We start from the raw sequence: 57,671 nt of genomic DNA on the forward strand, positions 1-57,671 counted from the left end.
GGGTCGCGAGCGCGCTCTCCGACAGGCGGTAGAGCCGGACGTTCATCCGGTAGGCGGCGACGGCGGTGACTCCGATGGCGACGGCCGCGAAACCCACCGAGATCCCGATGACCCCCAGGTCGGCCCCGCCGTCCCACACACCGCGGTCCAGTGCCTGCTGGATGACCACGGGGACGACCACCTTGCCCACCGTGGCGATGATCGCCAGTCCGAGCGTGCCGAGGATCCCGGCGGTCAGCTCCGGCACCAGCCGGTGCAGCCGGCCGAGGGTCGCCCACAGCCCCTCGCCCACCGCACCTCCACCCACCACTGCACCACCGCCCACAGCCGCGCCACCGTGCACCGCGCCATCCCTCACCGCGCCGGCGCCCACAGCAGCACCAGGACTCACGGCACTGCGACCAACGGCGCTGCGACTCACGGCGCGACCTCCGGAACGGCCGGGACCGCGGCGGCCGGCGACCGCCCGTCCGCCGCCTCGTCGTAGGCGGTAAGCAGCTCGGCATAGCCAGGCGAGCGACTCAGCAGCTCCCGGTGCGTACCCTGCGCGACCACCCGGCCGCCGGCCAGGAAGACGACCTCGTCCGCGAGCTCGACCGTCGAGCGGCGATAGGCGACGATCACCACCGTGGCGGCGCCGGCCCGGGCCCGCAGATCGGCGAGGATGGACGCCTCGATCCGCGGGTCGACGCTGGAGGTCGCGTCGTCCAGGATGAGCAGCCGCGGATGGCGGACCAGCGCGCGGGCCAGGCCGATGCGCTGGCGCTGGCCGCCGGACAACGTGGTTCCTCGCTCGCCGACGCGGGTGTCCAGGCCCGCGGGCAGCGCGCGCACGAAACGGTCCGCCTGGGCGCGGCGCAGGGCCTCCCAGATCTCGTCGTCGCCCACGTCGAGGCCCAGCGCCACGTTGGCCCGCACGGTGTCGTCGAACAGGAACGTCTGCTGAGGGACGAGCGCGACCGCGCCGGTGACCTCGCCGGCCGCGAGCTCGGGCAGGTCCACCCCGTCGAGACGGATCGTGCCACCGCTCGGGTCGATGAGGCGGGCGAGCAGGTTCACCAGGGTCGACTTGCCCGAGCCGGTGCGGCCGGTGAGCGCCACCACCCGGCCGGGCGGCACGTCGAACGTGACGCCGGACAGCGCCGCCCGCCCGACGCCCACCGCGTCCAGGGCGTCCACGGCGTCGGCGGCGACGTCCACGCTGTCGGCAGGATCCACGGTGCCGGCGGGATCCACGGTGCCGGCAGGGTCGGCGACGTCCTCGGCGGTGGGCCGGCCCGCCGCCGGCGCGGGATACCGGTAGCCGACTCCGCTCACCTGCAGCGCGGCCGGACCGGACCCGGCGAGCCGGGCGGTGCCGTGGGTGAGCCCGCCACTCGCCGCGAGCACCGCCGCCACCCGCTCATGACCGACCACCGACCGCGGGAGCTCGCCGAAGACCCATCCGATCGCCCTGATCGGAAACGCCAGCAGGGTGAACAGGTACGCCACCCGCACCAGCTCGCCGACCGTGAGCGAGCCGGCGTCGATACGGACCGCGCCGACCACGATCACGGTGAGCACACCCAGGTTGGGCAGCGCCTCCATGACCGGGTCGAACATTCCGCGGATCCGGCCGGCGCGGACCATCGCGTCGCGCAGCTCCTGCGCCTTCACCTCGAAGCGGGACGTCTCATCGGCCTCCCGGCCGAGCGTCTTGACGACCAGCGCCCCGTCGAACGACTCGTGTGCGACGCCGCTGACCTCACCGCGCAGCTGCTGGACCCGCCCGTACAGCGGTGACACCAGGCGCCCGTAGATGATGTTGACGGCGCCGAAGGCGGGGAACACCACGCACCCCACCAGCGCGAGCAGCGGGTCCGTCGCGACCAGCAGCCCCAGTGCGGCGGCCAGCATGACCAGCACGCCCGCGGCGAACGGCAGCGGCGCGATCGGTGCCCAGGTCGCCTCGACGTCGGCGTTCGCGTTCGACAACAGCGAGCCGGTGGAGTGCCGCTGGTGCCACGCCAGCGGCAGCTGAAGGTACTGGCGGGTGACCCGGCGTCGGTAGGTGGCCTGCAGCCGGTACTGCATCATCCCGGAGACCAGCCGGCGCAGGAACAGGCCGCACGCGCGCGCGAACCCGATACCGACCATGATCGCACCGGCGCCGAGCAGCGTGCCCCAGTCGGCGTGACCGTCCCGGATGCTCGGGACCACCACCCGCTCGGTGATCTCGCCCAGCGCCAGCGAGGTCGCCACCGTCGCCAACGCGTACAGCGAGCTGCCGACGAAGGCCGCGGCGAAGATCCGCGGCTCCTCTCGCACCGCGTTCGCGAGGATGCCCAGCCCGCGCCCGATCACCCCGGGCGCGTGACCGCCCGCGCCCGCCACCGCCGGCCGGGCCGCCCCGGCCCGGGGCGCCCTGGCCCGGGGCGCAGGAACGTCAACGGTGGCGGCTGTGGCGCCGGTGGCACCCGCGGCGGCGTCCGCCTCCGCGGCAACGGCCTCGGCCTCGGCCTCGGCGGCTGTTACGGCCTCGGCGCCATCCGTGGCACCCACGGCGACATCCGCCACGCACGCCCGCGCCCGTCTGCGGGGAGCGAGGCTGGCCGCAACGCTGGACGCGAGGTCACCGGGCACCGCACTCCTCCGTTTCGCGGTCGCTGTCAGACCGCCGATCACCAGCATCGACTGCTCGTCACCAACGCGGCTGTCCTGGCCAAAAGTCCCGGTCAGCAGGTCAGCGGGTCCGAGCACCCGGTGGGTGGGTCGTTGTTTCACGGCGGCCGTGGCCGGTGGACGCCCCCGCGGTTCTCCGGCGCGCCGCCATCCTGGCCTGCCGCGGGGGTGTTTCACACCGTCATGGGTGAGCTGACCTCAGCTGGACAGCCGAAGTTCCGTCAACGTTCGCGCGGTGCTCCCCCACAGCGCCGCGCACGCCCGGCGGCGCGTCAGCGGACCGGGATGTCCGCGTCGCGCAGCTCCTTCTTCACCTCGGAGATCCGCATCCGCCCGAAGTGGAAGACGCTGGCCGCGAGCACCGCGTCGGCTCCGGCGGCGACGGCGGGGGCGAAGTGGTCGAGCCGACCGGCCCCGCCGCTGGCGATCACGGGCACGTCCACCGCCGCCCGCACCGCACTGATCATCTTCAGGTCGTAGCCGTCCTGCGTGCCGTCGGCGTCCATCGAGTTCAGCAGGATCTCGCCGGCGCCCAGCTCGACGGCGCGCGCCGCCCACTCCACCGCGTCGATGCCGGTACCGCGACGCCCGCCGTGCGTCGTCACCTCGAACAGCGGGCCACCCGGCTCACGGGAGCGGCGCGCGTCGACGGAGAGCACGATGCACTGGCTGCCGAACCGCAGCGCGCACTCGCGGACCAGCTCCGGGCGCGCCACCGCGGCCGTGTTGATGCCGACCTTGTCGGCGCCGGCCCGCAGCAGCCGGTCGACGTCATCGACCGCACGCACTCCCCCGCCGACGGTGAGCGGGATGAAGACCTGCTCGGCGGTGCGCCGGACGATGTCGTACGTGGTCTCCCGGTTGCCGCTGGACGCGGTGATGTCCAGGAAAGTGAGCTCGTCGGCGCCCTCGGCGTCGTAGAGCCGGGCCATCTCGACCGGGTCACCGGCGTCGCGCAGGTCGGTGAAGTTCACCCCTTTGACAACCCTGCCGCCGTCGACGTCGAGGCAGGGGATCACCCGGACCGCGACCGTCACGGCGAGCCCGACGCCGTCCCCGCCGCCGCACCCGCGCCCGCCGCGACGGCCAAGGCCTCGGGCAGGGTGAACGCGCCGGCGTAGAGCGCCTTGCCGATGATGGCGCCCTCGACACCGGGCACCGCGGCGATGGCCCGCAGATCGTCCAGGGAGGAGACCCCGCCGCTGGCGACCACCGGCCGCTTCGTCGCGGCCGTCACGGCACGCAGCAGCTCGACGTTCGGACCGGTCAGCGTTCCATCCCGGCGGACGTCGGTGAGGACGTAACGGGCGCACCCGTCGGCGTCGAGGCGGGCGAGAACCTCGTAGAGCTCGCCGCCGTCACGCGTCCAGCCGCGGGCGGCGAGGGTGGTTCCGCGGACGTCCAGGCCGACCGCGATCCGGTCACCGACGCGGTCGATCGCCGCGCGGACCCAGTCCGGGTTCTCCAGCGCGGCGGTGCCGATGTTGACCCGGGCCGCCCCGGTCGCCAGCGCGGCGTCGAGGGACTCGTCGTCGCGGATGCCGCCGGAGAGCTCGACGGCGACGTCGACGGAGCGGACGACCTCGGCGATCAGCTCCCGGTTGGAGCCACGGCCGAAGGCCGCGTCGAGATCGACCAGATGGATCCACTCGGCGCCGTCACGCTGCCAGGTCAGCGCCGCCTCACGGGGGTCGCCATAGGAGGTCTCGGATCCGGCCTCGCCCTGGACCAGACGGACGGCCTGGCCGTCAGCCACGTCCACCGCGGGTAGCAGCGTCAACGTCACGCGCCCACCCTACGGGTCGCGGCCCCGCCTGGTGCAGACCACACGGGCTCACGCAAAACGTCTCCGTACCCGCGGCCGGCATTCTAGGTTTGCAGCGATGATTCCCGACCGGGCGAATCCCCCACCGGCACAGGCGAATCTGGCGACGTTGCCGGCGTCCGCGGAGCTGCCGGCGACAGCGGCGGCACCGACAGCGGCGGCACCGACAGCGCCAGCGGCGGCACCCACCGAATCGCCCTCCCCGACGCGGCTGGTCGGCAGCCTGTCCAGGCTCGACAGAACCGGCAGGCTCGACAGGCCCGGCAGCGCGTGGGAGTCGGCGCGGATGTGGGGCGCGATCTCGTCCGCCTCCGCACGCCGGATGCTCCGCTACCGGGCGGCGATCCTGGCCTCGATCGTGTCGAACATCGTGCTCACCGTGCTGCGTGGGCACCTGGCGCTGGCCGTGTGGACGCACCGCCCCGGCCTCGCCGGCTACGACAGCACCGCCGCGGTCACCTTCACCGTGCTCGGGCAGTCCCTGGTGACGACCTTCGCCGTCTTCGGCGGAATGATCGACATCCCCTGGCGGGTCCGGAACGGCAGCATCGAGGTCGACCTGGTCCGGCCGCTGGGCTTCCAACGCTGGTACCTCGGGCTCGAGGTGGGGCGGGCGGCCGTGTACCTGGCCAGCCGCGCCCTGCCGGCGGCGATCGTCGGGGTGCTCCTGTTCGACCTGCGGCTGCCGCGCACAGCCGGCGCGGCGGCCGCCTTCGCCGTGAGCCTGGGGCTGGCGCTGCTGGTGAGCTTCGGCCTGCGCTATCTGGTCGCGCTCAGCGCGTTCTGGATGACCGACTTCCGCGGCGTGCAGGCGGTCTCGGCGCTGGTGATGATGTTCTTCTCCGGGGCGATCCTGCCGCTCGTCCTGTTCCCGGGCGCGCTCGGCACCATCGCCGGCCTGCTGCCCTTCGGCGCCGTCATCCAGACCCCGATGGACCTCTACCTGGGCACCGCGGACGACGGCCCGGTCCGCGCACTGGCCTTCCAGGCCGCCTGGGCCCTCGTGCTGCTGCTGGCCGGGCAGGCGCTGACATCCCGGGCGATCCGGCGTCTGGTGGTGCAGAACGGTTGACGAGCGGCACGGAACCGATGGCCGACGATGCGGGACGGATGACCGGTGGTGGGCGCAGCGCCACCGGCGGCGGGCGGCTCGGTCTGGTGCGCGACGAGGCCGCGCTCTACCTGCTCCTCGTCCGTGCGGCGTTCCGGTCGGCGGCGCAGTACCGCGTCTCACTGGTGATGTACACGCTCGTGGAGATGGCGGGCGCCGCGCTGGACCTGGCCACGATCGGCATCATCTTCGCCCATCTCCCCGACCTCGACGGGTTCGCGCTGTCCGAGGTCGCGTTCCTCTACGGGTCCTCCGCCCTGCCCTTCGCCCTCGCCGAGGCCCTGGTGGGCCCGCTTGACCAGCTCGGCTGGCAGATCAAGGACGGAAGGATGGACGCGACGCTCACCCGGCCGGTCAGCGTGCTCGTGCAGAGCGCGACGATGGACTTCTCGGCCCAGCGGCTGGGGCGTCTGGCGCAGCCCACCGCCGTGTTCGCGGTGAGCCTCGCCGCGCTCCCGGTGGACTGGAGCCCCGGACGGGTCGCGATCCTTCCGATGATGGTCCTCTGCGGAACGGTGATCAGTATCAGCCTCGCGGTGGGGGTGGCCGCCGTCCTGTTCGTCGCCCCGGATGCCAGCGTCGCCATCGCGGCGGTCCGCCAGGGCTCCGCGCTGGCGACGCAGTACCCGCTGACGATCTACGGCCGCCGGATGGCGATGCTGCTGACCTTCGTCTTCCCGGTCGCCTTCGTGAACTGGCAGCCCGCGCTGTTCATCCTCGGCCGGCCCGACCCGTTCGGCCTGCCGGGCTTCACCGGCTTCCTCTCGCCGCTGGTCGCGCTGGCCAGCTGCCTGGCCGCCGGGATCGCGTGGAGCGCCGGGATCCGTCACTACCGCGGGGAGGGCGGGTGACCCTTCCATCCGATGCTTCCGTGATCGACGTCAGCGAGGTCACCCGGACGTTCGTGCTGCGGCGGAGGACGGGGTGGATGCGGCGGGAACGCAGCGACGTCCACGCGGTCCGAGACCTGTCGTTCAGCGTGCGGGCCGGGGAGATCGTCGGGTACCTCGGGCCGAACGGCGCCGGCAAGAGCACCACCATCAAGATGCTGGTCGGGATCCTCACCCCGTCCGCGGGGCGGCTGCGGGTCGCCGGGCTGGACCCGTCCCGGCAGCGGCTGCGCCTCGCGCGGCGCATCGGTGTCGTGTTCGGGCAGCGGTCCGCGCTGTGGTCGGATCTACCGCTTCGCGACAGCTTCGACCTCATCCAACGGATCTATCGGATCTCGCCGGCGCGATACCGCCGGAACCTCGACGAGTTCATCGAGCTTCTCGATCTCGCCTCCTTCATCGACACACCGGTCCGCCAGCTCTCTCTCGGGCAGCGGATGCGCGGCAGCGTCACCGCCGCCTTCCTGCCCGAGCCCGAGATCGTCTACCTGGACGAACCGACCATCGGCCTCGACGTGGTCTCGAAGGCCGCCGTACGGTCCTTCCTCGCCCGCACCAACCGGGAGTCGGGGACGACGATCCTGCTCACGACACACGACATGACCGACGTGGAGCAGCTGTGCCGGCGGGTGATGGTCATCGACCACGGCCGGCTCGGCTTCGACGGCACCCTGGACGAGCTGCGTACCCGCATCGGCGGCGTCCGGACACTGCGGGTCGACCTCGCCGAGCCACATCCGGCGATGACGATCGAGGGCGCCCGGGTCGTGCGGGTGGACGGCGCCCGGCAGTGGCTGGAGTTCAGCTCCCAGGACAGCGCGGCACCACTGGTCAGCGCGGTCGCGGCCCGTTACCCGCTGGTTGACCTCGCCGTCGGCGAACCGGCGATCGAGGACGTCGTCGCACGCCTCTACACCACCAACCGACTCCGGGCGGTGCCGCCCGGGTGACCAGGCCCGGCGCGCTGACCGGCACCGGCACCGCGCTGGCCGGCACCGCGCTGGCCGGCACCGCGCTGGCCGGCACCGCGCTGGCCGGCACCGGTGCTCCGACCGGCGCCGGTGCGCGGCAGGTCAGTTCAGCGTGCGCAGCCAGTTCTCCAGCACGTGCGCGCCGGCGTCACCGGACTTCTCCGGGTGGAACTGGGTGGCCATCAGCGGACCACGCTCGACCGCGGCCGCGAACGGCTCGCCGTGCTCGGCCACGGTGTCCCCCGCCTGGGGCCGGGCGGCGTAGGAGTGCACGAAGTAGAAACGCGTGCCCGCGTCCACACCGGCGAACAGGACGGACTCCGCGGGCGGGGCGACCAGGTTCCAGCCCATGTGCGGCAGGACCGGAGCGGACAGCCGGTCCACGCTGCCCGCGAGCACGCCGAGGCCCGCCGTGCGCACCCCGTGCTCGTCCCCGACCTCGTAGAGGATCTGCATGCCGACGCAGATCCCCAGCACCGGGCGGCCGGCCGCGAGCCGCTCGTGCACGACGGCGCCGCCGCCGATCGCCTCGATGCCCGCCATGCAGGCCGCGTACGCGCCGACCCCGGGCACGACGAGCCCGTCAGCGGCACGCGCCGCGTCGAGATCCGCGGTGACGGTCACCTCCGCGCCGACCCGGGCGACCGCCCGCTCGGCCGACCGCAGGTTGCCCGAGCCGTAGTCGAGGACGACGACCTTCGGACGGGCGCTGGTCAAAGCACACCCTTCGTCGAGGGAACCCCGGCGACCCGCGCGTCCAGGGCGACGGCGTCGCGCATCGCGCGGGCGACGGACTTGAACTGGGCCTCGACGACGTGGTGCGCGTTGCGCCCCGACAGCACCCGCACGTGCAGCGCGATCCGCGCCGACGCGGTGATCGACTCGAAGACGTGCCGGGTGAGCGTCGTGTCGTAGGTGCCGATCAGCCCGACCAGCTCCGGCTCGACATGCACGCAGTAGGGCCGCCCGGAAAGATCGACGGCCGACTGCACCAGCGCCTCGTCGAGCGGGACGGTCGCGTCCCCGAACCGCCGGATGCCGGCCTTGTCACCGAGCGCCTCGCGCAGCGCCGCACCGAAGGCGATCGAGGTGTCCTCGACAGTGTGGTGGGCGTCGATGTGCAGGTCGCCCTCGGTCCGCACGGTGAGGTCGAAGCCGCCGTGCTTGCCGAGCTGCTCCATCATGTGATCGAAGAACGGGACGCCGGTCTCGGACGAGGCCAGCCCCGTCCCGTCGAGATCGAGCTCGATCAGGACGTGCGACTCCTTGGTCTTGCGCTCGATCCGAGCGGTTCGCGCCATACGTGTGTGATCCCTCGTGGGTCTTGAACGTCTACTACGTGTTCGACGGCGTCGGTGCTGTTCGAGCTATCCGACCACGCTGGTGCCGGCCGGCGCCGCGGGCCCGGTCCGCAGCAGCGACGGGTTGCCCGTGAGCACCGCGCGCAGGGCGGCGAGGAAGGCGTCCGTCTCGGCGGGCAGGCCCGCCGTCACCCGCAGCCAGCCGCCGAGGCCGACGTCCCGCACGAGCACCCCGGCGTCGAGCAGGCCCTGCCACACCGCCCGCTGGTCGGTGAAATGCCCGAACAGCACGAAGTTCGCGTCGCTCGGCGCCACCTCGCACCCGAGCTGCGGCAGCTCCCGCGCGAGCAGGTCGCGCTGGGCCTTCACCGCCTCGACCGTGCCGAGCAGCTCGTCGGCGTGCGCCAGCGCGGTACGCGCGATCGCCTGGGTGAACGACGACAGGTGGTAGGGCAGCCGGACCAGCGCGAGGGCGTCGACGACCGCCGGATGCGCCGCGAGGTACCCGACCCGGGCTCCGGCCAGCGCGAACGCCTTGCTCATCGTCCGTGTGACGACCAGGCGGGGGTGATCCGGCAGCAGGGTGAGGGCGCTGGGCACGCCGGCCCGGCGGAACTCCGCATAGGCCTCGTCCACCACGACCACCCCGGAGCCCACCTCCTCCATCGCGTCGCAGGCGGCGGCGATGACATCCAGGCCCAGGGCGGTGGCGGTCGGGTTGTTCGGCGAGGCGAGGAACAGCAACGCCGGCCGGTGCCGGTGGATCGCACCGGCGACCCGCTCGGCGTCGAGGGTGAAGTCCTCCGCCCGCTGCTCCCCGACCCAGCCGGTGGCGGTGGCCAGCGCGATCAGCCGGTGCATCGAGTACGACGGCTCGAAGCCGACCGCCGTCCGGCCTGGCCCGCCGAACACCTGGCAGAGCTGCTGAAGGATCTCGTTGGACCCGTTCGCCGCCCACACCTGGGCGGTGTGCACACCGAAACCGGCGTCCGAGGTCAGATAGTAGGCGAGATCGGCGCGCAGGGCCTCGGCGTCGCGGTCCGGGTAGCGGTTCGCCTCCGTCGCGGCGAGGGTCGCGGCCTTCCCCAGCGCGTCGACCAGGCCGGCCGACGGCGGATGCGGGTTCTCGTTCGTGTTCAGCCGGACCGGGACGTCGATCTGCGGCGCGCCGTAGGGCGACAGGCCGCGCAGGTCGTCACGCAGCGGCAGGTCGTCCAGCGTGACCACGCGCCGCGCCGGACGTCCGCCCGACGTCGCCGCACCCGGACGGGATCCGCGGTCGAGACCGGGGCCCACGCCCGGACCGCCCCCCAGGCCCGCGGCCGGCGCGGAGATCGGCTCCACCCGCATCCCGTCGAAGGCGGGGGCGTCGGCCTCGAGGGGGCCGGCGGCGTCGCTCGTCGCATCCACCGAATCCTCGGTCATCGTGCCCGCACCTCCACCGCGTCGACGTGCCCGGTCAGATCCTCGGCCGTGCCGAGCGCGGCGATCCGCGGTGCGATGTCGGCCAGCGCGTCGGCGTCGCAGGAGACGACGTGCACCTGCCGCTGGAAGGCGGACACCGCGAGACCACCGGAATGCCGTGCCGTCCCGCCCGTGGGCAGGACGTGGTTGGAACCAGCCAGATAGTCACCCAGCGGAACCGGGGCGTACGGCCCGACGAAGATCGCCCCGGCGTTGCGCACCCGGGCGGCGACCGCCGCCGCGTCCACCGTCTGGATCTCCAGGTGCTCCGCCGCCCAGGCGTCGGCGACGGCCAGCCCGGCGTCGAGGTCGGCGACCAGCGCCACCGCGCCCTGCCCGGCCAGCGCCTCCGCCACCCGCTCGCGGTGCCGGGTGCGGGGAACCTGCTTGTCCAGCTCGACATCGACGGCGTCAGCGAGCTCGACCGAGGTCGTGACCAGCAGACAGGCCGCCATCGGGTCGTGCTCGGCCTGGGCGATCAGATCGGCGGCGACGAAATCCGGCCGGGCCGAGTGGTCAGCGAGAATCGCGACCTCCGTCGGGCCCGCCTCCGCGTCGACGCCGACCACGCCCCGCAGCAGCCGCTTCGCCGCCGTGACGTACACGTTGCCGGGACCGGTGACCACGTCGACCGCCGGGCAGCTCTGGGTGCCGTGCGCGAACATGGCGACCGCCTGTGCCCCACCGGCCGCGTAGACCTCGTCGACGCCGAGCAGCGCACACGCCGCCAGCACCACCGGGTGCGGCCGGCCGTCGTTGTCCACCTGGGGCGGCGAGGCCACCGCCAGCGACCCGACACCGGCCTCCTGCGCGGGCACCACGTTCATCACGACGCTGCTCGGGTAGGCGACCCGGCCACCCGGCACGTAGAGGCCGACCCGCTCCACCGGGATCCACCGCTCGGTGACCGTCGTGCCGGGGGCGACCTCGACGACGACCGGCTCGCGCAGCTGAGCCCGATGCACCAGCCGTGCCCGCCGGATCGCCTCGGTCAGCGCGTCACGCACCGCCGGCGCGAGCGCCGCCAGCGCGGCCTCGAGATCCTCGGCCGGCACCCGCAGGCTCGCCGGCCGAACCCGGTCGAACCGCTCGGCGGCATCGAGGACAGCCGCGTCACCGCGGGCCCGCACATCATCACAGACCGGGCGCACCGCCTCGATCGCCACGTCGACGTCGACGGCCGCCCGCGGGATGAGGCGGCGGACCTCCGAGGCGCTGGGTCTCACGGAACGCAGATCGAGCCTTCTGAGCACGCCCCCGAGAGTATCGGCCCCACCCCCGGTCGGAGCAGTGGAATTCTTCGGGAATACCCACCGTGACACATGAAGACCCCGATCAGGGATCTTTTCCGGAGAAGTGACAGCCCGACAGCACGGTGTATCCACCACGCGCCCACCTCGTGCCCGTTCGCGCGATTGCCGCCCGCCGTTGCCCACCGCGGCCCGCCGCGGCCCGGCAACCGCGCGGGCGGCCGGACGCCGAGCCGCTTCGATAGCCTCGACGCGTGACCTCCCGTTCGGACATCCCGCCCGCCGACGGGCACTCCTTCCACGGCAAGTCCGGTTTCCTGCCCCCGCAGCTGTATCGGTACCTCGTCACCCACGGGTCGCCGACCGACGACATCCTCGCGGACCTCACGGCCGAGACCGCGGCCCTGGGCGGCGCCGCCGGGATGCAGATCCCCGCCGATCAGGGCGCCCTGCTGACGATCCTGACCGCGGCGATCGCGCCGTCCCGCGCCATCGAGATCGGGACCTTCACCGGCTACTCCTCGCTGTGCGTGGCCCGCGCCCTGCCGCCCGGCGGCCGGCTGCTGTGCCTGGACGTCAGCGACGAGTGGACGTCCATCGCACGGCGCTACTGGGAGCGGGCCGGGGTGAGCGACCGGGTGGAGCTCCGCCTCGGCCCGGCAGCCGAGTCGCTGGCGCGGCTGCCCGCGCGGCCCACCTTCGATCTCGCCTTCATCGACGCCGACAAGGAGGCGTACCAGACCTACCTCGAGCTGCTGCTGCCCCGGCTGAACCCGAACGGCCTGATCATCGTGGACAACGTCCTGCAGTCCGGGCGGGTGCTCGCCGAGGACGGAGCCGAGACCGAGGCCAGCCCGAACGTCGTCGCCATGCGGGCCTTCAACGAGGCGCTCGCCCGTGACCGGCGGGTCCAGGTCGTCATGCTGCCCGTCGCCGACGGGCTGACCCTCGCCCGCAGGCTGCCGTAGGCCCACCGGCCGACTCCCTGGGCGGACTGGCCGGGAGCGGTCACAGGTACCGTTCCGGGCGGCCGATCCGCACCTGCACACCGGGCGAGTAGTGCATCAGCGGCTCGACCGCCGGCGGGGCGAGTCCGGCCGCGCCCAGCAGCCCGTCGTCGAGCTCCACGGGATCCGCCCGGTGGAGCGGCCAGGGCTCGTGGCAGGCCGGCACGGTCCGATGGCTCGGCCCGGTCGAGCTGTAGAGGCGCCAGCGGGCGGTGAGGAAGTGATCCAACGGGCTGAGCTCGCCGGCCTGATACGCGGCGCCGATCCGGACCCGCACCCGGCTGGACGCCCCCCGCGGCCCCGGCCAGCGACGCCGCGTCCGGTAGAGGATCTCGTCCCGACCGATCCCGTCCCGACCGATCCCGTCCCGACCGATCCCGTCCCGACCGATCCGGTCCCGGCCGATCCCGTCCTGGCCGATCCCGTCCTGGCCGATCCCGTCCTGGCCGATCCCGTCCTGGCCGATCCCGTCCTGGCCGAGCGTGCGACGCGGGCCCGGCCAGCCTTCCCCGGTTCGGACGACCCGCATGGCGGACCACAGGTAGGGAAGCCGGAAACCCCCGCGCGCCATCAGAACCGCGGGGAGCCTGGCGGCGTCCAGGGAGAAGAACCAGACCCCGCGACGACCCCGCCGATCGACCACATAGGTGCGGACGTTGGTCTCCGGGAACGCGGACATCCACGGCAACGACCACCCGCGGCCGGTCGCCACCCGCATGGAGAAGGGCACCAGGCTGACCCAGGCCTGGCCGTCGAAGGTGTCCACGGTCAGCTCCGGCGGCAGCCGGCGGCGCACCACCTCGGGCTCGAACGGCCAGTGCAGGAAGGTCAGCCGCTCCCAGCGCTGGATCGAAGCCGGGCGCTCGACGGCGAACGGGCACACCGACCCCACCTCGGGGCGAGCGGGGCCTCGCCGCAGGGGGCGAGCCGCGGCGTCACCGCCGCCGGCCAGGCCCGACTGGTCCAGGTACATGCGACCATCGTGGCCTGCCGGCCGACTATTCGCCGGATTTCAGCAGTTCCGTCGCGGAGACGACGATTCGCGGGTCCGGCTGCCCGATGACCGACTCGTCCCGGCCGGCGTACTCCAGCTGCGACAGGACGTGGCGCATGGCCTCCAGCCGGGCCCGTTTCTTGTCGTTGCTCTTGATGACGGTCCAGGGCGCCTTCTTGCTGTCCGTGTGGACGAACATGGCTTCCTTGGCCTTGGTGTAGTCGTCCCACCGGTCCAGGGCCGCGAGATCGACGGGGCTGAGCTTCCACTGCCGCACCGGGTCGATCTGACGGATCAGGAACCGCGTCTGCTGCTCGCTGCGTGAGACCGAGAACCACAGCTTGATGAGGTGGATGCCGCTTTCGATGAGCATCTCCTCGAGCGCGGGCGCCTGGCCGAGGAACTCGTGGTACTGGGCTTCCGTGCAGAAGCCCATGACCCGCTCGACGCCGGCCCGGTTGTACCAGGAGCGGTCGAACATCACGATCTCGCCGGCGGTCGGCAGATGCTCGATGTACCGCTGGAAGTACCAGGACCCACGCTCGGTCTCGGTCGGTTTCTCCAGCGCCACGACCCGGGCCCCACGCGGGTTCAGGTGCTCGGTGAACCGCTTGATGGTGCCGCCCTTGCCGGCGGCGTCCCGGCCCTCGAAAAGCAGGACGACCTTCTGGCCGGTGTCCTTCACCCAGTACTGGAGCTTGAGCAGCTCGATCTGCAGCAGCCGCTTCTCCCGCTCATAGGCGTCACGGGAAAGCCGGTGTGTGTACGGGTAGTTCTCCCGCCAGGTGTCGATCGACGTGCCGTCCGGACGGAACAGGGTCGCGTCGTCCGCGTCATCCTCGACCACTGTCAGTGAACGGACGTCCGCGCCGAGGTACTCGGTGGGTGGCGTGAAGGGAAGTGAATCAACAACCAGCCGCACGTCGGATGTTCCTGCGGTCGTCTCGCTCATGGCAGCCTCCGGTAGGGCTCATCAGCCCCGATCCCATCATCGGCCCGCCCGCGCATGGCACGCCAAGCTGGGATTTCAACCCCTGTTCACCTGCCCCACACATCCCGCCTGACAGGTTCCGGGCGACGGCGCCGGCGTGGCGCCACCCTGGCCCGGCGCCGCTGTAGGCCGGCACGGTACTGGCGGGCACGGCGCCGGCGGGCACCGACGGCCTGTTCGCTAACTCATGACGAGGCAGGTGCTGCTCGCGGTGGCCACCACGCGCCCGGCGGCGTCACGGACATCCGCCTCCGCGAACGCGGCCCGACGGCCGGGGCGGGTCACCCAGCCATGGGCGGTCAGCGTGTTCGTCCCGCCCGGCACGATCTGGACCGGGCGAACATAGTTGACCTTGATCTCAAGCGAGGTGTACGCGGTGCCGGCGGCCAGGGTCGTGTGCACCGCGCAGGCAGCCGCCGTGTCGAGGAGCGTGCAGACGAGGCCGCCGTGCACCAGTCCGATCGGGTTGTACGCGGACTCGTCCGGCTCGCAGGTGAAGACGACATCACCGACGTCCGCCGAGACCGGCCGGAAGTCGAACACCTGGGAGATCGGCGGCGGTGGGACCGTGCCGTCCATCATGGCGCGCAGGAACTCCAGGCCGGACATGGTCAGGCCCAGGGCCGCGCTGGTGGCCGGGTCGTACCAGGTGACGGTCTTGTGCCGCTGGTCGCCCCAGTGCTGGGCCGGGTCGTTCCCGGCGGCCGCCGGCTCCGAAGATGACATGGGCCGGAGCCTATGCCGCCCACCTTCGACGAGTTCCGCCCGCGCGACGCGCCCTGCCACCTGCCCGCCGACCTCCGGCGGCCGACCGCCACGCACATCGATCCGATCTCCGCGCACCGCCACCACGCGCCGATCACGCGCCGATCACTCGCCGGGATGCCGCTCCCCCACGGCCGCGATCAGCCGGGCCGTCCTCGCCTCGACATGGGCCGTGAACCGGGCCGCCCAGTCACCGGTTGTCGAGGCGGCGGCGACCAGCGCGGAAAGCGCCACGTCGAGGAGCTCGTCGATCAGCTCCTGCTCCGAACCGCGGCTCTTGCGCGGGTTCTGTCCGCGCAGGCCGATCAGCGCCGCGCTCGCCTCGCCGCACTCCTCGGCCACCTTGACCACCCGCAGCGCGAGGCCCTCGTCGGGACCGATCGCCATCCTTCGATCGTTCAGGTCAAGCGCCCGCACGGCGGCGTCGATCGCGGCAGTGGGCAGCATCGGCTCCGGTGGCACGGCCGCCTCCGACAGCGCAGCGGTCTCGGACGATGCGGGACTGTTCGGAAGCACATCCACCAGCGTGAAGGTACCGGCCGGGAACACAGCGGCCGTGTCCTGACGAGCGGGACGGATCCACATCTGCCCGCGCCCGGATAGTGTGGAGGACAGGAGCAGGAGACCGTCTCGCGGGAGCGGGGGCGGTCGAGGGCCACATCGAGCCTGGCCGCCCGAGGGCGTGCCCGGTGAGCGTGGCCGATCAGGCGGCCCGCCCCGACCGATGCGGCAACGGCCCGCATACCTACCTGATGCTCCGCGCGCCGGGCACTCGCCATGGCCGCGGACGAGAACGGACACGCCTTGACTCGGATCCCGGAGGCTTCGCGCGCCGACGCGACCCGCGCGCGTCTTCTCGCGGCTGCCCTCGACGCGTTCGCGACAAAAGGTTTTCACGGCACCACCACCCGCGACATCGCGGCGGCGGCGGGAATGAGTTCGGCAGCCCTGTACGTCCATCACAAATCGAAGGAAGAACTGCTTTACCTCATCTCGTTGACCGGGCACCAACGGACGCTCGCGAGGCTGCGCGCGGCGCTCGCCCACTCGGATGACCCGGTCGAGCAACTGCGCAGAGTGGCCCAGACCTTCGCCGAGTCGCATGCTCGCGATCACACGACCGCCCGGGTGGTCAACTACGAGCTCGCCGCACTGAGCTCGGAGCATCGGGAGGAGATTCACGCCATTCGGCGGGAGATCGCCGCGGAGATCGGCGGAATCGTGCAGCGAGGTGTCGCCGCGAAGGTGTTCGTCGCGCCCGATCCGGCGATGACGGCGACCGCGCTGGTCTCCCTCGCCATCGACATCGGCCGCTGGTACCGGGACGACGGCTCGTGGACCCCGGCGGAGATCGGCCGCCGGTACGCCGAGCTGTCGCTGCGGATGGTCGGCGCAGCTCTTCCATAGGCGAGGTCTGCAGGAGGCGCGTTGACAGCGGCCGCGGGCCGGTGAAAACGCGCACCAAAAGCGGCGAAGCGACCACAGAGCGGCCGGCAGTCACGAGGAAATGAGAATTTCGGTCGCCGGGGAGCCTGTAGCACGGTTCCGAGCTTCGGACTGCCACTGCCGCCCGCAAGATCTGAGGATTCTGGTCGCAAGAGCGACGAAAACCATCATATCCTCGAGCTGCGGTTCCGGTCCGCTGCCGCTGCCCGGCAAAGCCTAAGGATCGTGGTCGCTGGTACGACCAGAATCCTCAGAATTTCGAGCCACGACGTCGAGTTGCCGCCCTTGCCGGGCAGCCCGGGTTCACCTGCCCCCGGCGACCTCAGACCGCGTTCAACCGATCGTCGATCCTGATCTGCGCGATCTCGCGGCTGGCTCCGGAACGACGCCCATCCGCTCTTCGGACTCGCCCCACCCAGGCTCCGGGCGCTCAGGGCGCTCCGGACACTGCGGGACTGCGGGCGCCCGGCGCGTCGGCGCAGGTCACAGGTTCGTCTTCACAGTCCAGGAACCTGGTGCTGACTAATCGCTTGCTTAGTTGCCACCCCGTCGCTTACCGTGCCTAGCTGTGGCGCACGCCACATCGCCCGCCGGTCGCGCGCCGCCTGTCGCGCCGAGCGAGCGTCTCGCCTCGGCCCCGACCGACGACCGCGGAGGACAGTCATTTGAGTCTGACGATCGATCCGCCGGCCGACACCCGCAGCCCGGATCGAAATGGCATCCGCAGGCTCTGGTTACGCCAGCTCGCCCACTACCCCGCCAATGGACCCCGCGGCCTCTATCTCGCGATCACCGTCCTCGTGGCCGTTTTTCTCTACTACGCGCTGTACACCCAGGGCGCGGTCGCGACGCAGATCATCGAGCATTACCACTTCTCGTTCACGGCCTTCGTCTTCGTCAGCGTCATCGGCAATGCGATCGGCGCCTTCGCATCGCTTTTCGCCGGTCTCACCGACCGCTGGGGCCGGGCCAACCTCGTCGTGGTCGGCGTGCTCGCGGTGGCCCTGATCGCACTGCTGGGGCTGCCGAACGCACCCGGCAAGGCCGGTTTCACCGTCATGTACTCAGTGCTGTGCTTCGTCGAGGGAATCGTGCTGGTGGCCACTCCGGCACTGGTCCGGGACTTCTCACCGCAGGTCGGGCGGGGCCTCGCCATGGGCTTCTGGACCCTGGGCCCGGTACTCGGCAGCCTCACGGTCACCAGCGTGTCGAGCAACACCCTGGACGAGCACCCCGACTGGCGCTTCCAGTTCTACGTCTGTGGCGTGGTCGGTCTGGTGATGTTCGTGGTCGCCCTGGTCGGGCTTCGGGAGCTGGCACCGGCGCTGCGTGACCAGCTCATGGTCAGCATGCGCGACCGCGCGCTGATCGAGGCCCGGGCCGCGGGCATCGACCCCGAACAGGCGTCCGCCGGGTCCTGGCGACGGGTGCTGAAACCCAACGTGATCGGGCCCGCCTTCGCGATCAGCACCTTCCTGCTGCTCTATTACATTCTGGTCGGCTTCGCCGTCGTCTACTTCGCCACCGTCCACGGGTACTCCGAGGCGCGGGCGAACGCGGTGGCCAACTGGTACTGGATCTCCAACGCGATCGCCCTGGTCGTCGCCGGAGCGTTGTCGGACCACTTCCGGGTCCGCAAGCCCTTCATGGTCGTCGGCATGGCGATCAGCGTCGTCGGGAACATTCTGTTCGCGTTGTCGACGACCGACCCCGACACCGGCTACTACGCGATCGCCTTCTATTTCGTGCTCAGCGCCGCCGGCAGCGGAATCGCCTACGTGGCCTGGATGGCGGCCTTCACCGAGACGGTCGAGAAGCACAGCCCCGCGGCGACCGCCACCGGTCTCGCCATCTGGGGCTGGATCCTGCGCGTCGTCGTCAGCGTCGCACTGATCCTCTTCACGTTCGCGCTGCCCGCCACATCCGTCCTCGTCGACAAGGGGACCCGCGTCGAGCACATCGTCACGGCGCATCCCAAGGAGGTCGCGGTTCTCTCCGCGATCGACCCGGCGACCTCGGCCGCACTGGCCAGGAACCCCGAGGACACGGCGGCGCTGTCCAGGGCGCTCGGCCAGGTCGCGGCCGAGCAGGGTGCCACCGCCACCGAGGCAGCGGCGGTGTCGACGGCCGTGCGGGAGCGGTCCCGGGAGCTCGCCACCGCGCAGGCGATCGACCCGGACACGCTGAAGGCGTTGCAGCAGGACCCGCCCGACGGCACCGCGATCGGCGCGGCCCTCGCCGACATCGTCAAGGAGCTCGGCGTCCCGCAGCCGACGGCGGTCGAGCTGCTCACCAGGCTGGGCGACCCCGACGTCAAGGCCGATCTCGCCCTCGTGCAGAAGTACGGCGCCGTCCTGACCTCCGCCGAGGCCGCGATCCCACCGGACGACCTCGCCTACCTCGGTGCCCACGGCACGGAGGTCGCCGACGCCCAGAAGGACAACCCGAGCCAGTGGCAGAACTGGTGGTGGGTGTGCGTCGCGGGCCAGATCGTGTTCGTCCCGTTCATCTTCCTGCTGACCGGACGGTGGAGCCCTCGGCTGGCCCGCGAGGACGAGCGGGTGCACGAGGCGATGGTCGAGCGTGAGATGGCCGCCCTGCAGCAGGCCAGGTCGGCTGCCACGGCCACGGCAACCTCCGGCGGATCGCCGGAACCCACTGCGGGCAGCCAGCCCGCTCCGTAGCGGCGGGCGGTCCGACGATCACCACGTGACGGTGCCGCCCCCCGCCGGCACGGGTGATCCTCGGCGTCCTCCCGCCTCCCGCCTCTCGGGTCCCGAGTCCAGGACCCGAGAGGCGGAACCAGCTCAGGACAACAGATTCAGCAGGTCAGCAGGTCAGGGTTCCGCTGCGCAGCGCGTGGCTGGCGTCGTTGCTGTCATCGGCCCAGATGACCGGCCTGCGGCCGGCCGCGCAGGCCTGCGGCGAGATGGCGAAGCCCTCGTTGTTGTAGTTGCCCATCCCCGTGGGCCGCTGGTAGGTGGCGGTCACGGCGAACTGGCCCTGGCCGTTGATGTCCGACGTGGTGGCCCTACCCGCGCAGGTGTTGTCACAGACGGCCCACAGATGGCCGGTCACCGCGTCGAACTCCAGATCCATCAGCGTTGCCAGGCCGCTGCCGAAGGTGGCGACCCTGGTGTAGCCACCGCCGGCCTGGTCGAGCGCGTAGGCGTAGATCGTCCCGTTGGACTCGAGGCCGACGAAGTACAGGCCGGTGCCGTGGCCGGCGTAGTTGGCCGGGTTGTAGGTGCTGTTGGTGTGCTCATCACGGAAGCCATGCGCGGTCAGATAGGTGTCCGGCACCCAGGCGATGGATTCGAGCCCGCTGTTGGGATCCGACGACGGCAGGTCCGCGGTGAGGTTCCACTCCGCGGTGGCGTTCAACGACGTCGCGGTGGATGAACCGTCGTACCGCAGGACCTTCAGCAGACTGACGTTGTCGTTGCTGTTGTTCCGTTCGGTTGCCACCAGGACGCCATCCGGGCTCACGACGACGCCTTCGGCGTCCGGGTCGCCGGAGCCGTTCGCGTAGTGCAGCACCTTGCCGCTGGACCAGCCGCCGGTCGTGTCACGGATCCAGGTCGAACCGCTGGGAACGAGGCGGTACAACGTGCCGGTGCCGTTCTTCACCGCCCACAGAACGCTCGAGCTCTGGAACGACACGCCGCTGAGGTTCGATCCGAAGACGTTCGTGGCGTCGGCCACCGCCACCGCCGAGTCACCGGGCCAGGCCGAGCCGGAGCAGGAGTTGGTGGTGCCCCGGGTCGAGGCGAGTGTGGTGGCGAACGAACCCGTCCCGTCCGGGCAGCGCCCGTAGGTCGTCGACGCGTGCGACGTCCAGGTGTAGGAGTCGATCAACGTGGTGCCGCCGGACTGGTACAGCCGCACCGAATCGGAGCTGCCCAGCCCGTAGGCCGACTCGACATCGACGACCACCCGCCCGCCGGCGGCCAGCGACGTGCCCGACGCGATCGTGAACACGTGCGAGTCGTCGTTGTCCTTCACCACCCATCCGGACAGATCCACCGCCGTGGCGCCGGTGTTCACCAGCTCCACCCAGTCGCCGGGCGAACCACCGCTCGACTCGACCTCGTTGATCCGCACACTCGTCGGGCCGTCGGCCGACGCCGGCAGGCCGGACAGTCCCAGCGCCGCCAGGGCGAGGGCACCGGCGACAGCCAGTCGCACTCTTCCTCGGGAAGATCCGAACAACGCAGCCACTCCTTCTCGCAGGGACACAGGCAGAAGGGAGCAGAATCGCGCTCCTGACGGAGGCTCCCGCGGCGGGGCAACCGCCCTCTGAACGCAATACGAACAACGCCCGCCGGGCGCATGGCAAACTCGCGCGGGAGCAAAAAGTGGCCTCCGGCACAGTCGACGGCCAAGCCGGATACCTACCCGGCGCAGCCACCTGTCAGCCAGCCGTCATCAAAGACCGGCATATACCCGGGCACTTCCGCGCGTCGGTTGGGCTAGCATGCAGACAGAAATACGCGCGGTGCTGCCTGCCCGGGTCCCGGCAGTGTGGGATGTGGTGCCCGGCTTGACGGGGGCGATATGAAGGACTGTTTTCTCCTGAGCTCAGCCTTCGACGCCGACACCCCCTGGATCAGGCACTTTCACTCCGATCTCGAGCGTGCACTGCGCGTCCGTGAGGGCGCTTCGATGACCGGTGTACTGAATGCACGTCCACGCCCCGGCGCCCCTGACGTGCCGGTTCGCGGAATCGACGCCGCGGCCCGCCTGCCTGTCATGGTCGCCCTGTGTCGCGATGATTTCTTCGAGGACGACTGGTGCGGCCGGGAGTGGGCGGTGTTCACCGAACGGCTGCGGCTGCGTCCCACCAACCCCGCGCAGGCCACCCGCGGTGCGGACACCCCTCATCTGCTGCCCCTGGTGTGGAGACGCGGTCAGTCCGCGCACTGGTCGGCGGTCCATGGCCTGCCTGGCAACCCGGCCGAACGGGTGGCGGCGAGGCTCGGCCGTTCCTATGCCGCGCACGACCTGCACACGCTGATCCGGACCCAGCAATGGGGAAAGGGCGGCTACTTCGAGGTTGTGGAGCTGATCGCCGACCTGGTCGCGGCGGCCCGCCGAACACCGCCGCCCGTCCTGTCCACCGCGGCCGCGGAGGCGCTGCCGCCCGCCTTCGGGGTGCCGGCGGAAGGGCCCCGGCCCGCCGCATCTCTGCGCACCACATCTCCCTGGTTCCCACCCCCGAATCCGTCCGCCGTGAGCTCTCCCACCGCGAGCTCGCCCGCCGGCGACCCGGCCGACCAGGGCCCGTCCGACACGGGGGCCGGTCACCGTGCCGGCCCCGCACACGTCGCGGTCAGCCCCGCACACGTCGCGGTCAGCTACGTCGGGCCGAACCAGCCCTGGGCGGACTGGATCAGGGATCTTCTCCGCGCACGCGGGCATCAGGTTGACCTGATCCGCTGGAATCCGCTGCGCGGTGACCGGCTGTCCGAGACCTTGCGCGCGGTCGAGCAGTCCGGCGCGGACCGGCTGATCTGCCTGCTGTCCCGGGAGTACTGCGTCGCCCGCGCAGACCTGAGCGCCGCGGTGACCGAGCTGGAGCAGTGGGAGTTACTCGCCGGCGAGGGTGCACTGCGCGGCAGGATCCTGCGCGTCGTGCTCGATCCCGAGCCTCTGCCCGAACCGCTGCGCTCGATGTCCACCATCGACCTGCGGGGCGCCTCGGCAGCCGCGCTGGAGCGACTGCTGGCCCAGGTCCAGGGCCAGGGCCAGGGCCGGGGCCGGGGCCGGGCTGGCCACCCCGCACCGCAGGCCACGCCCCTGCCGGCCCGGGGCCCGCACTCGCCGCCACGGTCCAACGCACCGGTGGAGAACGACTTCTTCACCGGGCGGGACGACGACCTGGACCGGATCGCGGCGCTGCTCGGCCGGGACGGACACGCCGTGGTGGTGGCGAAGGACGCACTGCCGGACCTGGGTGAGTCCGAGGTGGCGATCGAGTACTCGAACCGGTTCCGGATGCGGTACGACGTGATCTGGTGGATTTCCTGCCAGGGCGACCTGAGTATCGACGAGCAGCTCGATCGGCTACCCGCGGAGGAGTCGCCGGGATTCCAGGAATCCCAGGAATCCCTCGAACCCGCTGGAGGCCCACCGGAAGAAGGCGGCGCCGCCCGGCCGGCCGGCGACACGCCCAGGCGGCTGCTGGTATTCATCGCGGCCGATGATCCCGACTCCATCAAGGAGTATTTCCCCCAGGACGGCTCGCACGTCCTGGTTGTGGCCAGAAATGCCGGCTCCTGGGCCCAGAACACCGTCGCGATCGGTCCGCTGAGCAGAGCCGAGTCGGTGTTTCTGCTCACGGAGACGGCGCCGGTGAACCGGGGAGAGGCCGACCACCTCGCACGCCTGCTGCGGGATCGCCCGGGTCTCATCGCCGAGGTGGCCGGCCACCTCGTCCGCCGCGAGATATCGCTGCAGCGGTGCATCGCGCTCCTGACCGACTCCCAGCGGTACAACGACCTGCCGCGAGACCTCCACCTCCGGCTGATGAGCATGATGGTCGACGATCCAGGAGCAGATCCCCGAGCGGCCCAGCCGAGCCTTTCCGCGCCCCCCGTGGAATCTCCGCAGACATCACAGACACCACAGACACCACAGCCTCCGGCCGGCGGCAGGAGACGGCCGCCGACGGAGCCGCACCCGGCGTCTGCGCCGCCGATCGACCTGACCGAAGGCACCCATCCCACGGCGGACGAGGCCGGCCAGCCCTCCGTGCCCCAACGGGACGTCTTCAGCATTCACGCCGCGCTCATGGGTGTCTGGATCATCAACGATCCGGATGCGTTCGACGCCTGGATGGCACTGCTGTCCGAGCGCATCGAGCGTCGAATCCTGCTTCCTCGGCACGAGCCGCTTGCCGTGCGGGTGATGGCACTCATCCGGCACGCCCTGGCGCAGACCGAGCCGGAACTGCTCGACGCCATGGCGCGGGCGCTGGAGGAACGGGCCGCCGGCGACCCGTCGGTCCGGCAGTTCCGTCGACACGTCGACAACGTCCGGCACCGCTGGGGCCAGCACAGCGGAAGCGGATCGCTCGACAGCACCTTCCTCGTCGATCCGGGCGGTACGGCGGCCACCCACCTGGCAGACGGAGTCGTTCCGTATTTCTTCCTGAGCTATGCCCGCCGCCGTGACAGCGATCTGGTGGAGCGGTTCCACCGCCGCCTCGAGACGGAGATCGGCCGGCGCGCCAGGCGGCAGGTGAACACCAAAGGGTTCCTGGACCGGGTCAGCATGGAGGGCGGCGCGCACTGGCGGGCGGAGCTCCAGGAAGCCGTCCGCCGCAGCCCGATGATGATCGCACTCTGCTCGGACGACTATTTCAGCAGCTCCTGGTGCGGCCGTGAATGGGCGGTCTTCCAGGAACGGATCCGGCTGGCGACCGCGCCGGGTGGCATGCCGCCGGCGGCGATTATTCCGGTTCGGTGGCTCCCGCTGACCTGTGAACCACCCGAACCGGCGCAGGCGGTACAGATGCTGGACGTCAGCGGCGCCACCCGGTCCGACCTGCCGGTGATGGATCTCATCCAGGAGGACGAGAGCGTCGTGCTCCGCCTTATGCGGCTGCTCACCGAGCGAATGATGAAGATCGCGGCAGCCGCGCTGCCGCCGCTCGAACGAGATCTGACGGAACTGGTCGAGCCCCTGTTCGGGTCGACCCGAGGATGAACGACCCACCCCGCGCCATCGGTGGCCATCCAGGCGAATGGTCGGCAGAGTTTTCGGGCGAAGCAGCACACCCGGCAGCAACCGTGCTTCCGATGCCGTCGCTCGGCCGCGCGCACGGCCTGGGAGGTGTAGAAATGCTGAACCATGGTCTGGCGACGGGGGCAGGAATGCCGTTGAATGACGGAGAGTCACAGCATAAGGATTTCGCCAGCGTGCCGCGCGGCCTGCCCCGGCGGTGGAAAACAGCACAGACGACCGGCGGCCGTATCCCTGGGAGACCGACGTGACCAGGAACTTCGTGCTGCATCACGCCGGCACACCCGGCGAGGACCGCTATGCCGAGCAGTTCCTTGACGACATCCAGGACGAAGTCGACCGGGCAGTCGGCACCGGCGCCGGTGACACTGAGTCGATACGTGGCCGGTTCACCCGGGTCACGGGCACCCGCTTCGGCATTCCAGCAGACGGCTCCCAGGTAATCGACCCGGTAATCCTGAGCTGTGTCGCTCTGGTCTCACTCAACACAGACGGCTATCTCCGGGATCAGCAGAGGATGTGGGAGCGGCGGCTCTTCCGGGAACGCCTTCGCTGGCACCTGCAGTTCACCGGCAGAGCGTCACCGGCACACATCGGCGTCCGCTGGTTCAGCGACGCCGCCAGTCCGGCTCCCACCACCGCCGACGCACTGATCGACGCAGACCTCGGGCCCGAGTACGCCACCACCGGAGCGCTTCGCCTGCTGCGCACCGCCCCGGAGTCGGAGTCCTACCGGCGGCTCGTCGTCGGCATCGCGCGACGGATCCTGGACGCGGCTCACGATCCCGTCCCGGTGATGAGCGAGGAGGATGTCCGGTTCGTACCGAGGATTCCCACCGCGGCCTCGGCAGGCGCACCGCCGGGCGTCCCCTCCCCGCCGGCCTGGGAGCGGAGCCGGGCGGGCGGCGGACGCGCGACCGTGGTGCTGGCGGTACCAGCCCAGGAGGACCTGCCACCGGAACGGCGTGACCGCGGCTACTACGGACGCACCGCGGCCGAATGGCGGCCCTTCCTCCCCGGCACCGGCGCGTCCGCCTTCGACGTCGTTCGCGCGACCATGGAAGACGTCGGAATCCACGACATTGTCTGCGAACAGTTGAGCGTGCGCATGTTCGAGAACCCGCCATCAGCCCTTGACGATGAGCGCGTCGTCGCGGTTCTTGTTGATCCATGGATTGCCTCCGGCGGCAATGCGGACGATGCGCTGGCCCGGCTGGCGGAATGGCGACGCCGCAGCGGAGCCGTGGTGGGAATATTTTTGATCACCGCTGAGGGTGACGAGGAGACGGCGGCGCAGGCAGCCGTGCTGACCAACCGCCTGCGGCATCTGTTGAAGGAGGACGCCGCGCTGTTCCGCTCCCGCACCTGGTTGCCGGCCGTGGATGATGCCGCGCGGCTCGCGTCGTCGGCACGGCCCTTTGTCGTCCGTGCTCGCAACCGCCTGCTCGCGGAACGCCGCCGGGCCGCGCTGGTGTCCAGCGCCGCGACTGGCGGGCCGGCCACCGACCGGCTGGCTCCGGAAAGGAATGTGTGGGCCAGGCCATACCATCGGATGTGGATGTCGGATGCCGCCGACACCACCCGGCCGGCCTCACATCGAACGCTCGGCGCGGGGGTGGAAACAGCGTGATCACAGACTCAGCTTCAGGCCGGGCCGCGGTGCCGGTGGAATCGACGGCACCCGTGACGGTGCCGGCGGCGGTACCGTCGACCACCCGAATCGTCACCTTCTACTCCTACAAGGGTGGCACCGGGCGCACGATGGCGATGGCGAACGTCGCCTTCATCCTGGCGAGTGCGGGAATGAAGGTCCTGGTCATCGACTGGGACCTTGAGTCACCCGGTCTGCACCGCTATTTTCGGCCGTTTCTCACCGACCGGGACCTGACCAGCAGTGACGGCGTCATCGATATTCTGACCAAATTCGTCACCGAACGGGACCTGTACCCGGTGAACGACCCCGCCGCGCCGGACCCGCTGCGGCACGCGGACTTCGCGAACCACGTGGAGACGCTGCGGTGGCAGTACTTTCCGCGTGGGGGCCGGCTGGATTTCCTCGGCCCGGGCCGCCAGGAGTCGCGGGACAGCGACGCCGAGTACCAGTCGCTCTACGAGCTCAGGGTCTCGACCTTTCCCTGGAACCAGCTGTTCGACGGCCCGGACGAGACCGTTTTCATCAGCCGGTTGCGCGAGAACATGTTGTCCGCCGGCTACGACTACGTGCTGATCGACAGCCGCACCGGCGTCTCGGACGCCTCCGGGATCTGCACCATGCTGCTCCCGGATGTGGCGGTCATCGGCTTCGTCATGAACAACCAGTCGATCATCGGTGCCACCTGGGTCGCCAAGCGTATTCGCTCCAGCGCGCCCCGTCCCGTCCAGGTGATCCCGGTCCCGATGCGGGTGGAGGACGGCGAGCAGCGGCGGCTGGAACGGCGGCGCCTGTTCGCCGCCTTCCGGTTCAACGACGTCCTCGACCTGGATGCCGATTCGGACCGGCAGGTCCAGCGGCTCGCCAAGGTGGAGATTCCCTACAAGCAGCTGTACGCCTATGAGGAGCTTCTCGCCTCGTTCGGTGACACTCCCGGCGTTCGGTCCAGTCTGCTGTCGGCCTATGAGGAGCTGGCGGCGACGATTCACGGCGGCCCGCTACCGGAGCGGGCGCTCATCCCCTACGCGCAACGGCAGCGCATCGTGCGGCAGTTCGAGCTCGCGGACACGCCGATGCTGCGCTCGGCCGTGGTTCTCGCGGCCCCGGCCGACCGGGTCTGGGGCGACTGGGTGGCCGGCCAGCTGCGCCGCTTCGGTATCCGGGTGACCTCGACCGGCACGCTGAGCTCACCCGGGCGGCTGCCGAGGTCCAGCGCGCTGCTCGTGATCGCCTCGACCTCGCTGGACCGCGAGGCACCCGAGGGCAGCACGGCTCGAGCGGATCTCCTGCGGTTGATCGAGGATTCCGGTGCGCCTGACCAGCGCATCACCGTGGTGCAGGTGACTCCTCCGGAGACCGAGTGGCTTTCTCGGGACACCGGCGGGGAACCCGTCACCATCAGCGGGCTCGACGAGGCCGCGGCCCGGGAGCGGCTGCTCAACCATCTTGGCTTCGTCGACGTGGCCACCCCCGACGGCGACGCGGGCGGGCCGCGGTTCCCCACGCTGAAGCCGGCCGCCTGGGGCCGGGTACCACCGCGCTACGGCTGGTTCGTCGGCCGGGAGCAGGAGCTGACGCGACTGCGCGACCGGCTGACACCGGGTTCGGTGGTTACCGGTCGCCAGGTGCTGGCGGGCCCGCGCGGCGTGGGCAAGACCCTGGTCGCGGCCGAGTTCGCCTACCGTTTCAGCTCCGACTACGACGTCGTCTGGTGGATCCCGGCCGACGACCCGGCGTCGATTCGCCAGAGCCTCGTCGATCTCGCCGGCCGTCTGCGCCTCGATGCCGTCGGTGGCGGCGTCGGTGGCGCTACCGGCTTCGGCGCTGGCGGCGTCGGCGCCGGTGTCGGCGGCGTTGGGGGCGTCGGTGTCGGCGGTGGCGCTGCCGGTGTCGGCGGGCCCGGCGGATCCGCGCCCGTCCCGCAGAACGTGCCCGAGCTCGCCAATGCCGCGCTCGATGCGCTCTCGCTGGGCGAGCCGCCACTGCGGCGCTGGCTGTTGATCTATGACAACGCCGCTCACCCGGACGCGGTGTCCGAGCTGATGCCCACCGGCACCGCCTTCGGTCACGTCCTGATCACCTCGTACCACACCGCCTGGGACGACGGTTCCGCTGTGAAGATCGGCAACTTCGCCCCGGCGGAGAGCATTCGGCTGCTGCGCCGTGGCCTTCCCGGTGCCTCCGACGCCATGCTCGCCCCGCTCGCCGAGCAGGTCGACAACTTCCCGTTCGACATCAACCAGGCGGCCAACTCGTTGAGCCGCAGCACCCTGCCGGCGGCTGACGCGGTCAGGTCCTACCAGGCGCGGCTGCTCGAGCGCGGCCGGTGGAGCGGCGGCAGCGCCTGGGCGATGGAGTACAACGAGCTGAAGACGAGCGCCGATCCCGTCGCCCGGGCCGCCGCGAAGCTGCTGGAGATGTGCGCCTTCCTCGCCGAGGAGGGCGTCTCGCTGGCGCTGCTGCGGTCCGCCGCGATGGTCCAGCGGCTCCACGACATCGGCTCCGACGCCCCCACCGCCGCGGCGCCACCGGATGTCGACTCCGTCATCGACCGGATCGAACGTCTCAACCTCGCCGCCGTCAACCCGACCCGGGACCGGCTGATCGTGCCCGGCCGGTCCCAGCTGTACGTCCGTGAACGGCTGCCGGAGCCGGAGGCCACGCTCATCCGTGCGGAGGTCTGGCGGGTGCTGACCGCGCACGCGTCCCTCACCGCGCTGGACGACCCCAGCGGCCGGGACATGTTCGTCGAGCTTCGCAAGCACATCCGCCCGTCCGGCGCCGCCGGGTCGCCAGACCCGGACGTCCGCCGCTGGATGATCTACGAGGTGTACCGGCGCTGGCGCGTCGGCGAGCTCGGCGACGCCCTGGAGCTCACGGACGAGTGCCTGGCGAACTGGCAGCCGCTCGGAGCGGATGATCCGATCACGTTGCAGATGTGCACGTGGCGGGCGACCGTGCTGCGCTCGTCCGGGCGCATCGACGAGGCGTTCGCGCTCGACGAGCAGACCCTCGCCGCGCAGCGCCATCTGCTCGGTTTCGCCGACCGGCGCACGCTGCTGACGGCGGGCGGGTTCGGCGCGGACAAGTGTGAGCTCGGCTGGTACAACGACGCTCGCGCCGAGGACCAGACCACCTACGACCTCTACTGCCGTGAGTTCGGGCCGAACGACCGGTCGGCGCTGGACGCCGGGGACAACCTCGCCGTGGCGCAGTACCTCGACGGGGACGTCGCGGCGGCCCAGCGAACCGTCCGCGCCGTCCTGCGCGGCCGGCTGGCCACGCTCGGCACGGACAACGCCGACACCTGGTGGTCCCAGATCCTGGTCGGCCTGTGCGTGCGCGAGCTCGGTGACTCGACCGAGGCCTGGCAGCTCATTCACGAGGCGCGCGAGCGGCTGCGCGAGATCGAGGGCCCGACCTCGACCCGGAGCCTGCTCGCGAGCAAGCATCTGGCCGTCACCCTGCGGCGCGGCGATGACCCGAGCGCGGCCCGTGTGCTGACCAAGGAGACCCTGGACCACTACGTCCACCGCTACCCGAGGCGGCATCCGGGCCGCCTGGCCTGCCTGTTGAACCGGGCCCTCGACCTGCACGCGGCCGCCAGCCACCTCGACGCCGTGACGATCGCCCGGGAGGCGCTGGCGGCCTACACGGACCTGCACGGCGACGACGACCACCCCGTCCTGAACATCGCCCGGACGAACGCCTCGATCTGCCTGCTCGGCGCCGGGCAGGTCGACGAGGCACTTGCGCTGAGCCAGCGAGCCCACGACGGCCTGCGCGAGGAGCTCTACGAATACCACCCGGCGGTGCTGGCGGCGGCCATCAACCACGCCAACTGCCTGCTGGCCGCGGGCCAGGCGCAGGACGCGGCCAAGCTCGACCAGCAGACGCTGGACGAATGCGTCGCCTCGCTCGGCGCCGACCACCCGTACACCCGCATCAGCCGCCTCCACCACGGCTCGGAGGAACCGAACGGCCGCCCGCCGGCAGGCCTCGCCGCGGGAGACGACGTCCTGTCGGGGCGGCGCGGCGCCGACGTCGACATCACGGGCACCTGACGGTAGAGGCAGGTCTACATGACGAACGAGATGCTGTCAGCGCGGGCCCCTTACCACTACCGGGCGCCCTATATCGAGGCCGCGAAGTTCCGCGACGTCGAGGATCTCTGCCTGCGGGAGCTTGATCCGGAGATCCTCCAGCACGTGAGCTACTACACGGAGGGAGTGCTCGGGCTCTCCTTCGACGTTCTGGAACAGGCCGATCTGCCGGCCACCTCGCGCCGTTCGGCGGGCACCGGCCGGCGACGCCGTGACCTGGAAAGCTTCGGCCGCCAGATAAACCGGGCGGTGGAGGAGCTCAACCGGGTCCTGGAGCCGCTCGACACCGGTGTTCTCATCCGGGTGGTGTTCGACGCGGGCATCGGCGGCCTGATCTACAACCGGGTCAACACCCGGCAGTATCTGATCGGCGCGGCGCTTCGCCCCGAAGGCCTCGCCGCGGCCGATGTGGCGATGTCGAAGCTCGCCACCAGGTGCAGGTCCTTACTCGGCCTGCCGGGCCAGAACCCGGGCGGGGTCGACAGCGACACCCAGGGCCCGCCCAGCGGCAGCCACATCACACCCCCCCTGGTGGAGCTTTCCCCGGACGCGGATCCCGAGGACCTCAGGTTCTCCGAACTCGGCCGGCACGCCGTGCGACCGGACGACCTGCACTACGCGGCCCGGTGCAAGGACAACGGTGTCAACGTGGTGGTGGACGTGTTCGACGCTCCCGCACTCGGTTCGTTCTTTCTCACCGTCGGTGTCAGACGGCACCGGGACCTGTACGAGACGATCTGCCGCGACCTGTCGACACTGACGGCGAACTTCGCGCGGGCAGCCAGAGCCGCGCTGGGCACCCCGCTGCGGACCAGCGTCGTGGACGTCGAAGCCGGCGCCCTCTACGTCCACGACGTGGGCGCCGGTGAATACCTGCTCGGCGTAACGCTGGACCAGCAGCGGGTCAGCGAGGCGGAGCGACGATTCCAGGACCTCGCCGCGCGATTCCTGGATAGCCGCTGACACCGGAAACCGTCTAAATCGGTGGTGGCCCGGGGAATTTCGGATCACCACCGCGGACCAAGGGTGCCGTGAACGGTGGGCACAGATATCCCGTGACGTCGCCGGGCAGTCGTTATAGTGTTCTCGCACCAGGTGGTCGAGGAGGTCGACTGATGGAGGCCACTGCCAGCCGCATCAGCTCTTCAGCGCAGCTCGGTTCTTCAGCGCAGCTCGGCTCTTCAGGGCAAGTCGGCTCCGCGGAACGCATCGAGTCTCCGGTGCTGGATCTGACCGGGGTCGACCTGAACGATCTGAACAGGCTGCCGGCCGGGGCACTCATCCGGTGCCTCCAGCACGTGCTGCGCGCCGTCGAAACAGACCAGGCGATCGCCGGCTACTCCCAATACCCCGGCAAGTCGGAAGGCGACTGGTGATCGGCGCGGGTGAGCCTTTCCACCGTCGCCTCCGACCTGCGGCATCTCCGACCGTCCACCGTGCGATGGAAAAGACTCAATGAGTTCCGACCACGACCGGCATCCGGGCAGCCGTACCCACGGAATGCCGGGCGCCGATTCCGGATTCAGTATCCGCCCCGACCCGGGCGGAGTTCACCAGGGTTTTTCGGCTGATACCACAGGGCCGGCGACCGGCCGGGCGACCGGCACCTGGCCCGGAGGCTGAGGCGGCAGTGCTTTTCGACAACTACATTCGGGCGACCGCGGCGGAACCGCGCTGGCACCAGCTTTCCTGGTCGCAGTTCGACGAGCTCGCCGGTGGCCTCGGCGGAGCACAGGCGTCGTCGGTCCTGCGGTCGGCACAGGCGAGCAAGCGCCTGCTCATGCTCTGGTCACTGGTCGGCCAGGTCCACGACAGCGAGCTCACCGTCGCCGCTCGCGAGGATGTCGAACGCCTCTTCGGCATCCTCGCCGCCCTGTGGCGTGAGCATCCCGGGGAGGTGGAGGCGGTCGTCCTCCACCCGCCGGTGGGTACCTGGCTGCATCACTGCCTTCGGCGGCTGCGCCCACGGCCGGACCAGCCCCCACGGCCGGACCAGCCCTCGCAGGCGGCCGGCCAGCACACGATCGAGGAGGATCTCGGCTACCTCGGGGGCCTCGTCGCCGCGATCGCGCTGCGTGCGCGGATCCCCGTGGACATCCGCGCACCTGTGCGGGCCGGCGTCGTGACTCTTCCGACGTACGGCCAGATACGACTCCGCGGGCAGGGTGACCGAGCCCGGATCCGGATCTGGGCCCACCCTCCTGATCCCGCCGGCCGCGTTGCGGTGCGGTTGGCCGTCGACACGGCCGACGATCACGTGCAGCTCACGTCGCAGTCGCTGGAGTACACGGACACGGACACGGACACGGGCCGCGAACGCGACGGCTCCCCGACCAGCCAGTCCCCCGGCAACCACCCGGACCGGTGGTGGCCGGTTCGGCCGCTCCAGCTCGCTGGGGCCTCCGGCGGGTCGCGCATCGTGCTCGACGATCTCGACCCGTTTCGGGAGCCAGGCGCGCTGGTGCCGGCCCGACGGCTGACCGCGGCGGAGTTCCGTCACTGGCGTGCCGTCTTCGGCGAGGCCTGGCACCTGCTCGTCCGCGACCATCCGCACCGCGTCGACGGCGTCGCGGGCCTGCTGCGGTCGCTGGTGCCACTGGCCGCTCCGGCCGGTGTGACGTCCATCAGCGCCAGCTCGCTTGAAGCCTTCGGTTCCGTGCTCCTGTCCGCTCCGACCGACAGCGCGCAGCTGGCCGTCACCCTCATCCATGAGACCCAGCATTCGAAGCTGGCGGCCATCGACGACCTCTCGCCCCTGGTCGCACGGCGCTCACCGGCGGTGCACTACGCGCCGTGGCGCCTCGATCCGCGCCCGGTCGAAGGGCTGCTGCACGGCGCCTTCGCCTTCCTCGCCGTCGCCGGCTACTGGTACGAGCGGTCCCTGATCGACGAGGGCGGCCAGGCCCTCCTGGCCGCCTACCAGTTCGTCTGGTGCCGGGAGTCCGTCCGCGATGTGGTGGTCACGCTGGAGGCGGACGAAACGCTCACCCCGGCGGGCCGGCGGCTGACCGCGGGGATCGCCGATCAGGTCCGCCGCTGGTCGGGCGCCGCCGTGCCGGAGCTTGCCCACCGGCTGGGCATGCTGGAGGTCGGCGACTGCCGGGTTCGATGGCGCCTGCGCAACCTGACGCCGGAGCCAGAAGTGATCTCATCGTGGGCTCGGGCGTGGCTGCGAGGTGATCCATGCCCGCCGTCGGGGGCACCGGTCTGCAGCGTGCGGGCCGGTACGCCGAGCGCCGCCGGGGGAAACCGGGTGGACGTCGCGCGCCGCCTGCTGGCGGGCGAGACCGTGGACGCGTCCGGCCGGGCCCGCGCCGACGTGCTCCTGCTGACCGGTCGGACCGAGGAGGCCGCTGCCGAGTACCGGCGGGCGGTGCTCGCCGACGGCGACGCGCTTGCCGCCTGGTCGGGGCTGGTGCTGAGCCGGCTCGGCACCGGTGGGCGCTCCGCGCGCGGATACTCGACCCGGCCGGAGACTGTCCGGGAACTGTGGCTGGCGATCAGGCGGGCCTCGGGAGACACCCCCGACCTCGATGCCCTCGCGGCCTGGATCGCCGACGTCGACGACGCGGATACCCGACGTTCCCGGCCCCCTGCCGTGGAGCGGCCTGGCCGAGCAGGTCGCGCGGTGGTCAACCCGCGGACCGCGTGACCGGCTCCGGCGCCTCCTCGCCGCCGATCCGACCGGCGACCGCCAGCATCAGGCGCGGGAACCGGGCAATCGCCCGGTTGCAGGCGAAGTGCAGGATGTTGATGGCCGCGATCGCCACGCCGACCACCCCGACAGCCGACGGAACGATCGGTTGGAAGGTCAGCGCGAGCACGATGCTGGTGATCCCGTTCTGCTGGGAGAGGGACAGGTACACCCGGTCGGTCGGCTGGAGGCCCCGGGTGAGGAGCAGCCCGACCAGAATCTGCGCGGCGAACGCCGCGGCTCCCAGGGAGATACCGGCCGCGAGATCGATGTCCGCGCCGCCCAGAAGGACGCCGAGCAGAACGGCCGCCGCCAGCAGCGCCGCCTGAACAGCCCGGTCGACCCAGCGGCCCCAGGCGAGCGACCTGGGCCGCAGGAAAAGGCCGGCGGCCGCCAGGCCGAACATCAGGAAGCGCCAGACGGCCACGGCATAGACGACGCCCACCGCGCCGATGATCAGCCGGTCGTGGCCCGACCGGCGGTGGCGGATGGTTCGAGCGAAGGTCCAGGCCGCGACCACCAGAGCACCGTTCACGACCAGATCGGCCGCGAGGGTGCCGAACCCGGCATCCGCCATGAGGCCCGCGTGGTTCGTGCCGCTGATCGCCATGGACGGCAGCACCGCCAGCAGCACCAGCGTGGCGAGCACGGTGACCGGGTCGTCAAACGAGGACCACGCGATCAGCAACGACCTGGCCCGGCGGGACATGGGCGAGCTCTTCAGCAGGGCGGCGACCGAGAGCGGATCTATCTGCGCGATGATGCCGGCCAGGAGGAAGTACACCGGGTCACGAAAGATCAGCGCCAGAAGGCAGCCGATCAGGAGGACCTTGAGAACGACACCGACGGTCACCACGGAGACAATCAGGCGCGCGTCGCTCCTGGCCGCGCGGGGAATCGTCGACGTGGCGCCGTAGAGCCCCAGACCGAGCAATGCGGCGGTCAGGTATCCATAGGCCGCGGTGTCGACCATTCCCACCGATCCGAGCACCCGCGACAGGGCATAGCCGGCGCCGACGCAGAGCGGCAGGCGCAGCAGAACAACCAGGGAGATCATGAGAATGGGTACACCGCTTCACTCCATTCTCGCTCCGTCAGCCGCAGTCGAATGCACAGCCGAACTCAGGCGCAGCCGCCGCCACCGGCGCAGGCTGACGCGACAACAGCCGATGATCGCCCCCGTCGATCGACAACAGCGTACCGCGCGGCCTGTCGCCGAAACACGCATGTCGACGGGTTGTGGGAATCTGCGACAATTCCGCGAGGCGGCCGGCGGATCATGCGTAATGCGGCCACCTGGTCGCGGGACCGGGGCCGGTACCGGCCCCGGCCCCGGTCCCGGTCATTCTGGCGGACTGCCGTGCAGCAGGCCGGTCTGGTACGCGATGACGACGAGCTGAGCCCGGTCGCGGGCGTCGAGTTTCGCCATTGCCCGGTGAACATGGGTGCGAGCGGTCAGCGGGCTTATGACGAGTTTGGCGGCTATCTCCTGGTTGGAGTGGCCTTCCGCGGCCAGGATCATGACCTCCCGTTCACGGGCGGTGAGCGTGTCGAGGGCCGCGTGGTTCGCCGCAGCGGTGGCCGTGGGTTCGGGGATGGCGATGAACTGCGCGATGAGTGCACGGGTCGCCGCCGGGGACAGGAGCGCCTCGCCAGCCGCGACGGTGCGGACCGCGGCGAGGAGCCCGTCGGCTTCGACGTCCTTGCCGAGAAAGCCGCTCGCGCCGACACGCAGCGCCCGGGCGACATATTCGTCGATCTCGAAGGTCGTGAGAATGAGAACGCGGGTGGCGGCGAGCTCTTCGTCCCGGCAGATGGCCGCGGTGGCGGCCAGCCCGTCCATGCCGGGCATTCGGATGTCCATGACCACGACGTCCGGACGATATTCGCGGGCGGCAGCGACGGCTTCGTTACCATTAGCCGCCTCAGCGACCACCGTCATGTCGTCACACGAATCGATCAGTATCCGGAATGTTGCTCGGAGGAGCGCCTGGTCGTCGGCGAGCAGTACGCGGATGGTCATCTCTGTTCCGTTTTCGTCGGTTTTCTGGGCTGGAGCGGCAGGACGGCGGTGACGTGGAATCCGAACTCGGGATGACTGCCGGCCTCGAGATGCCCACCGACAGAACTCGCTCGTTCACGCATGCTGATCAGGCCGAACCCGCCGTCGGCCCCCTCGCCGGCCCGGTGACCGGGCCTTTCACCGGGCCTTTCACCGGCCTTCTCACCAGGCACGCCATCGGGCCTGCCACTGCGACGGCGCCCGTCATCGGCACCATTTATGATCTTCAAGGTCAGGTCGCTCGGCGAGTAGGTGATGTCGACGTACGCGCTGCCGGTGGCCGCGTGCTTCGCCACATTGGTGAGCGCTTCCTGCGCGATCCGGAAGGCCGTGAGGTCCACCACCGGGGAGAGCGATGGCGGGTCACCGCGGGTGGTGATGGTGACGGTGAGCCCGGCCGCGGCGAACACGCGGGCGAGCTCGGGGAGCTGCGCGAGCGACGGTGCGGGTTCCAGGGGTGCGTCCGGGTCGTCGCCGTCGCGCAGGAGGCCGACGGTGGCCTTGAGGTCACGCAACGCGGAGGACGTGGTGGCGGTCAGGCTGGTGAGGATCTGTGCCGCCTGGTCGGGGCGGGTGCGAACGAGATGTGCGGCGGTGCTCGCCTGAGCGTGGGCGAGGGTTACGTGGTGGGCGACGACGTCGTGCAGCTCGCGGGCGATCCGGGTGCGCTCGGCGGCCACCCGGCGGCGGGCCTCGGCCTCCCGGGTGCGCTCCGCGTACTCGGCGCGGGCCCGGACGGCGTCGAGGTAACCCTCCTTGGTGCGCTTTGCGTCTCCGAGCGCGGCTGACATCAGGAGCCAGGCGGTCGGTCCGACGCTCTTGAGCGGCCAGCCGTAGCTGGCGGGATCTGCGACCAGCGCGGTCCCCACCACCAGGACGCACGTCGAGACGGCGAAGACCAGGTTGGTCCGGCGGTCCGTGCGGGCGGCGAGCCAGTAGAGCGCGGCCATCACCGGAGCCAGCAACAGGGGGGTCAGCAGGTAGCCCAGCGCCGTCACCGCGACGGCGCAGACGATCGCCACCGCGGCGGTGGTGCGCGGGTGGCTTTCATGCCAGAACAGGGCGGCGCAGGCGATGGCCGCGAGAACGACCGCGGGCACCCACCCGCCGATGGGGGCGTTGGCGGGTGGCGTGATTCTGCTGCCGGGACCGGAGGCGACGAACGCCCCGATCACGATCACCACCGTGTTGCGGCGATGATTCCCGACCCACCGCCAGGTGGTGATCGTCATTGCTGGTTCCCGTCGAATGCTGGAGCCGTGCCCCTCACCGTACGGGGTCGCCACCGTCCGAGGAACGCGCCGTGCCTCCACGTTCCTCGGACGAGTGGTGTTCATCGACCGGAGGCTGGTGCCCAGGAGGCGGATGCCGCCTCCACGCAACCAGGGTCCATGGAGAGGGCACCGTCCACTGCGGTGGACGGCACCGAGGCGCGCGACCCGCTCAGTGCCTCGCCTTCGACGTCGACCCGGGGCAGCACCTTGTCGAGGCCGCGCGGGATCCACCAGGCCCGTTCACCGAGCAGCGCGAGCACGGCCGGCACGATCGTCATCCGGACGACGAAGGCATCGAGCAGGACAGCGGTGGCGAGGCCGAAGCCGACCATCTTGATCATCGGCTCGGTCGCACTGACGAATCCGGCGAAGACGGCCATCATGATCAGTGCTGCGGCGACCACGACCCGGGAGCTGTGCCCGAACCCGGAGACGATCGCGTGCCCGGCGTCATCGCCGTGGATGTAGGCCTCGCGCACGCGGGTGACGAGGAAGACCTCGTAGTCCATGGCGAGCCCGAAGACGATGCCCACCATGAAGATCGGCATCATGCTCATGATCGGCCCGGTCTGTTCGAGGCCGATGAGGCCCGCCAGCCATCCCCACTGGAAGACCGCGACGACCGCGCCGAGAGCGGCCAGCACCGAGAGCAGGAATCCGCAGGCGGCCTTGAGCGGGACGAGCACCGACCGGAAGAGCGCCATCAGGAGCAGGAAGGCGAGGCCCACCACGACCGCGAGGTAGGGCACAAGCGCGCCCTGGACCTTCTGGGCCATATCGATGTTGACCGCGGTGGTACCGGTGACCTGGAACGTCGCGCCGGTGACGGACTCGACCGCGGATCGTTCGGCGCGGATGGCGTGGACGAGGTCCACGGTCGCCGCGTCGCTCGGGCCGGTCGTGGGAACGACGGTGAGCAGCGCGGCGTCGCCGGCGGGATTGGACCGGGCCGGTGAGACCGAGACGACTCCGTGCGTGCCGGCGAGGCTCTCGATCGTCGTGGCGATCGCCGCCGCCGGATCGTCGGAAGCCGCCGTGTCGACCACGACGGTGAGCGGGCCGTTGAATCCGGCGCCGAAACCCCGGGCGAGGTCGTCGTAGGCGCGGCGTTCGGTGGTGGACGTTGGTTTCGCCTCGTCACCAGCGGTGCCCAGGCGCAGGTCGAGGGCCGGCAGCGCGATCGCGACCAGGGCGAGCACCGCGAGGGCGAGGATCGGCAGCGGGCGACGCAGGACCAGTCGGGCCCACCGGGTACCCACACTGGGCCCGCGCTGTCGTGCCTTCGCCCGTCCCCTGCGGGCGGCGCGTGGGAGCACCGCGCGCTGGAAGAAGCCGAGCAGCGCCGGCACCAGGGTCAGCGCGACGAGGACGGCGACGACGACTGTTCCGGCGGCAGCCAGGCCCATCTTGGTCAGCGTCGGTATCCCGACGACGAACAGCCCGGCCAGGGCGATCACCACGGTGAGCCCGGCGAACACCACCGAGGAGCCTGCGGTGCCGGTGGCGATGGCCACGGCCTCCGACGGCTCATGCCCGCGGGCCCGTTCCTCCCGGTAGCGGGAGACGATGAAGACCGCGTAGTCGATCCCGACCGCCAGGCCCAGCATCATCGCCAGCGTGCTGGTGGTCGAGGACAGGCCGAAGGTACTGGCCAGGGCCATGATCGAGAGCATGCCGACCCCGACGCCCACGACAGCGGTCAGCAGCGGCAGCCCGGCCGCCGCCAGCGATCCGAAGGTGACCAGCAGGACTATCGCGGCGAGCGCGATCCCGACCACCTCGCCGATGCCGCCCGCCGCCGGCCGGGTGGTCAGCGCATCCCCGCCGATCTCGACGGTCAGACCGGCGGCCTGGCCGTCGGCGACCGCGCCCTTCAGGCTTTCCAGGGTGGCGTCGGTGAGGTCGCCGCCGGTCACGGTGTAGGAGACCGTCGCGTAGGCGGTCGCCGCGTCCTGGCTCACCGCGCCGCCCTGGAACGGATTCACCGCGGTGAGGACCTGCGGACCGGAGGCGGCCCGCGCGACGGCCTTCTCGACCACGGCCCGGTTCTCGGCCGCGGTGAGCTTCTCCCCCGCCGGAGCGCCGAAGACGATGCGCGCGACCGCGCCGTCCACCCCGGAGCCGGGAAAACGCTCGTCCAGGAGGTCGAACGCCCGCTGGGATTCGGTTCCCGGAATGGAGAACTCGTCCTTGGGGGCGTCGGGGGCCTTCATCGCGGCGAAACCCATGGCCGCGAGAACCGCGATCCACAGGAGGAGAACGTATCGGCGGCGCCGGAAGGAAAACCGCCCCAGTCGGTACAGAAGAGTCGCCATGGAGTGGTTCTCCATATCTTTTCGGGTACCCCACAAGACTGCTCCGGCCCGGTGGGTCCCGTCGTCGTGCGCCTGCCGGCACTTACCGCTGCCCACGTACTGCGTCTGCCGTAGCCGGAAGTGACTGCGCCCGGCCGATGCGAGAACAGGCTGTTCTGCCGCACAGTGGCCCTGGCCTGTTTCCGGCGCAGCCGGAATCCCGAACCGGCGGCGCCTCGCGGGATATCCGGGATACCGCACGAAGCGAAGGGCACTCGGTGGATCACAGACCCGACGACGAAGTCCTCACCGGCCCAGGTGGTCAACAGCCGCCTGCCCACGCCGGGACGACATCGCTCACCCCGTGGCACCGGCGGTGGTGGCCGCGGGATCGGCGGCCGCGGCGGCGACGCCGTGCTCTCGCGTTCGGCGCAGTGATCCTGCTCGTCGTCCTCATCGCGGGTGACCGGTTCGCGGTCTCAACCGCCGAGAGTGAGATGGCCACCCAGATCAAGGCGAGTGTCATCAGGAGCCTCGCCTGCGACGCCACTCCGCCGACGGTCCGCGACGTCAGTATCGGCGGATTTCCGTTCCTCACCCAGATTGCATTCGGAAGGTTCAGGAACATCGGGGTGATTATCGACGGAGTACCAACGCCCGGTCCGCGCATCTCCTCGGTCGAGGCACACCTCAAAGGAATTCATCTTCCAGTCCGGAAGATGCTTGCCAATGATGTCGGCGAGATACCGGTCGACAACGTCGAGGCGACGGTCCATCTCGACTACGCCGACGTGAACGCGTTCCTGGCCGACCAGCCCGGAGATCTTCAGATCAATCCGGTGGACGGCGGGAAGAAGGTCGAGGTCGCCGGCCTGGCCGACGTACCGGTGCTCGGCGCCCAGGAGATCGGCGGGGTCATCGCGTTCGAGGTGCGGGACAACAAGCTCACGCTGATCCCGTCCGAGATCGCCCTGCACGGGTCCATCAACGTGGACATCCCGGTGCCCGGCGGCCTCGGCGGGCTGCTCCCCGCCATCCCGATTCCGGTCGGCGCCCTGCCGTTCGACCTCACCGTCGTCGAGGCCTCCTCCGACGCCGCCGGCCTGTCGCTGACCGCGACCGCGCGGCGCGTCGTCCTTCCCGAGGCCGACACGACAGCCCGCCGCTGCCCCGCACCGAACAGCAGCGGGCCGTGAACCCGAGCTCCGAGATGGCCGCCGCGATGGGCGACAACCGGCCGCTGCCGGTGCCCGCCGCCCACGACGACGGTGTCGGGCGGCGATCGGGACGAGGTGCCCGGTGCCACCGCAGTGGCACCGGTCAACCCCTGACCTCGTCCCGACCTCCCCTCAGCCTTGGCCACCCAGCCTTGGCCACCCAGCCTTGGCCACCCAGCCTTGGCCATCTCTCACCTGGCATCGCCGGCGCGTGGCCTCGGCCACGCGGGGAGGCAGCGTCCGTCAGTAGTTGGGGTTGTTGGTGTCCGGGATCTGGATGGCGATGGGGAACTGGGCGCCGGACAGGAGGGTCAGGACGCCGATACGCAGGATCTCGTCGAAGGCCCAGTAGACCGCCTGCAGGAGGCCGGGGGCCTTCTCCAGGCTCAGCAGGCCCTCGCGGACGGCGACGAAGGGCTTCCAGGCGACCTGGAAGGCCGTGTCCCAGAAGGGGTACCGCGGCAGCTTGAGCCAGCCGGCGATCTCGTCACCCAGGAAGTAGCGGGTGAGGGCGCACAGGATGGGCTTGCTGAGGAGGGAGCCGTCGATGAACGACGCCAGGTTGACGAGGATGTCGGCGAGCTTGATGCCCTCGGGGGTCGGGGCGAGGATCGGGGTGAGAACCTGCGCCGCCTGGGTGTTCGCGGTGGCCCAGGAGTTCGGGATGTACTCGTCGAGCACCCCGAGCATGTGGGCGGTGACCTGCCAGGAGTGCAGGAACCCGGCGGACTCGACGGCGTTGATCGGCACGCCCCACGCGTTCAGGTTCTGCATGACGGTGGTGGGCAGGCTGTGCCAGGTCACCATGATGTCGGCCTGGGAGATCGGGATGTCCTCCGAGGCGACGTTGTTCCAGGCCGCGAGCTGGGGCAGCAGGTGGCGCACGCCGGCGTGGGCCAGCCGCGTCTTGACGCAGGTCACGATCATCTCGCCGGTGGGGTCGAACGCGTTGTTCGAGCCGACGTCGTAGCCCAGCTTGGCGGTCTTGGTGATGCGGTCCCGCATGTCCGCACCGCCCTTGGAGTAATAGACGGCCAGGGCCTCGCGCGGGATGACCGTGCTCATCATGCCGCTGACGAAGCCGTAGGTGACGCCCAGGTACAGGCCGCGCTTCTGGTTGAAGTTGATCGCGTCCTTGAGCTTGGCCGTGTCGGTCCACGTCGGGAGCTGGCGCGCGTGCTCCATGAAGTCACGCAGCTGCGTGGGCAGCCCGGCGGGCAGTGCCTGGCCGTTCTTCGTCCATGTCTTCAGCAGCTTGTTGACCGCGGTCGTCTGGCCGCTGTCGATGATCGCGGCGACCACCGGGTCGGCCTCGGCATCCCAGACGTACTTCGGGTCCACGCCGACGCCGGCCCCGGCGACCGAGCCCTCGGACGACCACGACCACGCCGGAGTCGCCGCGGCCAGCGCCCCGGCGGCCCCTAACATGCCGCCGGTGACCAGTACCTGACGCCTGCTTCGCTCAACCATCTTTAGTCCTCCCCAGAGCCCGACGACCCAAGGGTGGATACAAAGAAACAATATCCGATTCTCTGTATCAGGGCCGCCGCGCTCATGGGACCACATCAGCTATATGCGATACAAGGCTCCTTTTTTCCTGCCCGACGCGACGAGGTGAATCACGAAACTCTGGAGATAAGCCACATACCGGACATATCAACGATGTCCGCACGCCACTCTCCGGGAGCGCGAGGCCGGCACGCGGCAGGCAGCGGGCAACGGGCAACGGGCATCCACGGGCAGCCGGCGGCTGACGCGGAGGGCTGCGGGCAACCCGGCAGCCGGCTCCCAGCAGGATGCCCGAAACCGCCCCCAGGCCCTTTCGGGCCACCGAGGACCGACCGAGGCCGGCCTCCTCGGCGGCACTCGGGTTCCTACGGCGCTCAGGCCAGGTCGAGGCCCAGCATGCGGATGGCATTGCCGCGCACGATCTTGCGGACGGTCGCCGCGGGCAGGCCGGCCATCATCTCCTCGGCCACGCGCCGCGTGTTCGGCCAGGTCGAGTCGGTGTGCGGGTAGTCCGTCTCGAAGGTGACGTTGTCGACCCCGATGGCGTCCAGGGACGCCAGCCCATGCCGGTCACGGAAGAAGCAGCCGTACACCTGCCGGCGGAAGTAGCTCGACGGCGGTTCGGGCACGAGATCACGCACCCCACCCCAGGCCCGATGCTCCCGCCAGACGTCGTCGGCGCGTTCCAGCGCGTAGGGCAGCCAGCCGATCTGCCCCTCGGAGTAGGCGAGGACCAGCTCGGGAAAGCGAACCAGCACGCCGGAGAACAGCCAGTCGGCCAGCGAGGCCATCGCGTTGTTGAAGCTCAGCGTCGCGGCGACCGCGGGCGGCGCGTCGCCGGAGGTGGCGGGCATCCGCGACGACGAGCCGATGTGCATGCACACGACGGTCCCGGTGTCGACGCAGGCGGCGAGGAACGGCTCCCAGCTGCCGCTGTGGATGCTCGGCAGCCCCAGATGCGGCGGGATCTCACTGAAGCAGACGGCCCGGCAGCCGCGCGCCGCGTTACGCCGGACCTCCCCCGCGGCGAGCTCCGCGTCCCACAGCGGAATCAGGCACAGCGGGATCAGCCGGCCGCCCGAGTCCGCGCACCACTCGTCGATCATCCAGTCGTTGTAGGCCCGGACGCAGGCCAGCGCGAGGTCGGTGTCCCGCGCCTCGGCGAACGTCTGGCCGCAGAAGCGGGGAAAGGTGGGGAAGCACAGGGACGCCTCGACATGGTTGAGCTCCATGTCGGCGACCCGGGCGACCGGGTCGTAGCACCCGGGACGCATCTCGTCGTAGGTGATCGGGGACATCGTCATGTCGTCTCGGTCGAAGCCGACCGCCGCGACGTGCCTTTTGTGGATGTAGACGAGGTCCTCGTACACCCAGCAGTCGGCCTGCGGGCCGTCCTCGTCGAACGTCTGCCGGTAGTTGCCGCCGCCGATGTGCTCCATGCGCCCGATGCCGCGCCGCTGGACGCGGGGGCCGGCGTCGCGCAGCCGGGCGGGCAGCCAGCGTTGCCACAGGTGGGCCGGCTCCACGACGTGATCGTCGACGCTGATGATCCGCGGCAGCTCGCCGAACGAGTGGTCGGGCTCGCCGAAGGAGTGGTCGGGCTCGCCGAAGGAGCGAGTGGGACCTTCACCCGTGCGATGCGCCGCGGGCGCTGTCTGGTGCGAGTCCGTCTGGTGCGAGTCGGTCACGGCGGATCCCTCCGGCTTGCACGGCGAGGAACGCAATCACGCTAACATCAGATCTGACGGTTCATCAGGAAACAGTAAAGCCGACATCCAGGGGGTCGCGGTGCCCGAGGCCAGCATGCCCGCCTACCGCCTCACCGACTGGCTCCAACAGCCAGCAATCGTGGACATCACGGTCCCACGACCGGGCCCGGGAGAGGTCCTGGTGCGGGTCGCAGGCAACGGGCTGTGCCACTCAGATCTGACCATGCATCAGATTTCGGCGGAGATCGGGGCCGCGCTCGGCTGGCGGGTGCCGTTCACCCTCGGGCACGAGATCGCCGGCTGGATCGCCGACGCCGGCGACGAGGCAGCCGCGGTGACCGCCGCTCCGGGCACGCCCGTCGCGCTGGTGTCACCGGCCTCCTGCGGGCGCTGCCGCTACTGCCTGCGCGGGCTGGACAGCGCCTGCCCCGACGGCCTGGCGGGCCGCGGCTACGGCCGGGACGGCGGGCTGGCCCCATACGTGATCGCGCCGGCCGGGCGCGGAGTCGTCCCGCTGACCACGCTCGACCCGGTGGAGGCCGCACCGCTGACGGACGCCGGCGCCACCTCGTACCACGCGGTTCGCCGCGCACTCCCCCGGCTCGGCCCGGGATCGTGGGCCGTGGTCCTCGGCGCGGGCGGCCTCGGCGCGTTCGCCATCCAGCACCTGAAGGCGCTCAGCGCCGCCCGGGTGGTGGCGGTGGACCGCGCCGCGGGGCGCCGTGCCCTCGCCCGCGAGCTGGGCGCCGACGAGGCCATCGACGGGATCACCTCAGCCACCGCACATGACCTTGCCGACGTGTGCGGCGCGCAGGCGGCGGACGTCGTCCTCGACTTCGTCGGGACCGACGCCAGCATCGCCACCGGCCTGCGCGCACTGGCCCCGGCGGGCGCCTTCGGCCTGGTCGGAGCGGCCGGCGGCACCCTGCGCCGCGGCTGGTACGGAACCCTGCCCCGCGAGGCGGAGATCTTCACCTTCCAGGGGTCGACCATCGCGGACCTCCAGGACGTGATCGCGCTCGCGGAGGCGGGCCGCATCCGTCCCCTCGTCGACCGGTTCGCCCTGGCCGACATCGACGAGGCCTACGCCGCCCTGGCAGCCGGCGCCCTACACGGCCGCGCCGTGGTCATCCCACCCCTCTGAACCGGCGTTCCCGCTCGGCATCAGCACCAACTGCTCGGCAGCAGCACCAGCTAGAGCTGCGACTCGGAGAGCCGCCGCTCGCCACGCGGCGACCCACCGGGGATCCCGCGCCGTCACGCCGCGCCAGGATTTCACCCCAATAGCCACGAAAAGGACGGAGAGTCAATTGGCCGTCCGCAAGAAGTGAGGATTTTGGTTGTTGCAGCAGCCGAAATCCTCACTTCTTACTCAGAAGCAGCGACAGCGGCGACAGCCGAAGCCGAAGCCGAAGCCCGGAATCCTGCGACGGGCCGTTCCGGTGACCTGAATCCGCGAGCCTTTCCCGACAGCGAACGATGACTAGAATTCGACGGCGCAGGATTTGCGTCCCGGAGGGACCGAGCGGCCGGTCGGGTCGACCTGGGCGTCCAGCATCCCCAGCCGCATGCGGTCGAGAAGCTCGGCGAGCTGGCGACGCTCGGCGGCGGTGAAGCCGTCGAGCGCCACGCCGATGTCGTGCAGGCCCACTTCGCGGACCGCGGCCAGCAGCGCCTCGCCGTGCTCGGTCGGGGCGAGCCGGGCCACCCGCCGGTCCGTGCCGTCCGCAGACCGGCCGACCAGGCGATGCTCCTCCAGCGGACGCAGCTGCCGGCTCACCGTCGACTGGTCGAGATCCAGCCAGCGGGCCAGGTCGGAGGACGTCGCGCTGCCGTGCCGGGCGATCCACCGCAGCAGGGTGAGGCTCGCGCCGGTGATCGGTGCGCCGGCGGCCCGCAGCATCCGCTCCCGCTGCCGTGGGCTGCGCGCGGCCAGCCCGACCAGCTCGACGAACTCGTGGATGCGGGCCAGGTCGTGATCCAGCTCCCGGTCCGGCTCCGGCCCCCGGTCCTGATCCTGCCCTTGGTCCGGCTCCGGCCCCTGGCCCGGTTCGCGGCTCGCATCCACGCGGTCCACGCTGTCGCTGTCCTTGCCGCGGTCACCACCGAGGCCGCCGGTCAGTCCTCCAGCACCGCCCCGAGCCGCTGGGTCGTCTCGATCCATTCCTCCACCATCTCGCGCATGACCTCGGCCGTCGGGCGCCGGCGGTCGAGGCTGCCCACGATCTGCCCGACGGGGAAACCGCTCAGCGCCTTGGTTCCGGCGCGGGTCCAGCGCCGCGACGCCTCCCCCCACACAATGCCCTGCAGCGGCATCGGCAGGGTCTTCGGGGCGTCCTCGCGCTCCCACGCGTCCGTCCAGGCGCTGCGCAGCAGCCGGGCGGGCTTGCCCGTCATCGCGCGGGAACGCACCGTGTCCCGCGAGGTGGCCGCGAGCAGGTTCTCGACGATGGGCTCGGCGGTGTCGGCCTCGGTGACGGTGAGCCACATCGAACCCGTCCAGGCGCCCTGGGCGCCGAGCGCGAGCGCGGCGGCGATCTGCCGGCCGCCACCGATCCCACCCGCGGCGAGCACCGGGACGCCCGGCCCCACCGCGTCGACGACCTCGGGCACCAGGACCATCGTGCTGACCTCGCCGCAGTGCCCACCCGCCTCGGTGCCCTGGGCGACGATGATGTCGACGCCCATCTCGACCTGCTTGACGGCGTGCCGTTTCGCGCCGACGAGCGCGGCCACCAGCACACCCTGGGCGTGGGCGCGGTCGATGACCTCCCTCGGTGGCGGACCCAGCGCGTTGACCAGCAGTTTCACCGGATGCTTGAGGGACACCTCGACCTGCCCCGGACCCTCCTGCTCGATACCGAGCCCGGCCGCCTTCAGATCACCCCCGGCGGCCGCGTCCGCGGGCAGCGGCGGGACGCCGTGCTCGGCCAGGACGGACTCGGCGAAGCGGCGGTGCTCGTCGGGCACCAGCTCGACCATCCTCTCCCTGGTGATCTCCGCTCCGCCTCCCTTCCCGACGTACGAGTTCGGCATGACGATGTCGACGCCGTAGGGCCGGCCGTCGACATGCTCGTCGATCCAGGACAGTTCGACCTCGAGCTCTTCGGGGTTGAAGGCGAGCGCCCCCAGCACCCCGAACCCGCCCGCCCTGCTGACTGCCGCGACGACGTCCCGGCAGTGCGAGAAGGCGAAGATCGGGAACTCGATACCGAGCAGGTCACAGACAGGAGTACGGGCCATACGCCCTCCTCTGGAGAATTAACTTGCATGTATACAAGCATGTTTTCGAGAGTGATGGAAGGCCCCGGAATGCCGTCGTCCCGACCGGCACAGCCTCCGAGCAAGATCCGCCAATTCTGGTCACTCGGGAGTGCACAGCAGAATCCCGAGCCCCGAGCGGCCGTTGCCGCCGTTGCCGCCGTTGCCGCCGTTGCCGCCGAGCAAGATCTGAGGAAGCTGGTCGCGGGAACGACGAAAATCCTCAGATTCCCGAACCGCGGCTTCGGGCTGCCGCCACTACCGGGCGAATGATGCGGGGGTGGCCGAGCGGTGCGACCGAAGCGTGAAGGATTTTGGTCGTTCTGACGACCAAAATCCTTCTTTCTTGCGGGTTGTCAAGGCACTCTGCATCCAATTTGGCCCACTTGTCGTGAATTTTCGGCGCTGCGTGGCGGGGTGGCGGCGGGGTGGGATTATCGGCGGGCGGTCGAGCGTCCCCGGACTTCGAACCTGCCGTTTCTCAGGCGGTCATGCCGCCGTCGACCGGGACGATCGTCCCGGTCATCAGGCTGGCCTCGGCGGATGCCAGGAAGGCGATGACGCGCGCGACGTCGTCCGGCTCGCCGAAGCCCCCCGGCACCGTGAGCTTGCCGAGCAGCTTCATCGACGCCCCTTCCGGCGGCATGAAACCGGCGATGATGTCGGTGTCGATGCCGCCGGGCGCCACCGCGTTCACCCGGATGTTCCTGCTGACGTACTCCCAGGCCAGCGCCTTGGTGAGCATGACGACGCCGCCCTTGGACGCACAGTAGGCGGCGCTGTAGGGCTGGGCGCGCAGCCCGGCGCTGGACGCGACGTTGACGATGGTGCCGCCGTCACGAGCCAGGAAACCGGCCAGGCAGGCCCGGCTCATCAGGAACGTTCCGGTGAGGTTGACGTCGATGATCCGGCGCCAGTCGGCGAGGGGCTGCTCCGCTGTGTGCGCGAACCAGCCGATCCCGGCGACATTCGCGAGCACCCTGGGTGCGCCCAGGTCATCCTCGACGGCGCGGACGGCGGCCGCGACCGACTCCTCGTCGGAGACGTCGCAGACGTAGGCGCGGGCCGCGCCGCCGGCCTCGACGATGCCGGCGGCGATCTTCTCCGCCTGGTCGATCCGGACGTCGAGGCAGGCCACGGTCGCGCCGCGGGTGGCGAGCCGATGCGCCGTCGCCGCGCCGATGCCGCGCGCCGCGCCGGTGACGATCGCCACCGCACCGTCGAAACCACCAGAACCACCGAAACCACCAGAACCACCAGAACCACTGGAACCACCAGAACCACTGGAACCCGCCGAGCTTCCGGAGCTGTCGCCGCTCACAGGGCGCGCTCCGGCACGAAACGGACCGGCATTTCCTTCACGCCGTTGATGAAGTTCGACCGCAGGCGGCGGGCAGGCGCGATCGGCTCGACCCGGTCCAGCCGGGTGACCAGCGTTTCGAGCATCAGCTCGATCTCGCGCATCGCCAGGTGCCTGCCGAGGCAGAAGTGCGGGCCGCCGCCGCCGAAGCCCACGTGCGGGTTCGGGTCGCGGCCGATGTCGAAACGGTAGGGGTCGGCGAACACCGACTCGTCGTAGTTCGCCGACGAGTAGTACATGACGACCTTCTCTCCGGCGGCGATCGGCTGGCCGCCGAGCACCACGTCGGTCGTGGTCGTGCGGCGGAAGCCCATCACCGGGCTGACCCAGCGGACGATCTCGTCCGCCGCCCTGGTCAGCACCGCCGGGTCGGACCTGCCCGCCCTGAGCTTCTCCCACTGTTCGGGATGGTCCAGCAACGCCTGCATGCCACCGGAGATGGCATTTCGCGTGGTCTCGTTGCCGGCGACCATGAGCAGGATGAAGAACAGGTCGAACTCCATCTCGGACAGCTCGTGGCCGTTCTCGTCGGCGGTGACGAGCTTGGTCAGGATGTCGTCGGCCGGGCAGCCGCGCCGCGCCGCGCCCAGCTCGTTCGCGTAGGCGTACGCCTCCATCGCGGCGGCCTGCTGGTCGGCCGCGTCGGCGGAAAGCTCGGGATCGTCGCTGGCCAGCATCCGGTTCGACCAGTTGAACAGCCGGTGCCTGTCCTCATGCGGGACGCCGATCAGCTCCGCGATCACGACAAGCGGCAGCTCCGCCGCGCAGATCTTCACGAAGTCGCCCTCGCCGGCCTCGATCGCGCGGTCGACGATCTTCTCGCACGAGGTCCGGATCCTGTCGGTGAGGCGCCCGATCATGCGCGGGGTGAAGCCCCGGTTCACCAGGCTGCGCAGCCGGGTGTGTTCCGGCGGGTCCTGGTTGACCATCATGAGCTGCTGCTCGGCCAGGGCTTCCGGGGTGAGCTCGGGCAGCAGGCAGGTCTCCCGGTTGGACGAGAACTGGTCCGGGCTGCGGGAGATGTGCACGACGTCCGCGTGCCGGGTCACCGCCCAGAAGCCGGCCTCGCGCTCCGGGTCGCGGTGGTGGAACACCGGTGCCTGGGCCCGCAGGATCCTGAACTCGTCATGGGGCAGCCCCTGGACGTAGCGGCCGGGGTCGTAGACATCGATCTGGTCGAGCGACATGTCGGGACCTCCGAGATCCGTCGCGTCCGCCAAGCTCAAAACTAGAACAGGTTCTCGCGTCTCGTTTCCTGACGCAATATCAGAAACAGCATTGGGGGCCGGACGAGCCGAGCGGGTCAGCGAAGCTCGTCGACGTAGGTCTGCGTGCCGGGCAGGGTGGGGACGAACGGGGCGAGCAGCTCCAGCCGGCCGAGACCCGACTTCTCCCAGTCCGCGGCGGCCGCGGTGAAGCCAGGCGCCCAGCACCGCGCCGGCGTCGTCTCGGTGAACCACAGCACGGTCAGGCGGCGTCCGAGACCGGCGACCTGGTCCACATAGGCCATCCGGTCCTCGGGCAGCGGCAACGGGGTGAACAGCAGGCCCATCGCCACCGCGCCACCGAGTGCGAGCACCCGCGGCGCGCGCTCGGCGCGCAGCCAGTCGACGAGGGCGGAGACGGCCGCGCCATCCGCACCAGCCGCACCAGCCGCACCAGCCGAGGCATCATCCACCGCGGCCTCGCCCACCGCGTCGACGACCTCGACCACCAGGCCACCGTACGGATGGTCCAGCGCGTGGATATCGCGCGCACCGCCGCGGCCGTCGCGATACACCGCGCCGAGATAGTCCTGGAAAGCGGTGAAGACGTGGTCACGCCGGTGGAAGATGCGTCCGTCGGCGTTGAGCCGCTGGTTCGTGGCGACGGTCCACCGCATGTGGTCGCGGTAGCGGCCGCGGGTCAGCCAGTAGACCGCGATGTACTTGCCGGCCTCCAGCGGCCGCGCGACGGCCGAGTCGGCCGGCTCGCGCAGCGCCTGCAGCGCCCTGGGCGCCACCCAGCGCCGGCCGGCGAACATCCAGGGCATCGCCATGGCACCCGCGTAGAAGTGATCGTCCTCGTACCAGCGGTTGTACTCGGCCTCGGCACCCGGATGCGGCTCCACCATCGTGATCAGCGCGGAGCCGATGGCGACGCCGTACGGGCCGGCGGCGGGGAGCACGGAGTAGGGGCTGTCGGAGTCGGGGCTGTCGGAGTCGGGGCTGTCGACGGAATCTGCCACCGCGTCGTCCGGCACGGCTGAACTCCCTCCGCCCCGGGCGCACGTCGGCCCGGAACGCGGTCCACTCAAGCACGGAATCTGGTGACCCGTCAGAAAATCTTTGAATACACTCTGCTGCCATGATCGTTTCTCGCGGCCCGTCCGTCGTGCCCCGCGGGGCACTCGCCTTCGGGATCCAGCTGCCGATCCAGGCGCAGAGCAGCCTGTTCGCCGAGCCGTGGGAGGCCACGGCCACGCCGGACGACCTCGCGGCGATCGCCCGCGCGGCGGACGAGCACGGCTTCCTCTACGTCGCGGTCTGCGACCACGTCGCGATCCCCCGCCGGCTCGCCGCCGCCATGGGCACCACCTGGTACGACTCCGTCGCGACCCTGAGCTGGCTGGCCGCGGCGACGACCCGGGTGCGGCTGCTCAGCCACGTCTACAACCTGGCCTACCGGCATCCGCTGGTGACGGCGAAGGCCTTCGCGACCCTCGACCGCCTCTCCGCCGGCCGGGTCATCCTCGGGGTCGGCGCGGGGCACGTCGCGGACGAGTTCGCCGGCCTGGGGCTGGACTTCGCCCGCCGCGGGCGCATGCTCGACGACGCGATCGAGGTCGTCGACGCGGCCCTGCGCACCGAGTTCCCGACGGTCGCGAACGACAGCTTCACCGTCGACGGGCAGCTCGGGCTCGCGCCCCGGCCGGTGCAGGACCCGCGCCCGCCGCTGTGGGTCGGCGGCTCGTCGCCGGCGGCGGTGCGCCGGGCCGCGCGGCTGGGCGACGGGTGGTTACCCCAGGGCACCCCGCTCGACCAGCTGCCGCCGCTGGTCGAGCTGCTGCGCACCGAACGCGCCGCGGCCGGAGCCACCCAGCCCTGCGACATCGGCGCGATCACCGACTGGCTGCACCTCGGCCAGCCCACCTGGGACGTCGGCCGCCCCTGCCGGGCCGGGACGCCCACACGGCTCGCCGAGCACCTGCGCCGCTACCGCGACGTCGGCGTCGACCACCTGCAGGTGCGGTTCCCCAGCCGCAGCCCGGTCGAGCTGATCGATCAGATCGCGGCGTTCGGCTCCGAGGTGGGGCCCCTGCTGGCCCCCTGACCACCGCCCCCGACCAGCGCCCCTGGCCGCCAGCTCCCTGGCCGCCAACCCCCTGGCAACCTGACCGCCGGGCCGCTGGCTGCTCACTCCTGACCGCCGGCCTTCTGACCGCCAACCCCTGGCGCCCTCCACCGCGTCAGAGCAGCTCGATGAGCTTCCGCAACGCCTGCGGGTCGCGTACGCCGCCGATCAGCAGGGTGTGGACGGGCGAGGCCCGCCACAGCTCGAGGCGCTCCCGGATCCGCGCCCAGGGCCCGACCAGCGCGATGCCGTCGGCGAGATCGTCCGGGACGGCCCGCACGGCGGCCTCCCGCTCCCCCGCGAGGAACAGCTGCTGCACCCGTGCGGCGGCGTCGGCGAAACCGAACCGCGACACGACGTCCACATGGAAGTTGACGTCCTTGGCGCCCATGCCGCCGAGGTAGAACGCCAGCGTCCACTTGATGCGCAGCAACGCCGCCTCGACGTCGTCGTCCACGACCACCGTCACCGGGCAGGCGATCGAGAAGTCGGCGGGCGCCCCGGCCAGGGCCGCCGCGTACGCCGCGGGCCCGCGCTCGGGGTGGTAGAAGATCGGCAGCCAGCCGTCGGCGATCTCGGCGGCCAGCGCCACGTTCCCCGGGCCTTCGGCGCCGAGGTAGACGGGGATCCGCGGCCGCAGTGGATGCGTGGTGATCTTCAGCGGCTTGCCGAGCCCGGTGACGCCCCGCGCCGGGCCAGCGCCCGCCGGCGGCAGACCCGAAGCCCCGGCCCCGGCCCCAGCTCCGGCCCCGGCCCCGGCCGACGGCGGCACCCCCGGCGGCGCCGCCGGGGGCAGTGGCAGCGGGTAGTGCGGCCCGTCGCTGGTGACCGGGGCGTCGCGGCGCCACACCGCCCGCAGGATGTCGACGTACTCCCGGGTGCGGGCGAGCGGCCGGGCGAAGGGCTGCCCGTACCAGCCCTCGACCACCTGCGGGCCGGACACGCCGAGCCCCAGCAGGAACCGCCCACCGGACAGGTGGTCCGGTCGCCGCGGTCATCGCGAGACAGGCCGGCGTGCGGGCGGACAGCTGTGCCAGCCCGGTGGCGAGAGTGATCCGGCTCGTCCGCGAGCCCAGCCAGGCCAACGGGCTGATCGCGTCGGAGCCGTAGGCCTCGGCCGTCCACACCGACGCGTAGCCGTACTCCTCGGCGGCGAGCGTCAGCTCCAGATGATCGTCCGGTGGCACCGCCGGCCAGTAGCCGAGCATCAGGCCGAGTGCCAGATCAGCGGTCACAACAATCCTCCTGGATGGCGTTATGTCCTGGTTGCAGATGGATTGCCGGCTACTCGGATGTCCGCACCCGGGTTCGGGCTGATCACGGGTACGCTCCGGTCCATGGCGTCACCGGCGGTTCCGCCCCCCGCGGACAGTGACGGGCTGGACAGGCCCGCCCAGCGAGCACGGCGGGAGCGGATTCTGGACGCCGCCGTCGCGCTCGGCTCCGAGGGCGGCTACGACGCCGTGCAGATGCGGGCGGTTGCGGAGCGCTCCGGGGTCGCGCTCGGGACGCTGTACCGCTACTTCCCGTCGAAGGTGCAGCTGCTGGTGTCCGCGATGGCCCGCGAGATCGACGGCATCCGGCTGCCGTCCGCCGAGCGCATGGCGGGCCTCACCCCGGCGGACCGGATCCTGGCCGTCCTCAGCCGCGCCACCAAGGTCTTCCAGCGGGATCCGAACCTGGCCGGCGCGCTGGTCCGGGCGGTCATGTTCGCGGACGCGTCGGCCACCGCCGAGGTCGACCAGGTCACCCAGCGGATGAACTCGATCATCATTCGCATGATGCGCGGTGAGGACGGCGATCCGACCCCGCGTGACATCGCGGTGGCGGGCCTGATCGCCAAGGTGTGGTTCGTCAGCGAGATCCAGTGGCTGTCCGGCCGCACCAAGGCCCGGCAGGTGATCGACGACCTGGAACTGGTCGTCCGCGAGCTCGTCCACTAGCACCGCCGCCGCGCCCCGGCCGCCGCTCGCCCGCACCGGGCCCGCGCGGGTCCTCGACGTCACCGTTCCGATGAGAACGCGTTCTACCACGGCTGGCAAGAACTCCTGACAGGTCATCAGATGATGATTGCCGGAAACTAGAACACGTACTAGTTTGGAGGGCGCCGATCCGCCGGCGGCAGCCGGCGACGACCGAGAGGCGTCCCATGCCGAATCCAGTGATCGTCGAGGCGACCCGCTCACCCATCGGCCGACGGCGCGGGGCGCTCGCGGGTGTCCACCCCGCCCACCTGCTCGGCCACACGCAGCGCGCGGTCCTCGATCGCGCCGGCGTCGACCCCGCGAGTGTCGAGCAGGTCGTGGGGGGCTGCGTCACCCAGGCCGGCGAGCAGGCGTCGAACATCACCCGCTACGCCTGGCTGGCCAGCGAGCTGCCCACCACCACGGCCGCCACCACGGTCGACTGCCAGTGCGGCTCCTCGCAGCAGGCGGCCCACCTCGTCGCCGGGCTGGTCGCCACCGGTGCGATCGACATCGGCATCGCCTGCGGCGTCGAGGCCATGAGCCGGGTCGGCCTGGGCGCGGCGGTGCAGGGCGGCCCCGGGGTACCGCGCCCGCCGGGCTGGGACAGTGGCCTGCCCGACCAGTTCACCGCCGCCGACCGCATCGCCCGCGGCGCCGGCGTCAGCCGCGCCGAGCTGGACGAGTTCGGCGCCCGCTCGCAGGCCCTCGCCGCCCGTGCGTGGGCCGAGGGCCGGTTCAAGGCCGAGGTGGCACCACTGGAGGCACCCGTGCTGGACGACGCGGGCAACCCGACCGGCGAGTCGGTCACCGTCGACGTCGACGGCGGGCTGCGCGACACCTCCGTCGAGAAGCTCGCCGCCCTGCGGCCCGTGCTGCCCGACGGCCTGCACACCGCGGGGACGTCGTCGCAGATCTCCGACGGCGCCGCCGCCCTGCTGATCATGGACGCCGACCGCGCGCGGGCGCTGGGGCTGCGGCCCCGGGCCCGGATCATCGCCCAGGCCCTCGTCGGCGACGACCCGTACCTGCTGCTCAACGGCCCGATCGCCGCCAGCCGGCGGGTCCTCGACCGGGCCGGGATGTCCGTCGCCGACATCGACCGGTTCGAGGTCAACGAGGCGTTCGCGGCCGTCGTGCTCTCCTGGGCCCGGGCGCTGCGCCCCGCCCCGGACCGGGTCAACGTCAACGGGGGCGCGATCGCGCTCGGCCATCCCGTCGGGTCCACCGGGTGCCGGCTGCTCACCACCGCGCTGCACGAGCTGGAACGCTCCGGCGGCACCACCGCCCTGGTGTCGATGTGCGCCGGCGGCGCGCTGGCCACCGGCACGATCATCGAGCGGATCTCGTGATGGACGTCCTGCTGTTCCTGTTCATGCGGCGCGCGGGCATGACGGTCGACGCCTTCCGCCGCCACTACCTCGACGTACACGTGCCGCTGGCGATCCGGACGTCGACGGCGACCGGCCGGTATGTCGTCCGGCTGACCGAGGACGGGCACGGCCCCGTCCCCGTCGACGCCGTCACCGAGATCGTGACCCCGTCCGCGGACGTCTTCTTCGACCCCGACCGCGGCTTCACCTCCCCCGAGGACGCCGTCGAGGTCATCACCGACTCGCTGAACTTCCTCGCCCCCTTCCCGATCTACCAGGTCCGCCGCACCGTGCTTCGGGCCGCGGACCGATCCGGTGAGCTGGAGGATCATGTGCCGGGATCGCGTTCACCGGGGGTGACGCTGGCCCGGCTCGAGCTGGGTGACAGCGGCCCGGTCCGGCCGATGCCGGACCCACCGGACGAGCTCGTCCGCGACCACCTCAGATATGACGTCCTGAAAACGATCGGTGAAGGCCCCGATCTGCGTTCGGTCGATCTGGTGCACCTGCGGCCCGGCGCGGACGTGGACCGTTACGCCGCCGACTCCTACCTTCTGGGGGAGTACGTCCAGAAGGTTCGTTGACCCAGCGAGACAACCGCGCCGCGATCCGGCGCCGACCGCACAGGAAGCGGGTCCGCAGATGAAGACGAAGGCCGCAGTGCTCTGGAACGTCGGTGATCCCTGGAGCGTCGAGGAGGTCGACCTCGACCCGCCGAAGGCCGGTGAGGTGCTCATCCGGGTGGTCGCAGCCGGCTTATGCCACTCCGACGACCATCTGGCGACCGGTGACATGCCGTCGGTCCTCCCGATGGTCGCCGGCCACGAGGGCGCGGGGATCGTCGAGGAGGTCGGGCCGAACGTCACCCGGGTCCGCCCGGGTGACCACGTCGTCGTGATGTTCATGCCCAGCTGCGGGCACTGCCGCTGGTGCGCCACCGGCCGGACGAACCTGTGCGACCTCGGCGGGTCGCTGATGATGGGTGTCGGCGTCGACGGGACGTCCCGGCTGCACGCCCGGGGCAAGGACGTCACGACGATGTGCTTCCTCGGCACGTTCAGCCAGTACGCCGTGCTGCACGAGGCGTCCGTCATCAGGATCGACGACGACCTGCCGATGGACGCCGCCGCGCTGGTCGCCTGCGGGGTGCCCACCGGTTTCGGCTCCGCCGTGCACACCGCCGGGGTGCGCCCCGGGGAGGCGGTGGTCGTGGTCGGCGCCGGCGGGGTCGGCATGAACGCGATCCAGGGCGCCCGGATCGCCGGCGCGGAGCTGATCATCGCGGTCGACCCGGTGGAGTTCAAGCGCGACCAGGCGAAGGTCTTCGGGGCGACCCACACCAGCCCGTCGATGGCGCAGGCCACCGAGCTCGTCCGCGAGCTGACCAGGGGCGTCATGGCCGACGCGGCGATCCTGACCGTCGGCGTGGCGCACGGTGACCAGATCGCGCCGCTGCTCGGGCTCGTGTCGAAGGGCGGGCGGGCGGTCGTCACCGCGGTCGCGCCGGCCGTCGAGACCGAGGTGACCCTGTCCCTGTTCGATCTGACCATCTTTCAGAAGGAGCTGCGCGGCACCCTGTTCGGCGCGTCGAACGGGCAGGCCGACATCCCCCGGCTGCTGTCGCTCTACCGGTCCGGCCAGCTCAAGCTGGACGAGCTGATCACCAACCGCTACACCCTGGACGAGATCAACACCGGCTACGACGACATGCGAGCCGGCCGCAACATCCGCGGCGTCATCCTGCACGGGGACTGACGGCATGCGCACCGGCAGCACGATCCTCGTCACCGGGGTGACCGGGCAGGTCGCCAGGCCCCTGGCCGCCGCACTCGCCCGGGAGCACACCGTCTACGGCGCGGCCCGCTTCCGCGACAGCGGCATCCGCGACGAACTGAGCGCTGCCGGTGTGCGCTGCGTACCGGTCAACCTGGTGACGGCCGGGCGGGACGGCCTCGCCGCCCTGCCCGAGCAGGTCGACCACGTGCTCCACTTCGGCGTGGTCAAGAGCAACCGTTGGGGCGTCGACCTCGACGGAAACGTCGGCGGGACGCTGGCGCTCATGGAGCGCTACGCCGCCGCCCGGTCCTTCCTGCACTGCTCCTCCGGCGCCGTCTACGCGGACGCGGGCGGAACGGGCGACGCGGGCGACGGCCCGGCGGTCGGGTGCGGCGGCCCGGCGGACGCCGATTCGGGCACGGGCGGCGGCGGCTCGGCGGAGGCGGTCCGGCCCCTCGCCGAGGGCGACCGGCTCGGGGACAGCCACCACGTCCTGCCGTTCCTGGCCACCTACAGCGTCTGCAAGATCGCCGCGGAGGGGGCGGCCCGGTACGGTGCCACCCGCTTCGGGCTGCCGACGACGATCGCCCGCCTGAACATGCCGTACGGGCCCTTCGGTGGTCTCCCCCTCTACCACCTCGACATGATCGCCGCGGGCATGCCGGTGAC

The 57,671-nt window shown here is 71.1% G+C and carries 45 protein-coding genes and 1 pseudogene (2 of these 46 running past the window's edge); 20 read left to right on the forward strand and 26 right to left on the reverse strand.

Annotated features, from left to right (window positions below):
• From ACG83_RS00675 to priA, 4 genes are all read right to left on the reverse strand, one after another.
• Positions 1–292, reverse strand: the start of a protein-coding gene (locus ACG83_RS00675) for an ABC transporter ATP-binding protein (RefSeq protein ID WP_054564224.1). It extends 1,472 nt beyond the left edge of the window; the window shows 292 of its 1,764 coding nt (coding positions 1–292); its start codon is at positions 290–292; its stop codon lies beyond the left edge, outside the window.
• A gap of 125 nt (positions 293–417) precedes the next feature.
• A complete protein-coding gene (locus tag ACG83_RS00680; protein ID WP_235497727.1) occupies positions 418–2,670 on the reverse strand; it encodes an ABC transporter ATP-binding protein in 2,253 nt (750 codons plus the stop codon).
• 263 nt (positions 2,671–2,933) lie between these two features.
• Positions 2,934–3,698 carry an imidazole glycerol phosphate synthase subunit HisF gene (gene hisF / locus ACG83_RS00685; RefSeq protein WP_006544432.1) on the reverse strand — a complete coding sequence of 255 codons (765 nt, stop codon included), beginning with the start codon at positions 3,696–3,698 and terminating at the stop codon, positions 2,934–2,936.
• The gene (gene priA, locus ACG83_RS00690; RefSeq protein WP_054564225.1) at positions 3,695–4,447 is read right to left on the reverse strand and encodes a bifunctional 1-(5-phosphoribosyl)-5-((5-phosphoribosylamino)methylideneamino)imidazole-4-carboxamide isomerase/phosphoribosylanthranilate isomerase PriA; all 753 of its coding nucleotides are present in this window, start codon (positions 4,445–4,447) and stop codon (positions 3,695–3,697) included. The genes hisF and priA overlap by 4 nt, the downstream gene beginning before the upstream one ends.
• Positions 4,448–4,544: 97 nt before the next feature.
• On the opposite strand from priA, the gene ACG83_RS00695 reads away from it, so the two are divergent.
• Genes ACG83_RS00695 through ACG83_RS00705 form a run of 3 tightly spaced genes read left to right on the forward strand, consistent with a single transcriptional unit; the run spans position 4,545 to position 7,437 of the window.
• Positions 4,545–5,558, forward strand: a complete 1,014-nt coding sequence (locus tag ACG83_RS00695; protein WP_054564226.1) for an ABC-2 family transporter protein — start codon at positions 4,545–4,547, stop codon at positions 5,556–5,558.
• Positions 5,559–5,575: 17 nt separating this feature from the next.
• Positions 5,576–6,448, forward strand: a complete 873-nt coding sequence (locus ACG83_RS00700; RefSeq protein WP_054564227.1) for an ABC transporter permease — start codon at positions 5,576–5,578, stop codon at positions 6,446–6,448.
• On the forward strand, positions 6,445–7,437 hold the full coding sequence (locus tag ACG83_RS00705) for an ATP-binding cassette domain-containing protein (RefSeq protein WP_054564228.1): 993 nt from the start codon (positions 6,445–6,447) through the stop codon (positions 7,435–7,437). Before ACG83_RS00700 ends, ACG83_RS00705 begins: the two co-directional genes overlap by 4 nt.
• 123 nt (positions 7,438–7,560) lie before the next feature.
• Here ACG83_RS00705 and hisH read toward each other — a convergent pair whose 3' ends face one another.
• The 4 genes from hisH to hisD all read right to left on the reverse strand — a co-directional run bounded on the left by hisH (position 7,561) and on the right by hisD (position 11,476).
• The gene (gene hisH / locus ACG83_RS00710; protein ID WP_054564229.1) at positions 7,561–8,175 is read right to left on the reverse strand and encodes an imidazole glycerol phosphate synthase subunit HisH; all 615 of its coding nucleotides are present in this window, start codon (positions 8,173–8,175) and stop codon (positions 7,561–7,563) included.
• Positions 8,172–8,759, reverse strand: a complete 588-nt coding sequence (gene hisB, locus ACG83_RS00715; protein ID WP_054564230.1) for an imidazoleglycerol-phosphate dehydratase HisB — start codon at positions 8,757–8,759, stop codon at positions 8,172–8,174. The genes hisH and hisB overlap by 4 nt, the downstream gene beginning before the upstream one ends.
• Before the next feature lie 66 nt (positions 8,760–8,825).
• Complete coding sequence (locus ACG83_RS00720) at positions 8,826–10,184, reverse strand: histidinol-phosphate transaminase (RefSeq protein WP_083472943.1); 1,359 nt, start codon at positions 10,182–10,184, stop codon at positions 8,826–8,828.
• Entirely contained in the window at positions 10,181–11,476 is a 1,296-nt protein-coding gene (hisD, locus tag ACG83_RS00725) for a histidinol dehydrogenase (RefSeq protein ID WP_054564231.1), read from the reverse strand. Before hisD ends, ACG83_RS00720 begins: the two co-directional genes overlap by 4 nt.
• Positions 11,477–11,727: 251 nt before the next feature.
• On the opposite strand from hisD, the gene ACG83_RS00730 reads away from it, so the two are divergent.
• Positions 11,728–12,441, forward strand: a complete 714-nt coding sequence (locus tag ACG83_RS00730; protein ID WP_054564232.1) for an O-methyltransferase — start codon at positions 11,728–11,730, stop codon at positions 12,439–12,441.
• Positions 12,442–12,481: 40 nt separating this feature from the next.
• On the opposite strand, the gene ACG83_RS46410 is transcribed toward ACG83_RS00730, so the two are convergent.
• The 4 genes from ACG83_RS46410 to ACG83_RS00750 all read right to left on the reverse strand — a co-directional run bounded on the left by ACG83_RS46410 (position 12,482) and on the right by ACG83_RS00750 (position 15,779).
• On the reverse strand, positions 12,482–13,453 hold the full coding sequence (locus ACG83_RS46410; RefSeq protein ID WP_054564233.1) for a YqjF family protein: 972 nt from the start codon (positions 13,451–13,453) through the stop codon (positions 12,482–12,484).
• A 25-nt stretch (positions 13,454–13,478) separates the two neighbouring features.
• Positions 13,479–14,426 (reverse strand): polyphosphate kinase 2, encoded by a 948-nt coding sequence (gene ppk2, locus ACG83_RS00740; protein ID WP_054564234.1) that lies wholly within the window; start codon positions 14,424–14,426, stop codon positions 13,479–13,481.
• A gap of 219 nt (positions 14,427–14,645) precedes the next feature.
• Positions 14,646–15,191, reverse strand: coding sequence for a PaaI family thioesterase (locus ACG83_RS00745; protein WP_054564235.1), 546 nt, complete (start codon positions 15,189–15,191; stop codon positions 14,646–14,648).
• A gap of 144 nt (positions 15,192–15,335) precedes the next feature.
• Positions 15,336–15,779 carry a MazG-like family protein gene (locus tag ACG83_RS00750; protein ID WP_054564236.1) on the reverse strand — a complete coding sequence of 148 codons (444 nt, stop codon included), beginning with the start codon at positions 15,777–15,779 and terminating at the stop codon, positions 15,336–15,338.
• A 228-nt stretch (positions 15,780–16,007) separates the two neighbouring features.
• Here ACG83_RS00750 and ACG83_RS00755 point away from each other — a divergent pair, with 228 nt between their 5' ends.
• Both ACG83_RS00755 and ACG83_RS00760 read left to right on the forward strand, forming a co-directional pair.
• Complete coding sequence (locus tag ACG83_RS00755) at positions 16,008–16,637, forward strand: TetR family transcriptional regulator (protein WP_054564237.1); 630 nt, start codon at positions 16,008–16,010, stop codon at positions 16,635–16,637.
• 704 nt (positions 16,638–17,341) lie between these two features.
• Positions 17,342–19,360 carry an MFS transporter gene (locus ACG83_RS00760; protein ID WP_054564238.1) on the forward strand — a complete coding sequence of 673 codons (2,019 nt, stop codon included), beginning with the start codon at positions 17,342–17,344 and terminating at the stop codon, positions 19,358–19,360.
• Positions 19,361–19,505: 145 nt separating this feature from the next.
• Here ACG83_RS00760 and ACG83_RS00765 read toward each other — a convergent pair whose 3' ends face one another.
• Entirely contained in the window at positions 19,506–20,888 is a 1,383-nt protein-coding gene (locus ACG83_RS00765) for a lamin tail domain-containing protein (RefSeq protein WP_083472945.1), read from the reverse strand.
• A gap of 453 nt (positions 20,889–21,341) precedes the next feature.
• Between ACG83_RS00765 and ACG83_RS00770 the strand changes: the two genes are divergently transcribed.
• The 6 genes from ACG83_RS00770 (at position 21,342) to ACG83_RS00790 (ending at position 33,828) form a co-directional block, all read left to right on the forward strand.
• A complete protein-coding gene (locus tag ACG83_RS00770) occupies positions 21,342–24,386 on the forward strand; it encodes a TIR domain-containing protein (protein WP_161934714.1) in 3,045 nt (1,014 codons plus the stop codon).
• A gap of 283 nt (positions 24,387–24,669) precedes the next feature.
• On the forward strand, positions 24,670–26,052 hold the full coding sequence (fsxC, locus tag ACG83_RS00775) for an FxsC protein (RefSeq protein WP_235497481.1): 1,383 nt from the start codon (positions 24,670–24,672) through the stop codon (positions 26,050–26,052).
• A complete protein-coding gene (gene fxsT / locus ACG83_RS00780; protein WP_054564240.1) occupies positions 26,049–30,137 on the forward strand; it encodes an FxSxx-COOH system tetratricopeptide repeat protein in 4,089 nt (1,362 codons plus the stop codon). The genes fsxC and fxsT overlap by 4 nt, the downstream gene beginning before the upstream one ends.
• Before the next feature lie 18 nt (positions 30,138–30,155).
• Entirely contained in the window at positions 30,156–31,139 is a 984-nt protein-coding gene (locus ACG83_RS00785; RefSeq protein WP_054564241.1) for a hypothetical protein, read from the forward strand.
• Positions 31,140–31,291: 152 nt separating this feature from the next.
• Positions 31,292–31,552 (forward strand): hypothetical protein, encoded by a 261-nt coding sequence (locus tag ACG83_RS43735; protein WP_131830965.1) that lies wholly within the window; start codon positions 31,292–31,294, stop codon positions 31,550–31,552.
• Between the two features lie 254 nt (positions 31,553–31,806).
• Positions 31,807–33,828, forward strand: a complete 2,022-nt coding sequence (locus ACG83_RS00790; RefSeq protein WP_054564242.1) for an HEXXH motif domain-containing protein — start codon at positions 31,807–31,809, stop codon at positions 33,826–33,828.
• On the opposite strand, the gene ACG83_RS00795 is transcribed toward ACG83_RS00790, so the two are convergent.
• From ACG83_RS00795 to ACG83_RS00810, 4 genes are all read right to left on the reverse strand, one after another.
• Positions 33,809–34,927 carry a hypothetical protein gene (locus tag ACG83_RS00795; protein WP_054564243.1) on the reverse strand — a complete coding sequence of 373 codons (1,119 nt, stop codon included), beginning with the start codon at positions 34,925–34,927 and terminating at the stop codon, positions 33,809–33,811. The genes ACG83_RS00790 and ACG83_RS00795 overlap by 20 nt on opposite strands.
• Before the next feature lie 285 nt (positions 34,928–35,212).
• A complete protein-coding gene (locus ACG83_RS00800) occupies positions 35,213–35,893 on the reverse strand; it encodes a response regulator transcription factor (RefSeq protein ID WP_054564244.1) in 681 nt (226 codons plus the stop codon).
• Positions 35,890–37,164 carry a sensor histidine kinase gene (locus tag ACG83_RS00805; RefSeq protein ID WP_054564245.1) on the reverse strand — a complete coding sequence of 425 codons (1,275 nt, stop codon included), beginning with the start codon at positions 37,162–37,164 and terminating at the stop codon, positions 35,890–35,892. The genes ACG83_RS00800 and ACG83_RS00805 overlap by 4 nt, the downstream gene beginning before the upstream one ends.
• Before the next feature lie 101 nt (positions 37,165–37,265).
• Positions 37,266–39,521, reverse strand: coding sequence for an MMPL family transporter (locus ACG83_RS00810; RefSeq protein ID WP_054564246.1), 2,256 nt, complete (start codon positions 39,519–39,521; stop codon positions 37,266–37,268).
• Between the two features lie 257 nt (positions 39,522–39,778).
• Between ACG83_RS00810 and ACG83_RS00815 the strand changes: the two genes are divergently transcribed.
• Positions 39,779–40,696, forward strand: coding sequence for a DUF2993 domain-containing protein (locus tag ACG83_RS00815; RefSeq protein WP_235497483.1), 918 nt, complete (start codon positions 39,779–39,781; stop codon positions 40,694–40,696).
• A 264-nt stretch (positions 40,697–40,960) separates the two neighbouring features.
• Here ACG83_RS00815 and ACG83_RS00820 read toward each other — a convergent pair whose 3' ends face one another.
• Together ACG83_RS00820 and ACG83_RS00825 are read right to left on the reverse strand one after the other, a co-directional pair.
• Entirely contained in the window at positions 40,961–42,187 is a 1,227-nt protein-coding gene (locus tag ACG83_RS00820; RefSeq protein ID WP_054564248.1) for an oxygenase MpaB family protein, read from the reverse strand.
• A 413-nt stretch (positions 42,188–42,600) separates the two neighbouring features.
• Positions 42,601–43,785: an amidohydrolase family protein gene (locus ACG83_RS00825; protein WP_054565315.1), complete on the reverse strand. Its 1,185-nt coding sequence runs from the start codon at positions 43,783–43,785 to the stop codon at positions 42,601–42,603.
• A 229-nt stretch (positions 43,786–44,014) separates the two neighbouring features.
• Between ACG83_RS00825 and ACG83_RS00830 the strand changes: the two genes are divergently transcribed.
• Positions 44,015–45,079, forward strand: a complete 1,065-nt coding sequence (locus ACG83_RS00830; protein ID WP_235497486.1) for an alcohol dehydrogenase catalytic domain-containing protein — start codon at positions 44,015–44,017, stop codon at positions 45,077–45,079.
• Between the two features lie 339 nt (positions 45,080–45,418).
• Here the strand turns inward: ACG83_RS00830 and ACG83_RS00835 are convergent, their stop codons facing one another.
• The 5 genes from ACG83_RS00835 to ACG83_RS00855 form a co-directional block, all read right to left on the reverse strand.
• Positions 45,419–46,099, reverse strand: coding sequence for a MarR family winged helix-turn-helix transcriptional regulator (locus tag ACG83_RS00835; RefSeq protein ID WP_054564249.1), 681 nt, complete (start codon positions 46,097–46,099; stop codon positions 45,419–45,421).
• Positions 46,054–47,178, reverse strand: a complete 1,125-nt coding sequence (locus tag ACG83_RS00840) for a nitronate monooxygenase (RefSeq protein WP_054564250.1) — start codon at positions 47,176–47,178, stop codon at positions 46,054–46,056. The genes ACG83_RS00835 and ACG83_RS00840 overlap by 46 nt, the downstream gene beginning before the upstream one ends.
• 499 nt (positions 47,179–47,677) lie before the next feature.
• Positions 47,678–48,517 carry an SDR family NAD(P)-dependent oxidoreductase gene (locus ACG83_RS00845; protein ID WP_083472946.1) on the reverse strand — a complete coding sequence of 280 codons (840 nt, stop codon included), beginning with the start codon at positions 48,515–48,517 and terminating at the stop codon, positions 47,678–47,680.
• On the reverse strand, positions 48,514–49,743 hold the full coding sequence (locus ACG83_RS00850) for a cytochrome P450 (RefSeq protein ID WP_054565317.1): 1,230 nt from the start codon (positions 49,741–49,743) through the stop codon (positions 48,514–48,516). The genes ACG83_RS00845 and ACG83_RS00850 overlap by 4 nt, the downstream gene beginning before the upstream one ends.
• Positions 49,744–49,859: 116 nt before the next feature.
• Positions 49,860–50,798 (reverse strand): hypothetical protein, encoded by a 939-nt coding sequence (locus ACG83_RS00855; protein ID WP_083472947.1) that lies wholly within the window; start codon positions 50,796–50,798, stop codon positions 49,860–49,862.
• 104 nt (positions 50,799–50,902) lie between these two features.
• Here ACG83_RS00855 and ACG83_RS00860 point away from each other — a divergent pair, with 104 nt between their 5' ends.
• Complete coding sequence (locus ACG83_RS00860; protein WP_054564252.1) at positions 50,903–51,868, forward strand: TIGR03619 family F420-dependent LLM class oxidoreductase; 966 nt, start codon at positions 50,903–50,905, stop codon at positions 51,866–51,868.
• A gap of 136 nt (positions 51,869–52,004) precedes the next feature.
• On the opposite strand, the gene ACG83_RS00865 is transcribed toward ACG83_RS00860, so the two are convergent.
• Together ACG83_RS00865 and ACG83_RS47540 are read right to left on the reverse strand one after the other, a co-directional pair.
• Positions 52,005–52,832: an LLM class flavin-dependent oxidoreductase gene (locus tag ACG83_RS00865; protein WP_255354674.1), complete on the reverse strand. Its 828-nt coding sequence runs from the start codon at positions 52,830–52,832 to the stop codon at positions 52,005–52,007.
• 100 nt (positions 52,833–52,932) lie between these two features.
• Positions 52,933–53,097, reverse strand: a pseudogene (locus tag ACG83_RS47540) (LLM class flavin-dependent oxidoreductase); the annotation flags it as partial.
• 129 nt (positions 53,098–53,226) lie between these two features.
• Here ACG83_RS47540 and ACG83_RS00870 point away from each other — a divergent pair.
• The 5 genes from ACG83_RS00870 to ACG83_RS00890 form a co-directional block, all read left to right on the forward strand.
• Positions 53,227–53,832, forward strand: coding sequence for a TetR family transcriptional regulator (locus tag ACG83_RS00870; protein ID WP_054565319.1), 606 nt, complete (start codon positions 53,227–53,229; stop codon positions 53,830–53,832).
• Between the two features lie 206 nt (positions 53,833–54,038).
• Positions 54,039–55,205 carry a steroid 3-ketoacyl-CoA thiolase gene (locus tag ACG83_RS00875; protein WP_054564253.1) on the forward strand — a complete coding sequence of 389 codons (1,167 nt, stop codon included), beginning with the start codon at positions 54,039–54,041 and terminating at the stop codon, positions 55,203–55,205.
• A complete protein-coding gene (locus tag ACG83_RS00880) occupies positions 55,205–55,810 on the forward strand; it encodes an EthD domain-containing protein (RefSeq protein WP_054564254.1) in 606 nt (201 codons plus the stop codon). Before ACG83_RS00875 ends, ACG83_RS00880 begins: the two co-directional genes overlap by 1 nt.
• A gap of 58 nt (positions 55,811–55,868) precedes the next feature.
• Positions 55,869–56,981 (forward strand): NDMA-dependent alcohol dehydrogenase, encoded by a 1,113-nt coding sequence (locus ACG83_RS00885; RefSeq protein WP_054564255.1) that lies wholly within the window; start codon positions 55,869–55,871, stop codon positions 56,979–56,981.
• A gap of 4 nt (positions 56,982–56,985) precedes the next feature.
• On the forward strand, positions 56,986–57,671 hold the 5' portion of the coding sequence (locus tag ACG83_RS00890) for an NAD(P)-dependent oxidoreductase (protein WP_054564256.1). 391 nt of this gene lie beyond the right edge of the window; 686 of the gene's 1,077 nt are visible here — the first part of the coding sequence; it begins with the start codon at positions 56,986–56,988; its stop codon lies off the right edge, out of view.

Origin of the sequence: Frankia sp. R43, from assembly GCF_001306465.1 — a bacterium.
Classification (GTDB): domain Bacteria; phylum Actinomycetota; class Actinomycetes; order Frankiales; family Frankiaceae; genus Parafrankia; species Parafrankia irregularis.

Coding starts and splice junctions, on each gene's coding strand:
- ACG83_RS46410 (WP_054564233.1), bottom strand. CDS start 13,453: ATGTACCTGGACCAGTCGGGCCTGGCCGGCGGCGGTGACGCCGCGGCT.
- ppk2 (WP_054564234.1), bottom strand. CDS start 14,426: ATGAGCGAGACGACCGCAGGAACATCCGACGTGCGGCTGGTTGTTGAT.
- ACG83_RS00805 (WP_054564245.1), bottom strand. CDS start 37,164: ATGACGATCACCACCTGGCGGTGGGTCGGGAATCATCGCCGCAACACG.
- ACG83_RS00755 (WP_054564237.1), top strand. CDS start 16,008: ATGGCCGCGGACGAGAACGGACACGCCTTGACTCGGATCCCGGAGGCT.
- ACG83_RS00870 (WP_054565319.1), top strand. CDS start 53,227: ATGGCGTCACCGGCGGTTCCGCCCCCCGCGGACAGTGACGGGCTGGAC.
- ACG83_RS00835 (WP_054564249.1), bottom strand. CDS start 46,099: ATGGATCGAGACGACCCAGCGGCTCGGGGCGGTGCTGGAGGACTGACC.
- ACG83_RS00720 (WP_083472943.1), bottom strand. CDS start 10,184: ATGACCGAGGATTCGGTGGATGCGACGAGCGACGCCGCCGGCCCCCTC.
- ACG83_RS00810 (WP_054564246.1), bottom strand. CDS start 39,521: ATGGCGACTCTTCTGTACCGACTGGGGCGGTTTTCCTTCCGGCGCCGC.
- ACG83_RS00875 (WP_054564253.1), top strand. CDS start 54,039: ATGCCGAATCCAGTGATCGTCGAGGCGACCCGCTCACCCATCGGCCGA.
- ACG83_RS00795 (WP_054564243.1), bottom strand. CDS start 34,927: ATGATCTCCCTGGTTGTTCTGCTGCGCCTGCCGCTCTGCGTCGGCGCC.
- ACG83_RS00850 (WP_054565317.1), bottom strand. CDS start 49,743: ATGTCGCTCGACCAGATCGATGTCTACGACCCCGGCCGCTACGTCCAG.
- ACG83_RS43735 (WP_131830965.1), top strand. CDS start 31,292: ATGGAGGCCACTGCCAGCCGCATCAGCTCTTCAGCGCAGCTCGGTTCT.
- ACG83_RS00840 (WP_054564250.1), bottom strand. CDS start 47,178: ATGGCCCGTACTCCTGTCTGTGACCTGCTCGGTATCGAGTTCCCGATC.
- ACG83_RS00680 (WP_235497727.1), bottom strand. CDS start 2,670: ATGCTGGTGATCGGCGGTCTGACAGCGACCGCGAAACGGAGGAGTGCG.
- ACG83_RS00770 (WP_161934714.1), top strand. CDS start 21,342: ATGACCGGTGTACTGAATGCACGTCCACGCCCCGGCGCCCCTGACGTG.
- ACG83_RS00885 (WP_054564255.1), top strand. CDS start 55,869: ATGAAGACGAAGGCCGCAGTGCTCTGGAACGTCGGTGATCCCTGGAGC.
- ACG83_RS00785 (WP_054564241.1), top strand. CDS start 30,156: ATGACGAACGAGATGCTGTCAGCGCGGGCCCCTTACCACTACCGGGCG.
- ACG83_RS00820 (WP_054564248.1), bottom strand. CDS start 42,187: ATGGTTGAGCGAAGCAGGCGTCAGGTACTGGTCACCGGCGGCATGTTA.
- ACG83_RS00700 (WP_054564227.1), top strand. CDS start 5,576: ATGGCCGACGATGCGGGACGGATGACCGGTGGTGGGCGCAGCGCCACC.
- ACG83_RS00880 (WP_054564254.1), top strand. CDS start 55,205: ATGGACGTCCTGCTGTTCCTGTTCATGCGGCGCGCGGGCATGACGGTC.
- ACG83_RS00800 (WP_054564244.1), bottom strand. CDS start 35,893: ATGACCATCCGCGTACTGCTCGCCGACGACCAGGCGCTCCTCCGAGCA.
- ACG83_RS00860 (WP_054564252.1), top strand. CDS start 50,903: ATGATCGTTTCTCGCGGCCCGTCCGTCGTGCCCCGCGGGGCACTCGCC.
- hisB (WP_054564230.1), bottom strand. CDS start 8,759: ATGGCGCGAACCGCTCGGATCGAGCGCAAGACCAAGGAGTCGCACGTC.
- ACG83_RS00745 (WP_054564235.1), bottom strand. CDS start 15,191: ATGTCATCTTCGGAGCCGGCGGCCGCCGGGAACGACCCGGCCCAGCAC.
- ACG83_RS00695 (WP_054564226.1), top strand. CDS start 4,545: ATGATTCCCGACCGGGCGAATCCCCCACCGGCACAGGCGAATCTGGCG.